We start from the raw sequence: 57671 nt of genomic DNA, 5'->3' as shown, positions 1-57671 counted from the left end.
GCAGCAGAAGTACCTAACATCGCAGCGATGTCAGCTTCCATGGTCTTGTCAGAAGAAATTACAGTCGCAGTCACCTGGATTTCGTTGTAATAACCTTCTGGGAACAATGGACGGATTGGACGGTCAATCAGACGTGAAATTAAAGTTTCAGCTTCAGACGCACGGCCTTCACGTTTACCATAACCACCCGGGATACGGCCCGCAGCATATTGCTTTTCTTGGTAGTTTACGGTTAACGGGAAGAAGTCTTGACCCGCTTTAGCAGTCGGTTGGGCAACAACAGCAACCAGTACGGTTACACCACCCATAGTAATCACAACAGTATTGGCCTGGCGTGCAACACGACCAGTTTCAAGAACCACCTGGTGCTGACCAAACTGGAATTCTTTACGAACAATATTAAACATCGACATGTTTTATTTTTTCCTAGTTCTTGTGAACAATTATTCTAGTGGAGACCCCTAAGGTTTGGCATTCACGTCCTTTTGAACGAGTAAATGACAAAGCTTAGAAGCCGACCTCACCAGAAAGAAACACTAATTTTAAACACAAAGAAGGAGCGAAACATTCGCCCCTTCCTAGGCCTGACTAAAAAGCCAAGCTGACTTTAGTTTTCAGCTGTAAAGCACAATGCATGCAATAAACCCGAAAATAAAGCTTAAATCGAATTAACGACGTAAACCTAAAGCACCGATCAAAGCAACATAACGACCGTGGTCTTTACCATTTAGGTAGTCAAGAAGCTTACGACGTTGGTTAACCATACGGATTAGACCGCGACGGCTATGGTGGTCGTGTTTATGCTCTTTGAAGTGACCTTGTAAGTCATTGATTTGAGCAGTTAAAAGAGCTACTTGAACTTCTGGTGAACCAGTGTCGTTTTCAGCGCGAGCGAATTTAGCGATGATCTCTGCGCGATCTGCGTTTGTTAAAGCCATTCGATTTCTCCGAGATGCTTATATATCTTGATAAAAATCAAAGTAATGAGAATTCAGAACATTGACTGCCGTGCATCACTACAGCAAGTTGCATATTTTAAGGGAAATTACGTTAGATTGCAAAAATAGATCATGCGACGATAGATAGATTTAAAGAAATCCACTCAGTTCACTGGAATCAGATTGTTTATCTGCAAGATAAAGCTTGTCGAATTGGTTTAGAGATTGAACTAAAGATTATGAAAAACGCTTTATTATTTCAGTCAAATATAAAACAGCTGATCTTTCGCCTCATTGGCTAAATATACAGGTAATTTTATTTAACTATAAAAAAAGCCCGAGAGGACTCGGGCTTCTTGTGCGCTGTAGTTTCTTCTTCTTCATTATTTTTTTATTGTTTATTGTTTTTATTACGCTGCATCGCGCTTTATAGTTATTATTGTTAATAAAAACTTTCCATGTTCTTGCTGCAACATCCCTGTGTAGTAGATTCTGCCACAAAGCCGGGCTACTCATAGACGCATTTTTCGTATCTATATGTAAGTATTTTCTTACATTAATTAACCTAAATTGTGATTAATATTACACAAATCTCATTTTTAACCCATCTTGTTCACCTTACACAGATGATTTAGATAAATTAAATAATTTATAAAATTATGCTACCTTTCCATAAACTCAAGATATAAAAAAGCCTTGTAGTCTCTCCCAAAACTACAAGGCTTAGCGGCTGTAAGTTTCCTCTTTTTTCACCTACATCAATGTAAGTTCGCTGTCTCACGACTTTCTTATAATAATTATGCGATTATACTCAACTTTCCTTGTTGAGTTCTTTGTAGGGCCCATCTTCTCAAAAAGGGCAGTGAAGCTCTATCCGCAAATCTCCTGAATCGCTGTAAGCATATGCTTACATTAATCAGTTTCACTATCACCTGAAAAGTTATGACACTGTTCAATGATTTTTTTGCTTAAGCCACTACGACGGGTAGTTTTCAGGCTTAATGATTGTATAAATGCTTCACGATCTACCAATAGTGTGACTGCTTTTTTTGCACGTGTAATCGCTGTGTAAATCAATTCCTTACTTAACAGGTTACTGGCTTTATGATCCAGTACGACTGCAGTGTGCCTAAACTCTGAACCTTGGGATTTGTGAATGGTTAGAGCAAAGGCAGTTTCAATACTTTTTGGCAAACGCGTTGCTAAAACCCATTTTTCCAGACTCGGAAAATAGACTTCAAACTGGCGCTGTCCAAGATGCTCCCGCAGGAAACAGATCCCAATATCCCCATTCGATAGTCCTAGCTGGTAATCGTTATAAGTCATCATCACCGGACGACCGATATACCAGTCGCCCTGCTTGATCTGCCCGGTTGCAGTGAGCAGGCGCTGTTCAATCTGCTGATTGAGTCGGGTCAGACCAAAAGCCCCATGACGGATTGCAGTCAGGATACGGTAATCATCAAAATGACGGATAATCTGCTCTACAAACCTATTAAAATCTTGACTGCCTACCCCTGTTTTGAGAGCCTGTACATAGCCCTGATAACCATACATCAGCTGGTCATAATAAGGTTGAGCATCATTGAGCAATACATTTTCCGGCAGGTATTGCAGCTGTAGATGGTCAATTTCAATCTGCTCCAGATCAATGGTCTGCAGCTCGGATGCAGTTACCACTTGCTGTTCAAATTCGGTTAACAGATCCTGATCAGGATGTGCTTTCTGAATAAAATGTGCCAATGCACCAATCCGTGCACCTTCACTAAACCGTCGAGTTTTCATCAGATTGATCCGGTTATTGGCCAGGGCCGGAACCTGCTGCAAATCAGCCAATACGGTGCCAACATCGACAGAAGCCAGCTGATTCGCATCGCCCAGTAGAATCAAACGCGCCCCATCTGGCACCGCTGCCAGCAGCATCTGTGCCAGGCTCAGATCAAGCATAGAGGCTTCATCGACCACAATCACCTCATAAGGTAGTGGCTGTCGGGCGTGGAATCTTGGCTGTACAGTTATTCCCAAACCTAAGAGACGATGCAAAGTCACAGGTTGTAACTGTTTTAAGGTTTCCAAGTCAAACTGGGCCAGTGCCGGACTGCTCAAGGCATTCTGCAACGCTTCCTTCATACGCTGTGCCGCTTTGCCGGTTGGTGCTGCCATGGCAATCCGGATGTCCGGCAAACTTTCATTCAGCACCGCAATGATATGTGCCAGCGTATAGGTTTTCCCGGTTCCCGGGCCACCCGTAATAATACTTAAACCTTGACTGGCCACCATTTCCAGCGCTTTCTGCTGTTGCGGATCAGCAAGCAGGCTACGATGATAGCCATTCAACTGAACAGCTTTTAACTGCTGGGATTTGATGCGAACCACATGCGCAGCGATTGCCTGTTCCAGTTTCCAGTAACGGTACAGGTACAACTGCTGGTCCTGAAACATAAAAGGAGCAATCGCATGCTGATCAGACTCGCCACGGCGCACCAGATTGTGTAGCAAGGCGATTTGATCCTCTGCCGCGTCAATACAGCTGTTACCATTTTGCATGGCTTCCAGTACGGCATGCATGAGCAGTTTAGCCTCATCGCCGAAGTTAGCTGAGCTGAATGGTGGCTGACATATATGCTCGATCCAGGGCATCAATGGCGAAGCCAGCTGTGATATGTGATTTTGCTCATTTTCCACACAGTTATCCTCAAACTTATCCACAGGATAATTTTCTGTTTCTATTGTATATATTTCTTAGTTTCGCCATTTCATGCTGACTTATTCACCGCATAATAGCCCAGAATATGATCTAGTTTTTGGATAAATTCAACTTCAGGCTGCCAGTGATATAGCCCCTGTCCGGCCTGCCCATTCATGCCACGCAGATACAGATAGGTCGCTCCACCCAGATGCTGCCGGATGTCATAACCCTGCAAATTAGCGCTTAAATAGCGGTGCATGGCGACCAGATACAGGGCAGCCTGCAACCAGTAACTGGAATGCGTCATGCTGTCATGAATTGCTTCCGGCAGATAATCCTGCTGATTGGCACCGAGATAGTTACTCTTATAATCAGCGATGTGATAGCGCTGACCATCAAAATATACCAGGTCAATTGCCCCGGTCAGGTAACGTGCCGATTTGGCCTCATTAAAGTCCGGCATGATCAGGCCATAATCCGCAAACAGCTGCTGAATCTGGCGAATCTGTAACGGGGCATCATTCAAAGCCAGATAAAACGGGAATTCCGACAAAAAGCTGTGCTGATCCAGCTGGCTTAAACGAAACTCGCTCTGAATCGGTGTGTTCAGGATTTCCCCGACCCAATCATGCATTAGATTCAGCAGAATATCTTCGGATAATTCTTCAAAGAATAGATCCGCTGACTGCTGCATTAGTCCAGTCACATCAAGATTTTCATGCGTGCTTGCTTTAGGCAGCTGCCCCATTGCCTGCTCAAACTGCTGAATAAAGGCATCATCATCCAGTTCCAGAAAATAACGCTCAAACTGCATCATAAACTGTAGAAAATGAGTGACATCTAAAGATGGCTGCTGGAAAAAGCTATGCCATGTATGGCGATAGGCAACACTTTGGTCATGCAAGCGGATACCGGTCAACAGTTTGTAGTTGACGCTGGCCATAACATGCAAAATAGCCTCAGTTAGCGCTCCTACTTTTAAGCTGGCATTACTGGCTACCCGTTTAAACAGAGTATTCAGGTTAATCGTGGCCTGCAAATAATACTGCTGGAAGGCCTGCTGCAGTCGCTGCAGAATCTGAAAGTCCTGCTGGAACTGGTCTTTCAGTTCCATCCAGATATGTGGCGCGGTATTCTTGAAACGGCGGCGGATTTCCAGATTCCAGTAACTGCTATCCTGAAAATCCAGATGCTCGAAAATACTGTGCAAGAAAGTTCCGGCCACAGTACCTTTAGGAAAATTCAGCTTGATCCAGTCCAATGGCTGTTGCCGCACTTCTGCTTCTGTCTGCAGATGGATTTCATCGGCAGCACTTTCTGGGTGTTCATATAGACTGACCAGATCATCTTGCAGTACGGTTACATGCAGCTGATGTCTCGATAAAGCGGTGAAGCTGGTTTTGGTCCGTGGATAGAACTGCTGTTCCGGTAAAGGATGAGCAACTAATTCCGGTGCTGTTTGCATCCGTTCTACCGCAATACGCGGTGGCGCTGCTGTTAAGGTATTTTCCATACAGCTGAGCGGGTGCTGGAAGACCTGCTCACCCTGCCCACGCCAGTAGGCCAGACACGAATCTGATTGACCACTCTGATCCTGCAGCATGGCGTAAACCCGATGGCTGGCACGCGTTAGCGCCACATACCAGAGACGGTGATTCTCTGCAGCATTCCGTGCTGCATTCTGCAGCTGTGCCTGTTCATGCAGATCCTCACGATTTACCGCAATCACTCGTGACTGATTCAGAATATCGTCCTGCTCATGACCGGCCAGCGAGAAGTTAAGGTTACCTTTGTTGACGTCAAACGGCGCATCAGCGCCCATCAGGAATACGATTTTGAATTCAAGACCTTTGGAGGCATGGATTGTCAGCAACTGTACGCCACGATCGCCAGAGAGCTTGCGCTCTTTTTCGCTGTCCTTACCAGAAGGAGACTGTAGCTGGCGCAGATACCAGTAATACAGTTTTTGTGCACCCTGATAATATTCGCTTTGCTGCGACAGAATTTCGGTCAGATGACGCAGATTGACCACAACACGCTCATTATCAATGCTCTGGCTCGATACCAGATTAGTCCAGACGTCAAACAGGTTCAGGGCATAGTTCCAAGCACTCAGGAAGCCCTTGTCGAACCACATTTCCCGGATCGCTTCGAAATCGGCTATAAAGGTACTTAGGCCAACTGGCTGCTGTTGCAGCTCCAGCAGCTTTTTCAGGTCAAAGCCGAGCAGACGGGTCACTAAAGCACGACGAACTTTGGCCTCATTAAACGGGTCCATGATCGCGGTCAGCACCGCGGCGACATCCTGTGCCACATTGCTGGCAAAGACACTCTGTTTTGATTCCTTATAACAGGCAATCCCCATCCGTTGCAAACGCTGCTTGACCTGTTCCAGCGCATAATGTCCAAAGGACAGTACGGCAATATCATCCTCAGTTACAGGAACAGAACTGTCCTGCTGCTGGAAATACAGTTGTTGCCGTGCAGATTGGTTCAGTAATTCGCGGATTTTCCAGGCCACCTGATCGGCTTCATGCTCCTGCTCACCCAGCTGCATCCAGCGTAATGGATAAGGATTAGCTTGTCCGGAATCAATCAGGTCCGGATGGGGACGACTACCAGCCTGAATCAAACTATAATTAACACTTTCACCAAAATCCATCCGGCGCTGGAACAGGGCATCAACCACTTCCACCAAAGCTTTGACCGAGCGGTGGTTCTGGGTCAGGGTATATTCATGGCCCTGCTTTAAACGGACATCAGCATGTGCCTTGTTATAGGTCAGCATGTCGCCGCCACGGAAACCATAAATTGCCTGTTTTGGATCACCGACCATGATCATACAGCCGAGCTGTACCCGCGCAGCATCTCGCCAGATTCGTGCCAGCAGATCGTCCTGATCCTGGTTGGTGTCCTGAAATTCATCTACCAGAATTAAGGGATAACGAGACTGCACAAACTGGGCAAAACGACGCCCCTGCTCACCTTGCAAGGCTTCAGTCAGGGTACGGATCTGTTGTGAGAAGGTAGTCTCTCCCTGCTTCTGTAAAGTTTGTGGCAGACGATGCTGCACACTGCGAATCAGGTGATATTCCAGATAAGCCGTGAGCTGTTTGAATTTCTCATCCAGTGCCTGTTTCACATTGCACAGGGCTTCGATGGCACAAATTAGCGGATGGCTGAGGAAATACTGCTGCTCTTCTTCGCTACAGCTTTTGGTAAAACGCTGCTTGCCTGGCTGAAAATCAGTTTTATTACGCAGCAGATAACATAACTTCAGCACCAGCTTGCACAGCTCAGGATCAAAGAAGCACATACCCTTCTGTTCACTCAGCTGTACCGCCCAATCAGAAAAATTGCTGCAGATTTCCGACAGTTTTGCATGAAAGTTTTTATGAAAATATTTCGGGGTTTCGGCGCAGTAAGTCTGTATCTTGAGCAGCTCTGCCGGACTGATATTGACCAGCTGTTCAATACAGGCATCCAGTTCGCCCAAATCCCATTCTACCTGGCGGACTGACTGGAAATGATTGGCGCTAAAATTTAATGCATCACGTACCAGCCCCACATAGTATTCAGGGGCTTTAAGCTGATTCTGTAAATACATCTGGTTAATGACATACTGCGGCTGCTGCTGGATCCACTCCCTTAGCACATCATGAATCAGCTGCTGAATATACAGGTCCTGATCTTCAGTCAGCTCAGCACGTTCAATCCGACCACTTTCAAAGGCAAATTCACGCAGCAGCTTCTGGCTAAAACTGTCCAGCGTGCCGACAAACAGTTCATCCAGTTGGTTTAGTACCAATCCCAGACGACGGCGAGCGTAGTCCATACGACCGCCATAATCTTGCAGCACTTTCTGCAACAACGGATCAGATTCCTGCTCGATCTGCTGGGCCATTTCTACCGAATTAAGATGCTGATAGCGCTGGATATAACGCAAAGTTTCTTCCACACGTGCGCGTACCCGGCCTTTCAATTCAGCTGTTGCCTTACGGGTAAACGTCGTCGCAATGACCTGATGTGGATAGTATTTATCCAGAAAAATCCGTACCATCAGGCTGGACAGAGTATAGGTTTTGCCGGTTCCCGCCGAAGCCTCGATCCAGTGCAGACCACTAAAGGTCATGTCCTGAATAGGATTGGTTGAAATTTTATGCTGCTGTTGAGGGGCGATGGTCATTTATTTTACCCACTCTAAATGTTGTTGAATCGGAGCATACAAGTCATAGGCAAATTTTAGCAAGCTATGCTGCAACGCCTGCTCTGGATCCTGATCCTGCAAAATGAACTGCCAGTCCTGATGCAATACACAGGACTCATCCGAACTCAGTGGGCGGGTACTTTCATAAGTGTTGTTCCAGGCCGCCAACAGCTTATCCAGATCACCAATAATCATTTGACCCTGCTCATTGGTTTCCCATTGCCAGTCTTTTTTCAGAATGAGCTCAGCCGGCAACACTACCGGTTGCTGCTGACCTGCTTCCCAGGCCTTAAACCAGTGAGCCAAATATTCTTTAGCCTGAGAAGATGTCACCTTGCAGAATTTTACGGTCTTGTTACTGAACAGCATAATTCGTTCCAGCTCTGCGGTATAACTATCATCATTTAAATAGGCCAGCCAAAGCAGATATTCCAGCCAGATATGCGCGCGACGGCGCTCTGAGGCTGAAGCGGACTGCATGCTCAGCCAGTACGACGCATTCGGTTGCTGCGGCACAGTAATCTGCAACATCAGATCAGATGAATAACGATAGTTCTGTTGCGTGGTACGAGTAATCTGTTTGTCCAGTTGCTGTAGGCGCTGCTGCAGCAATTCCTGTTCCTGCTGGGTACTCAGCCAGGTTGCTTCCTGGGTTTTTCCGACTGGCAGACGGTCCAGCATCAACCGGGTATCTATTTCCTGTTCCTGCTGCTGCAGAAAATCCCGTACCTGATATTGCTGCAATTTATCCAGCAATAATGGTTCCTGTGCCGCGGGCAAGTCTTTATATTTCACGCTAGAAATGCCAACACTTTTCAGGAACAGACGTGCCGGGAAGATCATGTCCCGAATCCATTCATCGCCATGCAGAATCCGAATCCGCTCCTGCTGTACTGGCGGACAATGGATATTAATCCAGCTGCGACGCTGCCCTTCAGCCTTACAAAGAAAAGAAGCCACATCATGCCACTGATCCTGAAAACGTGGAGTACGCAATGTACTAAAACCAACTGGATCAAAAGGCTGTAAAGGATGCACATGATAGAGCTGCTGGATATGCGCCGCGACTGGCAAGCCATTCATCTCGGTCATCACATCGACATCTGCATCTGGATGCTCGGACTGGCAGATCAGGGCAATATGCTGGATCAATTCCTGCAAGGACGTGGATGGATCACGCACTTCGCCATCATTCACATCAAAGCCGTTGTAGAACAGCCACAGATTTTCCTGTGCTAACAGCAAGGCATCCAGAAATGCGCCCTGATCATCATCCAGACGGGAGCGATCACCGAGCTGCGGCTTGAGAATGCTCATCAAGTCAAACGGTAGCTGCTGATTTCGGCTCGGGAATTTGCCCGTATCCAGATTCAGCATCACCACCAGCTTATAAGGCAGCGGGCGAATCTGGCCAATCTGGCTAAAAGTAATTTGTCCGGTTGGTTCGGCCTGATCCAGCTGCATGTCCAGACTATTCTGGATTTCTTCCAAGACATAAGGCAATGGTAAGCTCAATGCTACCAGTTCCTGAATCGCATTTGGATCATCCTGATCATGATAATCGGCCAGCGTCAGCATACGCATCTGCTTTTCGATGATTTCTGCTACGGTTTTTAATGACTCAACCCCATTGCTGCGGAATTCATTCACGTCCCGATTTAGATATTCCAGCCAGGTTTTTACCGGTGTACGCTGTCCCTGCTCATGTGCATTCAGCCAGCCGCGACGTTCATTGAAATCCTCATAGATCTGGATCAGGATAACAATCAGCGGAAAATCACTGCTGAGCACTTTGGCATAACTGAGAGTATCTTCAAACAGCTGATGTTCTGGCACCGCCATGCCCAGTACCAAGCGATCCAGAGCAAAGCGGAAGCTAAAGCGGTAATCTTCATCGCCTTCATATAACTGTTGCTGTAAATGCTGCTGATCTAAGCCGCGCTTAAAACCGGCATCACTGAGCAGCTGGATGATGCGTTCCACTTGTGCATAGTCCAATGCATAGTACTGCTGGGTCGCACTTAAACTCAGCCAGTCGGCAAAATCTTCAATGCTAAAACGGCGATGCATCAACTGTATGCGGCCCAGCACGGCACGCCAGGCATTGCTGACATCCAGACGAGATACCCCGGATATCTGGATCGGCAGATAAATATTGTTTTTGCGCAGACGGGTCTGGCCGCCTTCTCGTTCACGTGGTGGTGGGGCAAAGACACTACGAATCGCCGGTTCCAGTTCTTTCAGGTTTGGACTCAATACCAGGATATCACTTGGCTGACGCGGTACTTCTTTTGTGCCCTGAGCCAGCCAGTGAATGATTTGTTCGCGCAGTACTTCCAGTTGGCGTAATGAAGAATGACAGACATGGATCTGTACCGAGCTATCGTCCGGCTTCAAGGGATAAGTATGCCGCTCCGGTTCTACCAGATACAGAATATCCGACTGGATTTTTGCCAGCAGATGGTCCTGATAGTCATCCACAAAGGCATCCGCCCAATGTCCTTCCTCACCCGAAGACAGTTTGGATAATAGAGAAAAGTGATCCCGTGCCTGCTTACCAAAACGGGTCAGTAAAGGATGACGTGATTCACGGTCTTCAGCATTAAAGTTCAGCTGGAACTTTTTCCAGAATGCAGCAATTTCCTCATCACTCGGCTTGGCTCCACGCGACTGTTCATATTTGCGGATAAAGCGTTCCTGTACACCCAGGTCATAGCGCGCCTTCCAGCTCGGATCGACACTATCCGCCCAGTATTCCTGTGACGGGTTAAAATGGAAAATATAAATCTCGATGTACTGACCCAGACGGCGTAAGAAATCCAGCTGAGCCGGTGGCAATTCCAGCATGCTAAAGACCACCACCTGGGATGGCAGCTGCTTTAAGGCCTGCGTTCGGGTTTCCGGATTTTCAATGCGTTCCCAGTACAGCTTTTCAATTTCCAGGATTTTGGCATAGTCATCCTGAAATACGTTTTGCCACAGCCAGCGCTGCCAGGCTTCCAGTTCCCGCGCCTGAATTTTGACGAAATCTGCTACCGGAATTTCCTGGCCATTTTCATCTTTGGGGATATATAGCATCTGCTCTATTTCTAAAGGCAGATTCTGTCCCCAGTTGTTCAGCCAGTTGGTCGGGCAACTACATTGTTGCGGCGGACAATTGCGTGCGCAATAGCCGCGATAGTCCATATAGTGGCTAAACAGGCGCGATACCTGTTCACAGACCCAGTACAGCATGCTTTGCTTTTTAAGCAGGCGCTCATTCGGCTGTTCCAGACGGTCAGCGCTGTCATAAATCCGCTTTACAATCGAATACAGCGGATGCTGGGATTTGAGTGGAATTTCATCCGCCAGAATGGTCTTGCGCAGCGCCTGAAAGGCTCGCCATTTAATGATGATACGTGGAATATTGGCTTCACGGACCTGCTCCAGCTCTTTCTGGCTGTTTAGCACCCATTGATAAGAAGTCCATTGAAAAGCACGAATTCGGTGGTGAAATTGTGTATTGGCACTGATGCCCTTTTTCTCGGCAATTTTCTGGGTGAGCCAAGCTTCAACTGCGGGCGAAGGCACAATGAAATGCTGCGGCTCAAGCACCTGAAAAGCAGTTCTTTTCTGCTGACTCGTAACCAGCAGCATGCTATCCAAAAGCACATCAATTTTCTGACTTTGAATAACATGAATAGCCATGAATTCCCCAAATTAAAAGAAAGCAGCACTACAAAACAATAAAGATTATTTACTATACACCCTGTTCTGTCTATGTCACTTTTAATCTACACTTAAGTAGAAAAATTTCTTTTAAAAAAGCATCTTATGGATACTTTTTTAGAAAAACAACAACAGGAAGCTTTAGGTAATCGCCCATGAAATTAGACAAATTTCCCGATCAAATTGATCCAAGTTTAAATCTAGAACAGATCCGTGAAGAATGCCTGGAGCTGATTAAGAAGCGTGCCTATATGTCTGCAGGTGCAGCCGTGATTCCGGTACCGTTTCTTGATGTCTTGATTGACGTCGGCATCCTGTCACAGCTGATTCCTGAAATCAATGCCCGATTCGGCTTGGCACCAGAACAGGTCAGCGTATTTGATCCAAAAACCAAACAGGTTCAATGGGATGAATTACGTAAACGCGGCGTACAATTTTCTGGTTTTGTGGTGGCACGTACGGCAGTAAAAAAATCCATCAATAATGTTGCCGCAAAATATATTACCAAGCAAGTGACCAAATTTATCCCGCTCGGTGGTCAGTTAATTGCGGCAAGTTTAGGCTACTTCGTAATGAAAAAAGTTGCCGAGGCACATGTGGAAGACTCTTATAAACTAGCCAAGAATATCCAGCTAAAACAGCAAGCTAAAACAGTATAATTTTGATTTAGAATCATCTTATTTAAACGCAGCTTGGTCGTATTAACTTACGCCAAGCTGTTTCAGTATAGTCTTCAAGATTTGTAAACGCGCGCTATCCTTGTCATCGGTAGCAATCACATGCCATGGCGCCTGATCGGTGCTGGTATGCTCAAACATATCTGCCGCTGCCTGCAAATAATCCTCCCAGCGTTCACGGTTACGCCAGTCTTCATCAGTGATCTTGAAACGTTTATGCGGCGTCTGTTCACGCGCCTTAAAACGTTCAGCCTGTTCGTCCTTGGAAATCGCTAGCCAGAACTTGATAATTACAGTCTGTGCCTCAATCAGGTCATTTTCAAACCGGTTAATTTCTGCATAAGATGCCTGCCATTGCGCAGGACTAATCAGTTCTTCAATCCGTTCTACCAGTACCCGTCCATACCAGGACCGGTCAAAAATCGTAATCTTGTCTTCCGGCTGTAACCTAGTCCAGAAACGCCACAAATAAGGACGGCGCAATTCATATTTTTCCGGTGCACCAATGGTATGAATTACATATTCGCGTGGATCAAGCTTTTTCACCAGCCGCTTGATTGCTCCCCCCTTACCGGCTGCATCCATCCCCTCGAATACGATCACCACATTACGTTGATCCATACGCATTGCACTGGCCACCTTGCGGGTCAGTTTCTTGAGTTCGTCCTTATAGGTATTCTGATCCACCGGCTCCCGCGAAGGCTGCAGCAATGCTTCAGGAATAGACGCCGGGGACCATGTCTTACTTCCTTTAGCAGGATGATCCGGACAGTGTTTCAAGGCCGCAAGAATAGTCTGGGCAAACTGCTGGTCACGCCGGGTTGCATCTTCACCATCAATGATGATCCAGTCCTCGGTAAAACGCTGACGCAAACGCTGGATCGCGTCATATTGCTTACGACTGCGCCAATCCAGACCGTGTAAACGATGCCAATGCATCTCACTTGGATCAATATCATCTAAACGTTTTTGCAAAGACTTCCAGGGCAGATCAAACCAGATCTTGATCACATCAACATGGTTATTTTTCAGATCCTGCTCAAAGGCACGCATCTGTTCAACATAATGATCAAACATGCTTTCATCTATAGGATTCGCTACATGCATGGCGGTACTTAGCAAATCTGTGTACCAGTTACCAAACAACACCATGATCTGTCCTTCAGCGGGGATAAATCGTGCATAAGGCTGCCAGAAAGTCTGTCTTTCATTCAGGGGCCGTGGCTGGTCTGCTTTTACCCGCAAATAACGCGGGTCAACCCATTCCCGTAATTGCTTAACCGCTTCCCCTTTGCCGGCCAGCTCAATTCCATTGACCAGTACGACTACACTTTTAGCATTCTTCTGTCCGCGTGTATCTTTCAGGGCATATTGCGCATCGATAAGCTGTAACGATAATTCATTTTCTTCAATCAATTGAAATTGTTGCTGTTCTGTAGACATAACCTGTTCTGTTTTTCTTGTTCGTGAATACAGTATAGACAGGCTTTTTGCTTGGTGAATAGCGATCGCTACGATTTTTAAACGATCTTTTTTGTCGAACTTTTCAACAAATTGACTTCAAATCCTGTGCAACCGGTCAATTTGTCATAGCGCACCATCCTAACTCGTTCTAAGATTCCCGCATCCATAACCATATTTGAACTTCCCATGTCCAAACTTGCGGTTTTAGACGATCTTCTGGAACGTTATTATCAACTGAACTATCATAAGCAACCGGAACTGCAACAACGTCTGCAAGATGTCCAGCTCTGGCAAAAAGAACGTATGCAACGCACTCATGCCAAGCAGTTTGCAGAAAAGCAAAATGTGCTGATGTCAGAATATTTCCTGAACCGTCTTTATGGTGGACCGGACTTCGATGCGCTGGCAGAACAGATTGCCCGCTTGACGCGCTATGCGCATAAGGCGGAAAAGCTGATCCCGGATAATGCGATCAAGACCGGCACTCACGGAGTAGAGCTGGCCATTCTTGCGGTACAGCTTGATGAGCAGGTGGCACAACAGTTATTGGAAGATTATCATCCAGCCGAATCACTGACTGATGAAATTATGCGTCTAACCTATTTAAAGCTGGATCAAGGCCAGGATCGCCTTAAACAGTTAGCTATGCTGGATCAGCTTGGTACTCATCTGGATAAATATATGCGGTCGTTCATTGTGCAGGCAGCATTTAAAATGTGTAAAGGTGCCGCAGAAAAATACCGTTTTGAAGTCATGTATGAGTTTATGCAGGATGGATTTCTGGCGATGAAACCACTTAAGTCCGCAGAAAAGTTTGTACGTGAATTTACGGCAACTGAGCGTAATATCATTGATCGCGTGCATGCTGGCGATCCACAGCCTTTCCGTTAATTCCCGACAGCTTAAAAAATCTGAAAATATCACCTCAGGATAAGGCTGGCATCTGCTTGCCTTATTCTCTTAACCCAATCAACCAGCTATTTTTAAATCGTAGTAATTTCATCGATACAAAAAAATCAGGTCTCAATAAATAGACAAAATAATGGTTCCAAAGCCCTAATCGTATCAATCAATCCGTTATAGTCTCTAATAAAGTTATAAAAATTATGCAAAATTTACAGAAATTAATCTGTTTATGGTCAACGTACTTGATCGGCTTACGTGTTATCTAAGCCTCCGTATATCTTGATTCTTTATAGATGTACCCATGTCAATGAATTTTAGGAAAAATGTAATGGGGTACAAACAGTTATCTATTCGCGGCACTGTACAAATAAACCTGAGACCTTTAATAAACAGTTATAAAATTGATGCTCAAGATATACAGATTGAAAGCCATAAGTCTTTGGATATTTACGGTCAGGCGATGCTTGTTCATGATCTGAAATGCAAGTTAAAGATAGGCTATTTCCATATTGTGATTACCACAGATAAACAACGGATTATCTCTGTTGAGCGTGGGGATTATGCACTCGGAGATGGTCTTTATTATGAACTGGATCAACTGTCCATTCGCTATGGTAAAAACCAGTTCATCCATAAACTGGACGAATCTTAAAAATTCTGGATACAAAATGAAAAACCCCGGCATCCTGCCGGGGTTTTCCGTATTGGTTCGCTTGGTATAACTCCTGTCGTACCTTACTTTCCTTGTATTTATCTATTTTTATTCTTAGAGGGAACATCCTGTTCCTGATGAACTTATCATATGAAATTTCTACCACTATAAAATAGTCGCTAAAAACCTGAATCAATGTAAGCAAAAACGTACAAAGAATTGAGTAGGTTTTGACTCGCCATTTAATTAAGCTATGGTGCACCGCATCAGCAGGAAGATATAAAAATTCAGAACGTATATCATGACTTTTTATCATCAATTAAGATCGATTTTTCGGCTGAGATTTCAGCTAAAGACGCATTTTTCTGTATATTATTCATAACAATTGCATGATGATTGCTGTATAACATCTTAGAATCTGTCATTATGCAGTCCATGCACGCATGCAAGATTAACCCCATTGATCTGTTAGGAGTGACTCCAATGTCCAATGAAAATACTACGCCTACCCCTACAGCTGAGTCGGCACAACAAACAGACAAAGTGAGCCCATTCTTAACTGCACCTTTACCACAAGGTGCGCCACAAGGTCAGCAACAGTCTCTAGAACAACGTCTGACTGATACACCTGTCACAGGTAGCATACCGAAATATAATCTGCCACGTGGGGCGAATACCGGTAATGTCGGTCCAACCACTCACTTCGGCTATCAAACTGTCAGCAGTGAAGAAAAAGCACAAAAAGTCGCGGAAGTATTCCATTCTGTAGCCAGCAAATACGACATCATGAATGATCTGATGTCTTTTGGTATTCACCGTCTATGGAAACGTTTTGCCATTAACATGTCAGGCGTGCGCCGTGGTCAGCATGTGCTGGATATCGCCGGTGGTACGGGTGACCTGGCCAAAGTATTCAGCCGTGAGGTTGGTCCAACCGGTCATGTGGTGTTATCTGACATCAACGAATCCATGCTAAATGTGGGTCGTGATCGCTTGATTGATGCGGGCTGTACCAATGTCGATTTCGTACTTGCCAATGCCGAAACTTTAGAGCCATTTGCAGATAACAGTTTTGACCTGTTAACCATTTCATTTGGTCTACGTAACGTCACCGATAAAGATGCTGCACTTGCTTCGATGTACCGTGTGCTTAAGCCAGGTGGCCGTCTTCTTGTTTTAGAATTTTCTAAACCAGTCTTTGAGCCATTCTCGAAACTGTATGACCTGTATTCGTTCACGGCATTGCCAATCATGGGTAAAATCATTGCCAATGATTCTGAAAGCTATAAATATCTGGCAGAATCGATTCGTATGCACCCAGATCAGCGCACCCTAAAAGGCATGATGGAAAATGCCGGCTTCCAGAACTGTGATTATCATAACCTGACGGGTGGTATCGTTGCCGTTCACCGTGGTTTTAAACTTTAAGGTTCCCATTCATGTGGTCAATTCTGGCACTTGGTGTCGTTGAACGTGTGATTCACCATTTCATTGATCTGGATGCGATTACCCGCATCCAGTTAAATGCATTGGCTGGCAAAATACTACGTGTAGTGATTGCATCACCACAGCTTTCTGTAGATGTATTCTTTGATGATGGCAAGGTTCGCCTGGAACCAACAGCCACTGGGCATACTGAAGCTGCTTCGATTTTTGAACAGCGGCCTTATGAAGCCAACAGCTCACAGAGTTCTGAAGCCACTGCGATTTTACAAGTCGATAATGTCATAGACCTGCTGAAACTACTGCTTTCAGATGAAATAGGCAATATTCCGCTGCAAGGTGACTATAAGTTATTGCAGGAAATCCAGCGCATTATGCAACAGGCTGAACCTGATCTGGCGGCTCATTTAAGCCCATGGATCGGACCAACCCTTGCGCATGAAATTGGCAAATTGCAACTGGCACCCAAACATCTCAAACGCAGTCTGCAAAGCGGTCTGTTCTTTATGGAAGATACGCTTAAAGAAGACAGCGGTCTATTTGCTGCACGTTGGCAAATGGATGATTTACAGCAAGATACGCGTATACTCAATCAAAATATTGATCGTGTAGAAGCCAAGATTCGTCAGCTTCAGATACAGATTGAAAATCAACAAGATTCAACTCAAAACTAGGTACACCACTTTATGATTCCGCATGTTTCACGTTTGCTCGAACTCTGGCGCATTGCCGCGCATTATCGACTCGATACGTTGTTTCCTGCGGAAGAACTCCCAGAAAAAAGCCGTCATATCCTGTCCCTGATTCGTATGCATCCGGCTGCATGGTCCAGCCGAGAGCGTAAAAATCCTCTCAAGCTGAAAGAAGCTTTAGAGGAAATGGGGCCACTGGCAATCAAACTGGGCCAATTGCTATCTACGCGTCGTGACCTGATTCCACCTGAAGTATTGCAACAACTGGTCTTGCTACAGGATCGCGTCAAGCCATTTGACAATGACGTGGCTAAAATGCGTATTCAGGAATCGCTGAAAGCCGATGTAAACACCCTGTTCGCCCGTTTTGATGCTCAGCCACTTGCTGCTGCATCAATTGCACAGGTGCATACTGCTGCTCTGCATGATGGCCGGGAAGTGGTAGTGAAAGTGACCCGCCCGAATATCCGTAATCAGATTTTGCAGGATTTCGAGATCCTGAGCTGGCTGGGTGATTTTCTGGAAAAGCGTCTGGAAGCAGCGCGTGCCCTACATTTATCGGAAATTATTCAGGATTATCGTCAGATCATTCTGAATGAGCTGGACCTGACGCTGGAAGCGGATAATACCCGCCGGATGCGTCATTATTTCACCGGCTCCAGCATGATGTATGTGCCTGAAGTCTACATGGACAGCAAAGATGTACTGGTCGCAGAGCGGATTACCGGTGTACCGATTTCGGATATTGCCACCTTTGATGAACTGGGTATGGATCGTGCTGACCTGGCACGCAAAGGTCTGACCATCTTCTTTACCCAGGTATTCCGGGACAACTTTTTCCATGCCGACATGCATCCAGGCAATGTCTTTGTAGAAACCATTAATCCGGCCAATCCGCGTTTTATCGCACTGGACTGTGCGATTATGGGCGAGTTATCCAAACATGATCAGATGACCGTAGCACGCATGCTGCTGGCGGTCATGAACAGCGACTTCATGCAGCTGATCCAGATTGTGCATCAGGCCGGCTGGATTCCACCAGGTACCGATCAGGATGCGCTGGCACGCGAAATGCGCCGTACTGTGGGTCCCATGGTTTCAAAACCAATGCATGAGCTGGACTTTGCCGGCATTCTGATTCAGGTCATGGACATTGCCCGTCGCTTTCATCTGGAAATTCCACCGCAACTGATGTTGTTATTAAAAACCTTGGTCCATGTGGAAGGCCTAGGCACTGACCTATATCCGGAACTGGATATCTGGAGCCTGGCCAAACCGATCCTAACCGACTGGATCAAGGCACAGATGAATCCGCAGAAAAATCTGAAAGAACTGGGACAGAAAATCCCGGATCTGCTTTTAGGGGCGCAAGATTTACCAACCTTGATGATCGATAGTCTGAATGGTTTGAAAAATCAGTCGGCCTGGCATGCCAAACAATTGAATGAATTAAAAAGCATGCGTTTGCAAATGGAACATCAACAAAAACGTAGCTGGATGTTTGGCAGTTTAATGGCAATTTTACTGTCTATTGCCATTATTTCGCCTTGGTTTGTGTCTATCCTTTTGATTATATTGGCAAGTATTTTAGCCGTATGGCGGATAATTAAATAATTAAATGTATTTGAATAAGTCCATTTTAAAATGGGCTTATTTTTTGCTATGTTGGCCTATTTTTTGCTTTATTAATATATAAATTATTTAATAGTTATTTTGTAAAAGATATTTAATAGCTGTAGATTTAATTAATTATTTTACTTATTTTTTAAGCTATTATTTGATATAAGATAACGCATAACTCATAAACAAAGGTTTGGGAATTAGGGAATAACTATGAATAATCGTGTATTTAAATTAACAACGTTAGCAATAGCAACTTCATTATTGGCAGCTTGTGGTGGAGGTGGTGGAGGTAGCGATAAAAGCTTTAATTCTAAAAAACTTGATGGTGTTGCTGTCGACTTTTACGTAGCGAATGCTACGGTAAACTTTGACGATTGTGATACAAAAACAGAAACCAATAGTGAAGGTAAATTTGTTATTACAACCTCACCTAACTGTCAAGCAACAACAATTACTATTAAAGGTGGTACAGATACTGCAACAGGTCTGCCATTTACCGGCACTCTAAAATCTAAGACAATTAATCTACAAAATCGTAGTGTAGATAATGCCCCTAATGCAAAGCCTGAAATCGTATTATCGCCACTGACAACACTTGAATATTATGCTGAGGAACAAGATATAGCCTTAGATGATTTACTTGATCAGTTAGACTTAGGACATTTAAGTGGCACAGACTTCTCTACTTTTGATCCTCAGGAAAGCGCTGAAGCTGAAGATATGGCGAAAATCTTTATTCTTCAACAGCTAGCTAACCTAATTGAAAAGAATGATCCTTCAGTATCAGGCTTTGAACAAATTATTGAAGCATTAAATAATAGCGCTGATCCATTATTTGATTCTACTAACGGTGAGCTTAATACTACTTTAGTGACTGCTATAATAAATAGTGATACAGCAAGTGGTTTAAGCTCTATTTACGAAGCTATTACTAATGCAATAGAGAATAATCCGGATGTAGCACTATCTGAACTAATTAAAGAAGATTCTTCAATCATTGAGCAAATTATAGAAGTCGTTCAGCCATATGCATATTCAGACATTTTAGTTGCAGGAAAAACTCTTAGTGAACTTAAAGCTTCAAATGAGTCTCCTATCGACTTAAGCATTGCCTCTCTTAATACTTTGTTGAATGTAAGTTTTAAATCTGTAGCTACAGAAGGCGAAGTAATTGACACAATCCAAGTAGGCTTTAAATTAGAAGGTAAAACAGGGTCTCAAACTGAAACATTAGATGTAATTGTGAATCAAGTAGATTTAGCATTTAATGATGGTAGCTTAACAGCCGCAATCATTCCTGCGGGAACTAGAGTTTCAATTGCATCCACTCTTTATGGAGTTGAGGAGACTGAGTTTACTATTAATAATGATATTAATTTAGGATCTACAATTAACCTAGACACGCTTGTACAAAGCAATGCAACACTACAAGGTTATTACAATAGATTCTATGGTTTACTACCAGTAGGGGCGAATGTTGCAGCTGAGGCATATGTTAAGTCTGGTAACTTCTCTACAACAGTAGCTGGCTTGTCTCCAGCAACAATTAGCGTAGGGGACTTAAGCTTCACTGGTGAAAGCCTCAAAGCATATTTTAAGTTAACCCAATAATATTTAACTAAAGCCAGTTTTCGAACTGGCTTTTTTCTTAGCTAGAATTTTGAGTGATTTAATATAATGTTTAGTAGACATATTTTTGTTGTTTTTGCTTCTACTTTTGCTACATATGCTTTAGCAGCGCCACAGGATCTTTTTCTAACAGCTCAAGATCTTAAACCAACGTCTCACCCTCTTTTACTTAATATGGCAGTAGATGCTGTCGATGATAATATTGATATCTTTGATATGCGTGAAGCAGAAGGTATTACTGATAAGTCTGCAGGAGATTATTTCGGTATCCACATAAATGCTCAATATCAGGTTAGCCCCAATTGGGTAGTTGAAGGATCTTTATGGAATCGTGAAATTGATTATTCAAAAGATACCAACGAAATCCAGAGTTACTTACTTGCTGTGCAATATCTTCCTAATTTGAGTCTAAATAAAAATGACTCTATAAAGCTGCGTGTCAGCTTATGGGGAAATCAAGCTGAACTTTTAAGTAAAACTACACCAACGGTAGTAAATAAATATCAATTCCAAGAAGTCAATGTCCATAATCCTGAGGATCTACAGCTCCAGCTAGACACTATATTTTCACGTAAGCTCGATCACATGAACCAAATCAATGGTTTTGTAAGTTTAGGATATAGTAAGGTCGAAGTTGGGGGTATTGATGTCAAGGCACCTTATGATGGATGCTTGATGAATATTGCAATTCAAAAAAACAATAGTTTTAAAGGCAAATTAGCAGAACCATGTTCTAAAGGTAATATAACGTTTACCAAATTAAATGTTTCTGGTGATGCACGTGAATTCGGCCTGGATATCCAGAAAGACCTCAATTACGACAGTTACTATGCTTCTCTAGGTGGCTCATGGAACTGGCGCTATCGCCAATTTGAAAGCCAGCTCGCTTATCAATACCAACGTTTATGGCGCAAGGATATTGATGACCGAATCAGCAATTTTGGAAACTCACCGATTAAGGACAACCATACTTTTGGTGCCAAGTTTAGTTATGATTTTACTCCAAAGCTGACAGGCTATCTGCAAGGTCAACTGTTCCAAAACAACCTCGTTGGCTATGTACCTTTTCTGTATAATGGTGTCACAGCATCTCGTTTAGATAAACGCTATGGACTGGCATCTATCGGGATCCAATACCACGGTTTCTAGTTCCAAAAAGCCTGATTTGTTCAGGCTTTTTTATTTTCTGAATGTCATATGACTCTAAAGTCACCTTAGGGCACATCTTGCCATTGGGTCCAAAGGCACAACGCTTAAAATAAGCCCTCACTGGTCGAATATGGGTTAAACCTCTATGCAGATTTTACAAAAACATGCCCCTGCCCTGAAAATCCGTGCCGGGCACCTGGCACGTGAGCTGATTCTGAAAGAAGGTTTACAACCCGAACAGGTCGATATTGTTCCTGGGGCTGCAGGGGGCCCGAAAGGTATCGGTATTCAGGGGTTGGATCAGGCAATTTTTGGTGATTTTTTCCCACGTGCCCCTCACCGTAGAATCCTGGTGGGCTCATCCATTGGTAGCTGGCGTTTTGCCAGTATTGCTGCACATGGAGCTCAACAGGGAACCGAACGCTTGGGTGAACTGTATACCAACCTTTATTTTCATAAAAAAATGACCCGTCAAGAGGTCAGTGAAGTTTGCCGTGGCATGCTGCTGGATCTGGTTAAAGGCAAAGAAACCGATCTGGTTAATCATCCTGATTATCATCTAACAGTATTGTCGATCAAGGCCCAGCATATTTTCCAGAGTGATAAAGCTTTACCATTACTGGCTTCTGTAGCGGGAATTGTCGGAACTACAGCAGTGGCGCGCAAACATAGCCGGCATTTCATGCAACGGGTCATCAGCCAGCCGAATATCGGTGAACAGTTTAAAATTGCCGATGATGGATTTACCACACACTATCATGCTTTGACTGAGCAAAGTGTTTTGTCATGGCTGATGGCCTCTGCCTCTATTCCGGGCGTGATGGCAGCGGTCAATAATATTCCGGATGCACCGCAAGGTTATTATCGCGATGGTGGCTTGATTGACTATCATATTGACCTGCCGTTTCAGAGCAAAGGCATCGTGCTGTATCCGCATTTTACTGACAGCATTACTCCTGGCTGGTTCGATAAACTGTTTAAACGCACGGCAAGCCCGGAAAATCAAGCACGAACTTTGCTAATTTCACCCTCTCAGGAATATTTGCAAAGTTTGCCTTTGGGTCGTTTACCGGATCGTAAGGACTTCACTTTGAAAGGTTTGGATCAAGCCCAGCGGATTCAGCTCTGGAAGCAATGCATTGCCGAAAGTCAACGTCTGGGAGATGAATTTCTGGAACTGGTCGAGAAGCAGAACTTCGCTGATGTGATGCAAAGCTTGTAATTGGCGCGGTTTGCCCGAATTGTTTGTATAATTGCCTTAATTTTTTGAACTGTTGAGATTTATGCAGAAATTTTTAGTGATCCTGCAATATGCATGTATAGCCTTTGGTCTTTATCTGATTTATAGCGTTAGCATGTCGCTGTATACCCAGCAATTTGAGCTGATGGAACTGGTGGCAGATATTGGTACCATTCTGATCTGTCTGGATTTGGGTGTGTTCTTATATATCAGTAAAGGCAAACAAGGCATCACCATGGAAGAGTATGCCAAACAGCTGGAACAACCACCGTCTAAACTGGTTTATGTGACACGTAAACTGGGACATCTAGGTATTTTATTGATTATTACCAGCTGGATTGTTCCAATCGTGAACTCATAAAGATTCAATAAAAAAACCTCCCCAAAGGGAGGTTTTTCGTTTAGAGCCTAAAAATTATTTCGAACCTTTAATCCCGGCTTGAAGTAATAGTGCACCTAAACCGCCAATTTTATTTTCTTGTGGTTTAGTCGCTTGAGGTTTCTTGCCATGCGGGCGATCACCTTGCGGACGCGCATGCTGTGGACGTTTGCCTTGTGGCTTGCGCTCACCGCGTTGCTCATTGTCACGACGTGGTTGACGTGGTGCTTTCACTGGTGCTTCAGAGCCTTCAGGACGCATCGACAGATTGACACGGTTACGTTCAACATCAACGTTCAGTACACGAACTTGTACGATTTGACCTGGTTTCACCACTTTATGCGGATCAGCCACAAATTCATTCGCTAGTTCAGAAATATGTACCAAGCCATCCTGATGTACACCAACATCCACGAAAGCACCGAAGTTAGTTACATTGGTGACTACACCTTCCAGCTGCATGCCTTCAGTCAATTGAGCCACTTCAGTAATATCATCACGGAATTTTGCGGTACGGAATTCTGGACGCGGGTCACGACCCGGTTTTTCCAGTTCTGCCAATACGTCTTGAATCGTCGGCAGACCGAATTGCTCATCAGCAAACTCTTCAGGATTTACCTGGCGAATGATTTCAGTATTGCCAATAATGTCTTTTACCGTTGTTGCTTTCGCTTCAACAATTTTAGACACAAGCGCATATGATTCAGGGTGTACTGCAGAAGCGTCCAGTGGCTCAGAGCCATCCAGAATACGCAAGAAGCCCGCAGCCTGCTCAAAAGTACGCTCGCCTAAACGTGGCACTTTTTTCAACGACTGACGGTTATCAAAACGGCCATTTTCCTTACGGAAATCGACAATTTGCTGTGCGATCGATTTATTCAGACCGGCGATATAACCTAAAATTGCAGAAGAAGCAGTATTGACATCGACACCCACCGAGTTCACACAGTCCTCTACCACTGCTTCAAGCGTTTTCGCCAGACCAGTCTGATTCACATCATGTTGATACTGACCTACACCAATCGATTTTGGATCGATTTTCACCAGCTCAGCCAGTGGATCTTGCAGACGGCGTGCAATTGATACTGCGCCACGGATTGATACATCAAGCTCAGGAAGTTCCTGAGAAGCCAGTTCAGAAGCTGAATACACTGATGCACCCGCTTCAGATACAGAAACACGAGTCAGTTTCAGATCACTATTCGCTGCCATCATTTCAGCCACAAGTGCTTCAGTTTCACGGCTTGCCGTACCATTACCAATCGCAATCAAGTCAACATTGAATTCACGACATAAGCGCGTAAGTTCAGCCAATGAGCCTTCTTTATCTTCTTTCGGTGCAAATGGATAAATCGTGCTATGTGCCAGTACATCGCCAGATTCATTCACGACTGCCAGTTTCACACCTGTACGGATACCCGGGTCAACGCCCAGTGTCGTACGCGCACCTGCAGGTGCAGACAGCAGTAAATGACGTAAGTTTTCTGCAAATACATTCATTGCTTCAGATTCAGCAGCCAGACGTTTTTCAGTCAATAAAGAATGCTCAATCGTCGGACGGACTTTACCTAGCCAGAACAGTTTCACAGTCTGTTTCAGGAAATCCTGACGAGACTGGGGCTGAATGGCATCCAGATTATATTCTGTTTCAATACGTGCCAATGGAGCATCGTCTTCGCCATCCACTTTCAGGCCCAGGACATTTTCCTGACGGCCACGCAGCATTGCCAACAGACGATGCGAAGGAACCTTGTTCAGGTTTTCAGAGAAATCGAAGTAATCACGGAATTTCTTGCCAACTTCTTTTTTCTCATCAGAAGCAACCAAACTTTTTAAAATGGCAGTTTTTGCAAATGTTGCTTTCAGCTCAGTGGTCAGCGCGATATTCTGTGCCCAGTCATCAATCAGGATGTGCTGGATCGCATCCAACTGGCTTTCTTGATCTGGATAATCTTCATGGCTAAAGCCCGCAAGTGCTTCGGCAGGATCAACCGTTTCAGCAAAGATTTTCTCTGCAATCGGACCAAGACCAGCTTCTTTGGCTTTGAATGATTTACTGGTACGTTTTGGACGGTACGGCGCGTAAATTTCTTCTAATGCATTTTTGGTTTCTGCCGCATTTACCCGCGCCAATAAATCATCAGATAATTTATCTTGTTCTTTGAGTGATTCAATCACCTTTTCACGGCGCTCATACAAATCACGCAAGTATGATAAACGCGTATCGAGCTGGCGTAGTTGCGTATCGTCTAAGCCCTGCGTTACTTCTTTACGGTAACGTGCAATAAATGGAACACTGGCACCTTCATCAATAAGTTTGATGGCAGCTTCTACTTGAGTTGGACGTACGGCAAGTTCTTTTGCCAACTGCTGAACTAAGTCAGTCATCGTGTTTGATCCCACAAGGATAAGTACTAAATGGCATGATTATAAAGACCAGGCCTATAAAATCCACAATTGTTTTTATTAATTTATCTTTATGAATTATGACAGTGTTGTTCAATATTTGAAGAATGACGTTTAGATCTAGGCAATAACTCCCTCATATTTGCGAAACTTTTATCATTTACCTGTATATATTTGGTATCCATCCCTTGATTTTAACTGCAATTTTTGTTGCTTTAGAGCATAGTCAATCGCTATAAATGAATCGTATACTCAAGACATCTATTAGTTTTTGTTTAAGACGACAATAAAGAATAAAGGAGCACCTTATGAGTTTAGTTGTACCCGCTGAAAAAACCGATGCAGTACATACCGAAACCGATCGGGTAGAACGCATTCTGGTTGTCGATGACGATGTCCGTTTACGTACCTTGCTGCAACGCTTTTTAGAAGATAAGGGTTTTGTGGTCAAGACTGCGCATGATGCTACTCAAATGGACCGACTGCTACAGCGAGAACTGTTTTCTCTGATCGTGCTCGACTTTATGCTCCCTGTTGAGGATGGTCTGAGTATCTGTCGTCGTTTACGCCAGTCCAATATCGATACACCAATCATCATGCTGACAGCACGTGGTAGCGACTCGGATCGTATCGCAGGACTTGAAGCCGGTGCGGATGACTATTTACCTAAACCATTCAATCCAAATGAGTTATTAGCACGTATCCGTGCCATATTACGTCGCCAAGTGCGTGAAGTACCAGGTGCGCCAAGCCAGCAAATGGAAGTGGTCAGCTTCGGTCCATGGTCACTTGATCTTTCTACCCGCACATTGACTCGCGAAGGTCAGGTGGTAACCCTCACAACAGGTGAATTTGCTGTATTGAAAGCCTTAGTACAGCATCCACGTGAACCGTTAACACGTGACAAGCTGATGAATTTGGCACGTGGTCGTGAATGGGGGGCAATGGAACGTTCGATTGATGTGCAAGTGTCTCGCCTGCGTCGTCTGGTAGAGGAAAATCCGGCTCGTGCGCGTTATATCCAGACCGTATGGGGTGTGGGTTATGTCTTTGTTCCAGATGGTGCTGAATAAGAAAAACTATAAAGGGATAAGGATTACCTTCGTCTATTGTCTCTAAATGCCATTCGCTGCTGTCTGAGCCAAACTTGCATTCCTGGCTGGCATGAAACTTTACGAGTTCAGCGAATGGCACAGTTTTACTGGAATAAAAGTATTTTATTTATTGAAAAGTCTTTTATTAAAGACACAGGCAGTTAAGATTCTATCCCAAGAATATTTCTGTAAAATCTGGAAAACGCCCACAGGATGCTGGTGTGAAACTTGACCCCATCGACCCACAAGAATTTACTGATTTTGTCCATTACTCGGAAAAGAAACGTACCCGTATGGAACGTTTTCTCGACAAAATCAAGCCACGTTCAGCTGCAATGCGAACCGCGGTACTTGTGGTTTTTGTGGTCCTGTTCAGTCTGGTGATGTCGATTTGGTTTTTCTGGCGAACTCTTTATTTGCCGGAAATTCAGCAACATGCCCGCTATCTCGCTGTTGAACTGGAAATCCTGAATAATCCTAGCCTGCGCCTGTATCACCATGATCAGGAAGTAGATATCGATGATTATTTAAAAAGCCGTATTGGGATTGAGTATATTACCGACCCTGCACAGTATCCCAATATTCGTGAAAAAGTGATTGCCGAATTTTTTACCAGTAAAATTGAGGAAAAGCTGGCAAAAGAATTACGTATTGACCGGGCAACTGTATATTTCCAGTTTAAGCCGAGTCCACAGATCTGGATTCAAACGCCTGAAATGAATGGTCATTGGGTTCGTGAACCTTTAAAAACCTATGCTAACTATAGCCCTGAACTGATTTTTGGCTGGTTGCTGGGTACACCATTGATTGCTGGCATTATTATTCTGACTTTAGTCCGTCAGCTGAATCGTCCGCTACGTCGCTTACAGGAAGCCGCGAATAGCTATAGTGCAACTGGTTCTGCACCCTATCTGGATACCAATCATGGGCCACTTGAAATCCGTCAAGTAAACAATGCCTTTAACCATATGATCTACACGCTAGAACAGACCGAGCGTGAACGCCGGATTATGCTCGCTGGTATTTCACATGATTTGCGCACGCCTTTGACTCGTATCCGCCTAAGTGCCGAGATGATGCCAGACGAAGATTTCCTCAAAGAAGGTCTGATTTATGATGTCGAAGACATGGATGCAATTTTAAATCAGTTTATTTCCTTTATGCGCGATGGTTCCGATGAAGAGCCACAGGAAACCAATGTCAATACCCTACTACAAGAACTGGTTACCCAGTTTAAGCCGCTTGATATCCACTTTACGCCTCAGGAATTACCACTGATCCAAGCCCGCAGTATGTCGCTTAAGCGATTGATTGGTAACTTGATTAATAACTCAAAACGCTATGGTGCCGAACCAGTCGAACTCTCTGCCCAGATTGAACAGGATCGACTGTTGATCAAAGTGGCCGATCATGGTGAAGGTATTCCAGAGGATCAAATTGAAGATCTCATGCAACCTTTTGTACGAGGTAATTCGGCTCGTACTGTTCAGGGGAGCGGTTTGGGACTCGCCATTGTAAAACGGATTGTCGATATTCACTCTGGTGAACTATACATTCATAATCGACCTGAAGGTGGATTGGAAGCCATCATTTCACTACCAATTCATCAAGCGGAACCAGAACAGACTGCGACCCCGACCACGCTCGACAAAATCCGACAAAGTATTACTGGTCACTTTTAAGAATAGATTAATATTTATACATTTGATTTTTAGGATTTAATTTCTTATTTATATAAATAATATATTATTCAATATGTTAAAAATCATCATTTATTTTTATACCACTATTTGGCTAAAAAATTAGACCTTAGCCTAACACCTATGCAAAATACTTTTTTTGATCGGTACAATCCGTATCAGTATTCAGGAATTTAAGAGAGTTCAAATGTCTTTAGACCGTATCCGTTTAGCATCCCTACACAATAAGGTAATGAGTGCAGAACAGGCAGCTAAGTTCATCGAAGATGGCATGACTGTAGGTATGAGTGGCTTCACTCGTGCAGGTGAAGCAAAAGCGGTTCCACTGGCTCTGGTACAGCAGGCAAAAGCGAACCCATTAAAGATCACCCTCATCACTGGCGCTTCTCTAGGGAATGACTTGGACAAGCAATTAACAGAAGCTGGTGTATTGGCACGTCGTTTGCCATTCCAGGTGGACAACACCCTGCGTAAAGCAATCAACAAGGGTGAAGTGATGTTCATCGATCAGCATTTGTCTGAAACTGTTGAACAGATGCGTAACCAGCAGCTGAAAAAACCAGATGTAGCAGTGATTGAAGCGGTTGCGATTACTGAAGACGGCGGCATTATTCCTACAACTTCAGTTGGTAACTCTGCAAGCTTTGCAATTTTTGCAGAAAAAGTGATTGTAGAAATCAATACAAACTTAAGCCCAGCTTTTGAAGGCTTACACGACATCTATATCCCGACCTATCGTCCAACACGTCAAGCGATTCCATTGACTCAAGTTGATGAGCGTATCGGTACACATGCAATCAACATCGATCCGGCGAAAATTGTCGGTATCGTAATTAATAGTGAATACCATGATTCTCCATCTACAGTAACAGCTCCGGATGATGAGACTCAATCTATCGCAAATCACCTGATTGCTTTCTTCGAAAAAGAAGTAGCAGCAGAACGTTTACCGAAAAACTTAGGCCCACTTCAGGCCGGTATCGGTTCAATTGCAAATGCCGTATTGACTGGTCTGAAAGACTCTAATTTTGAAGACCTGATCATGTACTCAGAAGTACTGCAAGACTGTACTTTCGAATTGATCGATGCGGGTAAAATGAAATTTGCTTCAGGCTCATCAATTACCCTTTCTGCAAAATACGGCGAGAAAGTATTTAACAATCTTGAGCAATACAAAGATAAACTTGTATTACGTCCGCAAGAAATTTCTAACCATCCTGAACTGGTACGTCGTTTAGGTATTATCGGTATTAACACTGCACTTGAGTTTGATATCTACGGTAACGTGAACTCTACTCACGTATGTGGTAGCAAAATGATGAACGGTATCGGCGGTTCAGGTGACTTCGCGCGTAATGCACACATTGCGATCTTCGTAACCAAGTCAATTGCCAAAGGCGGTGACATCTCATCTGTTGTTCCAATGGCATCTCATGTTGACCATACTGGCCATGATGTAGATGTGCTTGTAACTGAACAGGGTCTGGCAGATCTTCGTGGTTTAGCGCCACGTGAGCGTGCTCGTGCCATCATCGACAACTGTGTACATCCAATGTACAAAGATGCATTAAATGACTACTTTGATCGTGCATGTGTACGTGGTGGTCAGACACCTCACCTTCTAAATGAAGCGTTGAGCTGGCATGCAAACTTTGAAGAAACTGGTTCGATGTTAGCCTCTGTAAAAGAAGCTAAATCTGCATAATTGAGTTGATAAAAAAACGCCCTTCGGGGCGTTTTTTTATCGGCAAAACTTAATTAAACTTGATTTGATCACCAAGGGTTTTTCCGACTTCTGAGAGACCGTGAATACTTAAAGAACATTCAATCACACCAATCGATACTACATCCTGATTGATCTGTAAGGTTAACTGCCCTTTTTCATTAAACTTAAATACACTATTAAATAATCTCAAACTCTCCTGATTACTCTGTGCAGCTACTGGGAAACCCTGCGGCGTCATTCTTTGTAATGTATCAGCCCAATATAAATCTGTTTTTGTTTGAAATGAACGATCCTGTCCTGACACCAGCGCAAGTAAATTATCATCCAAATGTTCAAAACCAGATGAATCAAAAAAACTTGCAATTGCTGGAAGCTGTATCCCTGCCATTAACATAGCGCATGTATAGCTACAGACCCTATTCATAGCACTGCCTCCTAAATTTCAGCAATATCAAAATAACATGTGAATTTAAAATAAGATCAACCACTTATCATTATTTTCTGAAATATCCCCAACAGATCTATGCTATTCATTGAACTATTTCACAAAAAACATGAATATTCAGACGAATAACCAAAGACAAGTTAAGTAATAAAGAATGTCTAAAATTTAAAATTCTTTAATCTTCTCCCTAGTTCTTTCGACCTATTCAACCTTTAAATTCTGGCTATATGCCCTCATACTTCTCCTAATAGAAATATTTAGGAAATTTCATGCGCGTAGATATCTGGTCGGATGTGGTCTGCCCTTTTTGTTATATCGGTAAAAAACGTTTACAAGCTGCTGCAGAACAGGCAGGTGTAGAACTTGAAGTTCACTGGCATAGTTTCCAGCTTGATCCTGAAGCACCCGTACGTCAGGAAATTTCTAATTCTGAAAGACTTGCGCAGAAATATGGCCGTACTGTGGCAGAAGTCGAAGAAATGCAACGTAATATTGCCGAGATGGCCAAGGCAGAAGGTATCGAGTTTAACTGGGAAGGTGCCAACTCAGGTAATACCTTTAATGCTCACCGTATTATCCATCTTGCCCAGAGCAAAGGTTTAGGTAACGAAGCTGAAGAAGCTTTCTTCTATAGTTATATGACCCAAGGTCTAGCCATTGGAGAGCGTGAAACCTTAGAAGATGTTGCAGCCCGTATAGGCTTGAATCCTGTTGAAGTCGATGATGTACTGAATTCAGAAGAATATGCTGATTTCGTTAAATTCGATCAGGAAATTGCACGCGACCAGTTGAAAGTTACAGGTGTTCCGTTCTTTGTATTTGACCAGCGTATTGCCTTGGCGGGTGCCCAACCCAAGGAAGTATTTGTACAGGTTCTAGAAAAAGCGCTAGAGCCACCGCAGGCTGCTGCAGAACAATGTACTGATGATCAATGTGATCTGCCTAAATCTGAATAAGATAAGACACATAAAAAAATCCCCATTTCAAATGGGGATTTTTTTATTCTGTATTTATTCGACCAGAAAACTGATTTTAAGATTGACCCGATATTCAGTAATTTTATTGTCTTTAATGACAACTTTTTGTTCATTAATCCAGGCACCCTGAACATTCTTGACGGTTTCAGTGACCTTAGCAATGCCAGTCTGAATCGCATCCTCAAAGCTCTTATTGCTACTCGAATTAACTTCAACAACTTTTGCAATCGCCATGATGTAACTCTCTTTTTATGGTGAGTGAAGCGTCATCATAGTGGATTTAAATCCTGAGCAAACGTTCCTTAAACATCGGACAGCAAATCCTTACATGTGTTTTACAATACCGTGTTCACCTCAGTCTAATCAGCATGGCATCACCCTTTAAATCTTTCATATAAAAATCTTTATTCTTATTTAAATTATTATTTTTTAAATAAGCCTTATGAAGAATGAGTTTTCTTGAAATTAGAGTAAAAGTTCTAATTTATTGTTTTTTATAAATAAAATTTTAATATTTTTATAAAATTGCCGAATCAATCATTTTTTAATATTGGCGCTTTGATATCATTTTCACACAAATAAGGTTCTATTTTCTCCCAGTTCAATATATTGAACATCAGCTTATAAAGGTCATATTATGAACGCAATTAAATTTGTTCTGGCTGCGACGGTAATGGCACTTTCAGTAACTGCAACTGCGCAAATTGTCTACACACCTGACTTTCCAGTAAAAAAAGCGGCTGCCGTTGAAACTGTTGCAGCGGATAGCGCTGAAACTGTAAAAGAAGCTTAATTTTCTAGCTTCTTTCTTAAAAAACAGGCTGAAATACTCAGCCTGTTTTTTTATTTTTGCAGTACGACATCACAGAAAACGATTAAATTTATATTCAATCTTATTTCAGTTATCTAAATATTTTGATCCATGATTCATCCAGATGATCTTCCACACCCTTCAAAATTTTATCGCGCTACATTTCTAGAAAATAATTGATAAAAAATAACATTTTTATATTTTCCTCCATATAATCAAAAAATGATCATTTTTTATATGTGACAAGTTTTGCCATGAATGAATTGCAAGCTTTAGTACAAGGTCAAATTTCACCACAGGCGATTCCGGTTGATCATCTGTTGCAGTTAGCCGAACGTTATACCGATCCTAACTCAACTGAATATAAACTGATTGAACTGGCTGCCAATATCATTCTGGCCAAAAGCCTGGATAAAGCACTTAAATATTTATAATAGATGACGATGATGAATGCTCTTGAAAAAGTACGTCTGATTAAAGAACTGCATGAATTAGGACATGATCTGGATCATCGTAGTCTCAGCTTATATGAAGTAGTCCGCTCTAAAAAACGTGTGCAAGAAATTTTCCAACAGTGCAATGAGCCTGTTTTCAAGAAACAGCTGCTGGCATTCAAAACCCGGCTTCAACCTGAACTTGCTGCACAGGAATTTGCTCGAGAAACCCATTATTACCATAGCTTCCGTGGTTTTTTTCTCAATGCAGATCATCTCAAGGAAGCCCTGTATGCTCACCCGCTTTCAGGCTGGGCTTTCTTGCATGATCCTAAACGTGGCTGGCAAATCTGGCTGATCCCAGCACCTCAACGTACTGCATTGATCAGTGAATGGAACCTTGATATAGAGCAGAGCTTTAGCTGGCTGTTACACCAGCAACAGCTTTCCTCATGTTTGAAAAGTGATCATGAATTACAAGCTACTGCGACCCCATTGTCTTTAGAGATGGTTGAAGAAAAGCTTCCTGAACCCTCTATAAATACTTATATCTCCAAACATGAGATTTGGGCGAATCCTCAAGTTTTGCCCGTTCAACAAAAAGCTTCAAATGTGCTTCAGACAATTGTACCTCCAGCAGAATTAGATTTAAGTCATTCAGAGCCAGACGAACCACAAGTAGAGAATAAAGCAAGCGTCGCAGTACCCGATATTCCAGCGACTCTAGAATTTCAGGATTTATTATTTCAGGTTTCTGATGTTAGCTTGGTCGAAATAGGTAATCATCATCTTTTTGAATTAAGACTGGCTTCTGATTCATCCCTGCAACATCTCAAAATGGCTTGGCATTATCAGGCACATATAGACTGGAACTCTCAACCAATTTACCTGGCTGAGCAGATAGATAGTACGGGACGCTTTAGCCACTATTGTATGCTATTAGGGACAAGTGAATGGCAGCAAGCCATACAGTTAATGCAGTTCTGGGGACAACAACAAAATTATCATATTGCTGCTATTAAAACGATTAGCGCTGTTGAATTAAGTACTAAATTCTTGCAGCTTGATTCGCTCTATCAAACTTATTCCGAACAGGCCCGATTGATCTGGCAACAAAAGGATTATTTCCCATTTATTCCTCTGCATCAGATTACCACCAAAAAATTTATTCTATTTGATGAGCAGTCAGCCAACTTTCATACTCCCCTTCTGTTACTACAAGAACGTCAAAAATTGCGTGTGATTCATGGGGAACAACGTCTCAAGCTGTCTTCCACGGAACAGATGTATCCGTGCTTGATTCTGAAACGTGATCAGCAAATTAACTGGCAGCTGATCCACCAGATTCTGCTGGAGATTAAAGAGCCTGTGGCGGTAGCAGAACTTTATGCAAGCATCCTGGATAAAGCTTTGGAAAAATTGATGTAATTTTGTAGTTCTGGTTGCTTTTATTAGATGCAATTCTGCAAACTTATTCTTGAAATATAAAGAAAAAGAGCAAGAATAGCCCTATGAAAAAAAGCCGGATTTTGCCCGCATCTTTCTTACTGATCAGTTTAACAAGTGTTAGCCCGATACTTTGGGCCGGGCTTGATCAATCTTCTGATACAAGTCAAACAGCCGAGGCTGATGAGCAGGAAGCAGAGTCTTCCAAAAGCTTTAGTTTCCTTGACTATATTCCGCGATTCATAGATAGCACACCTACCTTTTTACCGGAGCAGTCGAGTGAACCCATCGTTCCCAGTACCCATGAGACTGAGGAAAATACCTGGGTAGATCGAAAACAAAAAGGGATTCGTCACTGGACTAACCGTACTGCAAATAAAATTGACAACTGGTTTGGTGACCCTGATGAAAATGAACCTGCACGTGCGACCCTGAGAGTGATCGTGGATAATAGCTGGAACAAATATGATGAATATGAAGTCAAACCCCGTATTCGCGGCAGAATCAAGCTTCCCACATTAGAACGTAAACTCAGTGTAGTCTTTGGTGATGACAGCCTCGATAATGAACTGAATGGCAATGTCGCAATTACCAATGAGAATCCAGGCAATGCGCCTGACAGACGGCTGGACCGTAGCCGGACACGAGAAAATAACAGCTCTCTCGCATTGCGCTGGTCGGAACTTTCTAAAAAACTTCCTTTTGAAACTGATCTGGATCTGGGGATACGTTCTGGCGATGATATCTATGTCCGTGTAAAAGCAAGTCGAGATTGGGCACTACATAATGACTTCTCATTCCATGCCGAACAGATCTATCGTTACGGGATTGATAGTGAAAACTATCTGCGAACCAACCTGGAATTAACCCATGCGCGCCCTAATCAACCTTTTCTCTCCAACCAGTTCAGCCTGATCTATGCGGATGAACAGGACGATGATTTGCGCTGGAATAATTACAGCTTTCGACAGCACCAGTTCTTTAATGCTCACCGCTTCAGTTACGGCCTCTATACTGGGGGTTATATGGATGATAACGATCTACGCCTGAATACTTGGGGACCCTATGCCTCTTGGCGTCAGCCTTTTCTTCGTGAATGGTTTTTTGTACAGACTGATGTCAATTATTTAAATGACCGTCGTGAGGATCGGAGTCATTACCTAGGTGCCGCAGTCCGTCTGGAGGCCATCTTCTAAAATCAATAGTGCTATATATGCAAAAAGCCCATAAAAGATGGGCTTTTAAAACCAGTAAAGTTTTCACTTATTAAATTTTCCTAAACACAATATGGTCCTTACGCATGATACGTTTAGTTTGCCAAGATGGCTGCCCCAGGCTGGCTTGATTAAAGGCTATACAATCGTTCCGCTGTACATGTTCAACCTGTAGGGTCTCCATTTTCATAGGTTTATAAAAATTTATACGATCAGTACATACCACTTTTTCAGTACTAGTTCGCCATCGTGAGCTGGCTCATGGATATCAGTAAGGCAGTTAACAGACTAATGACGATTACTGATTTTATGATTTATATCTCCATTAACTTAATAATCACTACTATTGATTATTTAATACAATATTATTTTTTTATTTGATGATAGATTCTTCAGATCAAACCTCCTTTATCATCAAAAATTTACAGTAGATAATCATAAAAAACCCTTCTAGTAGAAGGGTTTTTCAAGTTTAAAATTTAAGCTAATAACAGACTGTTAATACGCTTTACATATTCGGCCGGATTCTCTGGTAAACCACCTTCTGCAATCACCGCCTGATCAAAGATAACATTGGCCAGGTCATCAAACTGGGTAGTGCCTTCCAGTTTTTTCACTAATGGATGTTCAGGGTTGATCTCTAAAATCGGTTTCATATCGGGTACAGGCTGCCCTGCATCTTTCAGCATACGGATCAATTGTGGTGATAACTCCCCTTCTCCTGTCACCAGACACGCTGGTGAATCTACCAGACGAGTTGTTACACGCACTTCCTTGGTTTTATCCTTCAAGGAATCCGTAAGTTTATCGACCACAGGCTTAAACTGCTCAGCAGCTGCTTCAAGCGCTTTCTTCTCTTCAGCATCTTGCAGATCACCGAGATCTACTGCACCCTTAGATACATTCTGCAACGGCGTACCATCAAACTCATGTACGAAGTTCATTGCCCATTCATCTACGCGCTCAGACATGAGGAGAACTTCAATGCCTTTTTTCTTGAACAGTTCCAGCTGAGGAGAATTTTTCGCTGCATTCAGACTGTCAGCCGTTACATAATAAATAGCCTTTTGACCTTCCTTCATGCGAGCTTTATAGTCTGTCAATGAAGTACTGATTTCATCATTGGTTGAGGTCGCATAACGCAGTAATTTCAGGATGCGTTCACGGTTACTAAAATCTGCACCCAAACCTTCTTTCAGCACAGCACCAAATTCACGGTAGAAAGTTTTGAAGTTTTCCTGATCTTTTTCATCTTCGGACTTGGCCAGATTATCCAGCATGGTCAGGATACGACGGGTATTGCCTTCACGAATCGTTTTGACGTCACGGCTTTCCTGTAGTAATTCGCGGCTTACATTTAATGGTAAATCTGCACTATCCACCACACCTTGTACAAAGCGCAGATAGTTTGGAATCAGGTTATCCGCATCATCCATAATGAAGACACGTTTCACATACAGCTTGATCCCTGCTTTGGCATCACGGGTGAAAATATCCTGTGGAGCCTTGCTTGGTACATAAAGCAGTTGGGTGTATTCCGTGCTACCTTCAACACGGTTATGCGCCCAAGCCAATGGTGCAGCAAAGTCATGAGTCAGGTTCTTATAAAACTCGACATACTGTTCTTCAGTAATCTCAGATTTGTTACGGGTCCATAAAGCACTGGCAGAGTTGATCGCTTCCCACTCGTCCGTCTTCACATATTGACCACCTTTTGGTGTTTCACCCTCTGCAACTTCTTCTTCCTGCCAGACTTCTTTCTGCATCTGGATAGGCAGGCTGATATGGTCAGAATATTTATTAATAATCTGCTTTACTTTATAGCTTTGCAGATAATCCAAAGCATCTTCACGCAAATGCAGGATAATGTCCGTACCACGGCCGTCTTTAGTGATCTGTTCAACTTCGAAATCACCTGTACCCCCACTGATCCAGCGTACGCCTTCAGACTTGTCCGCACCTGCACGACGGGACTCTACAGTGATCTTGTCGGCGACAATAAAGCCTGAATAGAAACCGACACCAAATTGACCGATCAACTGGGCATCGGCTTTTTGATCCCCGGTCAGTTTTGACATAAAGTCTTTGGTACCTGATTTGGCAATTGTCCCCAGGTTATCAATAGCTTCTTGCTGGCTTAAGCCAATGCCATTATCAGAAATAGTAATCGTTTTATTGTTTTGATCGAGGCTGACCCGAACATGCAGGTCAGGTTCATTTTCATAATATTCAGGATGATTGATCCCTTCAAAGCGTAACTTGTCGCATGCATCTGAAGCATTTGAAATCAATTCACGCAGGAAAATTTCAGGGTTTGAGTATAGCGAATGTGTCACGAGGTGCAGTAACTGCGCCACCTCGGCCTGGAAACTATGCTTTTGTGCGTTTGACTCGCTCATTCTTCACTCCTTTCATTATTGGAAACAGACTTAAGCTGATGCCTATATGAATGGAGTGAGTTGTTTAATTTTCAATAGTATCTAATGATTTTCTTGCAAAAAATTTAATCATTCAAAATGGTCCCTGACGGTAAACCCGATCAAATTGCAAGTCAATCTGCTGCTGGCGCATTTTATATACCTGCATCAGACAGTCGACAGACTCCTGACACTGATCACGAAACTGTAACCACTTGACCTGATCTCGCTGAATGACCGAGCGCGTACCCATGGGCACAAGATGACGGATAATATTGTAACTGGTGGCCATTTTGACATCGGCATCATTCAGTATCCGATGCTGACAAATCGCCTTTTCAGTTTGTGACTGAGCCTTCTGGCAGTCGAAACTTGCCGCATAGCTTTGAGTCGTCCAGACCATAAAGAAGACCAATCCACTTCTAAGCAACCACTTCATTCTTGATCTTCCTATTCTCTTTATTGTATTCAGATTATCTTTGACTTTATTGCATTCAATATATTTGAACGGGGCGAATCTGCTCAATTAAATCACGTTATAAATCGTTGTTATTTTGCAAAAAAAAGCCCTATCCGTAGATAAGGCTTTTGGATAATTCCAAAAATTAGAATTTGTAGCTATAGCCAATGGTGTAAACCATAGGATCAATATCTAGATCAAATTTAGCTGGTACATCTCCAGTCAAAGTAACTTCAGGGCTAATTTGTGCATAACGTGCATCAAAGTAAACACCCCAGTTTTTCGCATCAGCTGGTTGATAGCCGAAGCCTACCTGTCCAGCAAAGCCAAAATCTTCTTTTACATCTACGTCAGTATCGCCTAGACCTTTTGTACGTTCATCCCAAGCAACAAATACTGTACCACCTACACCAATGTATGGAGTAAAGCGAGTTGAGTTTTTAAAATGATACTTTGCAGTCAGTGTTGGTGGTAAATGTTTAATTCGCACTACATCTGTACCATTTAATTCAACATCATGATTAATGGGTGCTGCAAGTAATAATTCTGCAGAGATGTTGTCATTAAAGAAATATTCAACCGATGGTGTAAATGCTAATTCGTCCGCAGCTTTTAGCTCAGCATCTGGGCCAAGCTGATACTCACCAGTCGGAGAAACAACCGAGCCACCTACCTTAACTTGCCACTGGCCTGCCATCGCAGATGCGGAAAGACCCATTAATGCAATTAGAGCAACTTGCTTTAACATTTTTAATACCCCACGGGAAGAATAATTATTAAGAAAAATATACCTTAATTAATAATAAACATGGTTAAAATTAATATGCAATAGATATTATAAAATCAAATTATAAGTATTATTTAAGTATATGTAATTAATATATATTTATTTTAATCTGACCAACCTGGTTGGATTAAAATACCAACCAAGTTAATCTGATTTAATTATTATTTATCCCAAGCAGACAAGTCAGAATTAATAGGCACCAATTCAAATAAAATGTGTGAAACATCACACAATCAAAGCACCATTGCCGCAATCCAGCCAAAAATCAGCAATGGAATGTTGTAGTGGATAAAGGTTGGAATCACACTGTCCTTCATATGGTCATGCTGACCATCCATATTCAGACCGGATGTTGGGCCTAAAGTTGAATCTGATGCTGGAGAACCGGCATCGCCCAAAGCAGCCGCAGTCCCAATGATCGCAATAGTTGCTGCAGGACTAAAACCAAATTGAATACAGAGCGGTACATAAATAATCGCCAGAATCGGAATGGTAGAGAATGATGAACCGATACCCAAAGTAATCAGCAGACCAATCAACAACATTAAAAAGGCGGCAAGTGCCTGGCTATTACCAATCCAGTCAACCGACGCTTCAACCAGCGCAGGAACCTGTCCTGTTGCCTCAATCACGGCAGCAAAACCTTGCGCGGCAATCATGATAAAGCCAACCAGGGCCATCATACGCATACCGGTGATGATCACATCATCTGCTTCTTTCCATTTAAAGATTCCGGCACAACTCAAGATTGCGACACCGACCAGACCGGCAAGAATCATGGAATCTGAATAGAGCTGTACCACAAGAGTTGCAATCACCGCGATCGCTGCCATCCAGATGGTCAGTTTGGCAATTTGCGGTTTCGCTGATTTTTGTTCTACACCCAGTTCAGCAGAGATACTTTGCTGCTGTTCGACATGGATATCTTTATAGAGACGCGGCTTACGGTAGCTGATAAACATGGCCACCAGCAAACCCACGAACATACCTGAGACCGGAATCGCCATCGCAGCGGGAATCTGGTCATAAGTAATCTCAAAGCCATAAGGTTTACCAAAGGTATTGATGTTATGGCCCAGAATATCATTCAGGAAGATGGCACCAAAACCGACTGGAACCAGCATATATGTTCCCACCAGACCAAAGGTCAGCAGACAGGCCACCAAACGGCGATCCAGCTTCAGATGGTTAAATACCAGCAATAATGGTGGAATCAGAACCGGAATAAAGGCAATGTGTACCGGAATCACGTTTTGTGAGAAAACGGCAGCCAATGCCACTGTACAGAAGATCAGATATTTAACCTTGTTCTGTGCCTTTTCTGATGCCTCACCTTTTAAGGTGGTAATCATTTTATAGGCCAGCAAGTCAGGCAAACCGGAACGTGCCAAGGCCAAAGCAAAAGCACCCAAGATGCCATAAGCCAAGGCAATTTTAGCGCCGCCGCCCAGACCATTGTTAAATGCATCTAAAGTTCCCTGGAGGCCAAGACCTGCCAGCAAACCACCCGTAACAGCACCAATGACCAGGGCAAAAACCACAGGTACACGTGCCAATGAGAGTCCAAACATGACTCCAATAGCAGCAAGAATTGCGAACATAATGAATTGGGAATGAGAGAAAGGGAGGTATTTTATCAGAAAATGCGAATAAAAATTCCCCTACATTTTTATCAATCCAAATCCATCTTTGTGATTGGCTTAAGCATGCTGCTGAGTAAACTCACGGATAGACTCTGCAATAAGTTTTGGCTGGCTTAAGATTGCCCAATGATTGGCATCTAGCTCTACCCTGGAAAAGGTTTGCACCCATTTTGGCATTTCATCAACCAGTTGCGGACTGACGAAATTATCCCGCTTTAGCACAATGGCCTGTACCGGACAGATGGCATAGCGTTCACGGGGTTTAAGCAACCGTGGAATAAAATTGGCCCGATACAGCCCAACGCCATATTTTCCATCTTTGACAATATTCTGGTTCAATGGCAGTCCTTCTTTGCCTTCCAATTCCCGAATAATTTTGCCCCAGCGCTCGGGATTGAAAAAATTCCATGCAGTTGGTGCCAGCCAAGGCAATTGAAACATGGCGATATACCAAGACTTGCTTAATTGTTTAAAAAATCTTGATCTGTTGTGCTTGAACTGATTCCGCATCCAGAAGGCGGCATGATCCAGACAGGGACCTGAAATCGTGGTAAAGGAAAGAATACGGCCTTCGAATCTTGGGTCAGTTACCGATTCCCAGGACTGAATCGAACCCCAGTCATGGGCGACCAAATGAAAAGATTGTCCTGGAAGAACAGCATTCACCACTTCCTCCAGATCCATACTCAGACGCTCCAGACGATAATCACGGATATATTTGGGAATGGATGAATCCCCTGCGCCACGCACATCATAAGTAACGATAAAATAATCCGGCAGATAGACAATTACATTTTTCCAGACCTCCTGATGATCCGGATAGCCATGCACCAAAACCAAAGCAGGCTTGCTGATATCACCAAAGGTTCTTACTGCAAGACGCTGCTGATCACTGGTTGCCACCCATTGAGTTTGTGTTTCCATCTGGTCTTCCTTTATTGTTATTGACCGTTTATTTTATAACTCGGCATGATTTATCAATGCCATCACAATTTTGTTGTTCTAGTATGCATAGCTATACAAGAAAAAAGAATGTCAGTATGAGCCTATTACGTAAAATTCAAAGCCTGCCTTTGGTCACTAAATTTATCTTAAACCGTTATGCACCCTATCGTGGAGCGGGTATCGAAATTGATGAACTGGATTATGCCAATTATCATATTCGCGTGAAAATGCCACTGACTCGTAAAAACCAGAATATTGTCGGCGTACATTTTGGGGGTAGCCTGTATTCCATGGTCGATCCCTTTTATATGCTGCTCCTGATGCATCATCTGGGACCAAAATATATTGTCTGGGATAAAGAAGCGACCATTCAATTTCTCTCTCCAGGCCGCGGAACCGTGTATGCAGACATACGCATTGATGCTGAAGAAGTGAAAACTATTATGAATCTTGCGGCTGATCATGCTCCTGTCTATCGTAACTATCAGATCGATATTTATGATGATTCAGGTGTGCGTATTGCAGAAGTAAAAAAGACCGTATATATCCGTCGTAAAAAACCTAAGACTCTCTTTCAAGATAAATAGAAATTAGATCAACAAAATAAAAGCGCCTGTACAGGCGCTTTTATTTATTAATACCAGATAGGGCTGTGATTAACGTCGTTGCTCAATCGCCGCGCCTGCACCACCGCCGATCGCACCACCGATTGCTGCACCAGCGTTACCACCAAAAATACTCTTACCAACGGCTGAGCCCACAGCGCCGCCTACACCACTGTAGGTTGCATTGCGGTTAGAGCCGCCTTGAGTCTTACTTCCGACAGCGGCACCAGCACCACCACCAATAGCAGAACCCCAGCCGCCGCCGACACTATTACCCACACCACCACCAACTGCGCCACCAAGTGCTGCAGCACCTACACGTTGGTCACGGGCAGACATATTTTCACAACCTGCTAACATAAAGGTTGAAACTGTCACCGCAGCCACTACGCCAATTAACTTTTTCATGATCCAGCTCCCTGTTCGATTCCTCTGTCTTATGAGTTAAGAGTAACCGGAATTTAAGGAGCGATTTATAACAAGATGTTAAATCTTGAAACTCCCCTACGCTATTTTGTAAATAGCACATGAAATTGGATCTTTTAATTTTATTCCGCAGTATCTACCATGAGCAAATCACGAGAGGTTGCACCATCTTCAGTTATCACGGTATGCGTTACCTCGGTTTTATCCGTACCAGTATGTTGCTGCAATTGTAGAGTACGTTTTACAGGTTCAGCCTGATCTTTTTTAAACTCGATACCTTCAGCATCAATGCTTCTGGTTTGCTGGATGATTTCACCGTCCTGCTTCAATGTCGTATCCAATTCAATTTTAGAGGTAGGAACAATCACACCCCCCTTTTGAATTACTGGAATTGACAGTTTTTTATCCGAGAACTGTCCCAGAGTGTCATCAAATACCACTTCTTTAGCAACAATATCCTTGCCTTTATTGGTGATTTCCAAAATCGTGGCTTCAACATGACGTACAGGTTGCTGTCCTTCTACCCGACGCAGCACTTCAGTTTTTAGTACAGGAACCACAGCTTTATCTTCAACCATAATAGTATTGGGCATGGGCGCTGCAAATGAAACAGTTGAGACTACGAATAATGTGGTAACCGCTAATTTTTTACTTATAGAACGCATTTTTCCCTCTCAATAAAAAATAAGCACCGAGCTTAACAAGCGGCGCTTGTACTACAGATCATCGGTATGGATTAATAAGTAGCAATGATCAGTGCCTAAATAGATGTAAAGCTTGTTTTACTTTATTGAGTAACAGCTTCTGATGTTGCAACGTCATCTGTTTCTAATGGTGCCGCATCCAAAGGTTGAGCTTCTTCATTTGCAGCTGCTTGATCTACAACTTCAGTTTCATCCGCGGCTGTAGTGTCGCCAGGTGCTGTATTTTCTGCTTGATCTTTAGAACACGCTGTCAAACCGAATGCTAGCAGTAGTACAACTGAGATTGCTAAATTTTTCATCTTATTGTTCCCATTTAAGTTTATGTTTTCCTCAGAAATACTGGCATATTTTAGGGTCTGATTTCAAATCATTGTTTAAAGTCGCTGACTTGACAACATCCAGCAATAAAAAAAGCCACCCCAAGGTGGCTTTTTCTGATTTAAAGTGTCTGATTACAGACCGTTAAACTCATCATTAAATGCTTGGCTAAGCGCTTGGTCTACATCAGAGAAGTCATTGTGCAGTTCAAATTCTGCAGCTTCTGCTTCTTGACGACGACGCTCCAAGTGGTAAGCCAGACCTGTACCCGCCGGGATCAGACGACCTACAACTACGTTTTCTTTCAGACCGCGTAGATCATCTTCTTTACCTGTTACAGCCGCTTCAGTTAACACACGAGTTGTTTCCTGGAACGATGCAGCAGAGATGAACGAATCAGTAGAAAGTGACGCTTTGGTAATACCCATCAATTGACGTTCAAACTTCGCAGGGAACTTGTTCTGAGCAAGCAATGCTTGGTTCTCTTGAGCAACGCGGATGTAATCCACCTGTTCTCCTTTAATGAAGCTAGAATCACCACCATCAGTGATTTCAACTTTACGCAACATTTGACGTACGATCACTTCGATGTGCTTATCGTTGATTTTTACACCTTGCAGACGGTAAACGTCCTGAACTTCATTCACGATGTAATTGGTCAACGCCACTTCACCTTTCAGACGTAAGATGTCATGCGGGTTCTGTGGACCATCAGAAATAGTTTCACCACGGTTCACATGTTCGCCTTCGAACACGTTGATGGTACGCCATTTCGGAATCAGTTCTTCGTAGATCTCTGAACCATCATCCGGAGTAATTACCAGACGGTTCTTACCTTTGGTCTCTTTACCGAAGCTTACGATACCAGAAACTTCTGCAAGGATCGCATGCTCTTTAGGCTTACGTGCTTCAAACAAGTCAGCTACACGCGGCAGACCACCGGTAATATCACGCGTACGTGAAGATTCTTGTGGTACACGACCGATTACATCACCCACACCAATTGTTTCGCCATCACGGACAGAAAGAATTGTGTTTTGCGGCAGGAAGTAGAACTGTTCGCCACCATCTACTGTGTCAAGCACAACAGCAGGACGTAAATCTTTACCAGAAGCAGGACGCGCTGTAACAGGCAAGATCTCAACAGTCGTCATACCAGTTGCATCATCAGTTTTCGATGTTGCAGTTACACCATCAGCAATCTGGCTGAAGCGAACTTTACCAGCTACTTCTGTTACCAGTGGATGTGTATGCGGATCCCAAGTCGCCACGATACCGCCAGCCTCTACAGATTCGCCATCTTTCAGCAGAATAGACGCACCGTAAGGGATCTTGTAACGTTCACGCTCACGACCTAGATCATCTGCAATACCGATTTCACCTGAACGTGAAGTTGATACCAAGTGACCTTTTGCGTGTTGTACAGTTTTCACATTGTGGAAACGTACAGTACCTTTGTTACGAACTTGTACGCTGTTTGCAGCAGAAGTTCGGCTCGCAGCACCACCCACGTGGAACGTACGCATGGTTAACTGTGTACCTGGCTCACCAATTGATTGAGCAGCCATTACACCCACAGATTCACCAGGGTTCACTTGATGACCACGTGCCAAGTCACGACCGTAACATTTCGCACATACACCGAAAGTAGAGGCACAGTTTACAACTGAACGTACTTTGATTTCGTCAATACCCGCGTTTTCAATAAACGTAGCCAGTTTCTCGTCAATTAACGTGTTACGAGGAAGAAGAACTTCGTCTGTACCCACTTTCTTAACGTCTTCAGCAACGACACGACCCAGTACTCGAGTACCCAGGTTCTCGATCACGTCACCGCCTTGAATGAACGGCGTCATTACAAGACCGTCATAAGTACCACAATCTGGCTCAGTGATGACCAAGTCTTGCGCAACATCTACCAGACGACGAGTCAGGTAACCAGAGTTCGCTGTTTTCAGTGCTGTATCGGCCAAACCTTTACGCGCACCGTGTGTTGAAATGAAGTACTGAAGTACTGTCAGACCTTCACGGAAGTTCGCTTTAATTGGCGTTTCAATGATCGAGCCATCCGGTTTCGCCATCAGACCACGCATACCAGCCAACTGACGAATCTGAGCTGCGGAACCACGGGCACCGGAGTCAGACATCATGTAGATGCTGTTGAATGATTTCTGTTTCTCATCTTCACCCTGTTTGTTCTTAACAGTCGTGTAAGACAAGTTGTCCATCATCGCTTTCGCTACCTGGTCGTTGGTACGTGCCCAGATATCGACAACTTTGTTATAACGTTCGCCGGCAGTTACGAAACCTTGTTCGAACTGTTGTTCGATTTCACGAACTTCAGCTTCCGCTTTACCAATAATTGCCTGTTTGTTTGGTGGAATCAGCATGTCTTCCATACCAACCGATACACCTGAGCGAGTCGCTTGACGGAAGCCCAAATACATCAACTGGTCAGCGAAGATAACAGTATCTTTCAGACCCAGTTTACGGTAGCAAGAGTTGATTAACTTCGAGATGTTCTTTTTGGTCATCTCAACGTTAATTTGCTGGAAGTCCATCCCTTCAGGAACAACTTCCCAAAGCAGACAACGACCAGGGGTTGTATCAACAATGATAGTTTCTTGACGACGGTTGCCATCTTCATCAATCACAGTTTGGTGTACACGTGCTTTCACGCGAGCATGTAGATCAACCTGACCAGTTGCAAGTGCACGGTTTACTTCGTGAGTATCCGCGAACACCATGCCTTCACCTTTGGCATTGATTGCATCACGTGTGATGTAATACAAGCCCAACACAACGTCCTGAGACGGTACGATGATTGGTTCACCATTCGCTGGAGACAAGATGTTGTTGGTTGACATCATTAACGCACGAGCTTCTAACTGAGCTTCAAGTGTTAATGGTACGTGTACCGCCATTTGGTCACCGTCGAAGTCGGCGTTAAATGCCGCACAAACTAACGGGTGAAGACGGATCGCTTTACCTTCAATCAGAATAGGTTCAAATGCTTGAAGACCTAGACGGTGAAGTGTTGGCGCACGGTTCAACATGACTGGATGCTGACGGATCACAGATGCAAGTACGTCCCAAACTTCTGGAGTTTCGCGCTCAACCATTTTCTTCGCAGCTTTAATGGTAGTCGCTTGACCAGAGGCTTGTAGTTTCGCAAAGATAAACGGCTTGAATAACTCAAGTGCCATTTTCTTCGGAAGACCACATTGGTGAAGACGTAGGTTTGGACCTACAGTAATTACCGAACGACCCGAGTAGTCAACACGCTTACCAAGTAAGTTTTGACGGAAACGACCCTGTTTACCTTTGATCATGTCTGCCAAAGATTTAAGAGGACGCTTGTTCGAACCGGTAATTGCACGACCACGACGACCGTTGTCTAACAATGCATCCACAGACTCTTGAAGCATACGTTTTTCGTTACGTACGATAATGTCTGGCGCTGCAAGGTCAAGAAGACGCTTCAAACGGTTGTTACGGTTGATCACACGACGGTAAAGGTCGTTCAAATCAGAAGTCGCGAAACGACCACCTTCAAGTGGCACAAGCGGGCGAAGATCTGGTGGAAGTACTGGAAGTACGTTCATTACCATCCATTCTGGCTTGTTATTCGATTCTTTGAACGCTTCCATAAGTTTCAAACGCTTAGACGCTTTTTTCAACTTAGTTTCAGAAGTTGTTACAGGAATCTCTTCACGCAGGCGAGAAATTTCGGCTTCAAGATCGATGTCTTTCAACAAGTCCTGAACTGCTTCCGCGCCCATTTTCGCTGTGAATTCGTCACCGTGTTCTTCTAAGGCATTGAAGTATTCTTCATCGTTTAGAAGCTGGTATTTCTCGAACGGAGTCATACCAGGATCGGTAACGACATAAGATTCGAAATACAATACGCGTTCGATATCACGTAGCGTCATGTCTAATAAAAGACCGATACGGCTAGGTAGTGATTTCAGGAACCAGATGTGTGCAACTGGAGATGCCAGCTCGATGTGACCCATACGCTCACGACGAACTTTCGCAGTTGTTACTTCAACGCCACATTTTTCACAAATGACGCCTTTGTATTTCATACGCTTGTATTTACCACACAAGCATTCGTAATCTTTTACTGGACCAAAGATTTTGGCACAAAATAGACCATCACGTTCTGGCTTGAACGTACGGTAGTTGATGGTTTCAGGCTTTTTAACTTCACCATGAGACCACGACTTAATCATTTCTGGTGACGCAAGACCAATACGGATGCGATCAAACTCTACTGGAGCATGACCGTCTGAATCCGTCTTTTTGCGCATGATATCGAGCAAGTCTTTCAATTTTTTTCTCCGTGTGTTGTGGAGATTTTCACTCAACAACTGGGTCACAAATATTGTTTTTTACTGAAATTTGGGAATTTTAAGAATCCCCCTAAATCCCCCTTTAAAAAAGGGGGGACTTCTCCCTTCTTTCTCAAAGAGGGGTCGGGGGAGATTTCTTAGTCACCATTTTTCAGTTCAATGTTGATACCTAAAGAACGGATCTCTTTGGTCAATACGTTGAACGATTCAGGCATACCTGGGTCCATGTAATGGTTACCATCTACAATATTCTTATAGATACGGGTACGACCTTCAACGTCATCCGATTTCACAGTCAGCATCTCTTGAAGCGTGTATGCTGCGCCGTAAGCTTCCAGTGCCCAGACTTCCATCTCACCGAAACGCTGACCACCGAATTGTGCTTTACCACCAAGCGGTTGTTGCGTTACCAGAGAGTAAGAACCAGTAGAACGCGCATGCATCTTGTCGTCAACCAAGTGGTTCAGTTTCAGCATGTACATGTAACCTACAGTTACCGGACGGTCGAAACGTTCACCAGTACGGCCATCATACAATACTGTTTGACCAGTACGTGAAATGCCACCAAGCTCTAACAATTCTTTGATTTGCGATTCTTCAGCACCGTCGAATACTGGAGTTGCCAAAGGAACACCTTTACGCAGGTTACCAGACAATGCCAAGATTTCCTCATCAGTCAGGCTATCAAGATCTTCTTGCTCGCCACCAACTTTGTTGTAAATCTTGTCTAAGAATTCACGAAGCTCAAGTACCGTACGTTGCTCTTGAAGCATCTTGTCGATTTTGTCGCCAAGACCTTTGGCGGCCATACCCAGGTGAGTTTCAAGAATCTGACCCACGTTCATACGTGACGGTACGCCTAGCGGGTTAAGAACGATATCAACTGGTACACCGTTAGCATCGTGTGGCATGTCTTCTACCGGCAAGATGTTAGATACAACACCCTTGTTACCGTGACGACCCGCCATCTTATCACCAGGCTGGATACGACGTTTAACCGCTAGATAAACCTTAACAACTTTCAGTACGCCAGTTGTAAGTTCATCGCCTGTAGATAATTTGCGTTTCTTCTCAGCAAACTTTTCATCAATTTCAAGGCTCTTCTCTTTCAAGAAAACTTGAATTTGAGTTAAACGCTCAGCAATTGCTTCATCTACTGGTTGGATGTCTAACAGATCAACAAGCTCTAAACCAGACAGAACATCTTCAGACAGTTTGTCACCGCGTTTAGTTGTGCCACCACCGTTAGATTCCTGACCTTTCAACAGACGAATAATACGTTCACGTGCTGCTTCTTCGAAGATTTTGTATTCTTCTTTCAAGTCTTTACGGTAAGCATCAAGCTGAGCTTTTTCAATTGCTTGAGCACGTTCGTCTTTCTCAAGACCATCACGTGTAAACACTTGAACGTCAATCACGGTACCTTTAGTACCCGATGGAACACGTAAAGAAGAGTCCTTTACGTCAGCTGCTTTTTCACCGAAAATTGCGCGAAGCAGTTTTTCTTCAGGTGTTAACTGAGTTTCACCTTTAGGTGTTACTTTACCTACCAGGATGTCACCAGCAGTCACTTCAGCACCGATATAAACGATACCAGACTCATCCAGTTTAGAAAGTGCAGCTTCACCCACGTTCGGGATATCGGCAGTAATTTCTTCAGCACCCAGTTTAGTATCACGTGCAACACATGAAAGTTCCTGGATGTGGATAGACGTTAAACGGTCTTCCTGAAGTACACGCTCAGATAACAAGATCGAGTCTTCATAGTTGTAACCGTTCCAGGTCATGAATGCTACGCGCATGTTTTGACCCAGTGCCAGTTCACCGCCATCAGTCGATGGACCATCAGCAAGAACGTCACCGCGACCCACTTTATCGCCCATGTTCACAAGAACTTTCTGGTTGATACAAGTGTTCTGGTTAGAACGTGTGTATTTGATCAGGTTGTAGATATCTACACCTGCTTCGCCCGCAACCATTTCGTCTTCGTTGACACGAATCACGACACGAGAAGCGTCTACATATTCAATACGGCCACCACGTTTCGCGATCACACATACACCAGAGTCATGTGCTACGTTCGCTTCCATACCGGTACCAACCAGTGGCTTGTCAGCAATTAACGTAGGAACTGCCTGACGTTGCATGTTTGAACCCATCAATGCACGGTTCGCATCATCGTGTTCAAGGAACGGAATCAGTGATGCAGCTACAGATACCACCTGCTGAGCAGATACATCCATATGCGTCACTTTTTCTGGTGGAATACGTACGAATTCACCTTGGTGACGTACAGATACGAATTCTTCAGTCAGGTTGCCATCTTTATCGATTGCAGAGTCGGCCTGTGCGATAACAGTACCTACTTCTTCGATTGCAGACAGGTATTCAACTTCATCCGTTACACGACCATCAACAACTTTACGGTAAGGCGTTTCTAAGAAACCAAAGTTGTTACATTTTGCATATACAGAAAGCGAGTTGATCAAACCAATGTTTGGACCTTCAGGCGTTTCAATTGGACAAACACGACCGTAGTGAGTTTGATGTACGTCACGTACTTCGAAGCCAGCACGTTCACGCGTCAAACCACCAGGCCCAAGCGCTGATACACGACGCTTGTGAGTGATTTCAGACAATGGGTTGTTTTGGTCCATGAACTGAGATAACTGGCTTGAACCAAAGAATTCCTTGATTGCAGCAGCCACTGGCTTCGCATTGATTAAATCTTGCGGAGACAGGTTATCAGTTTCAGCCTGTGATAGACGTTCTTTAACCGCACGCTCTACACGAACCAGACCGACACGGAATTGGTTTTCAGTCATTTCACCAACTGAACGAACACGACGGTTACCCAAGTGGTCGATATCATCGACTTCACCCTTACCGTTACGAATTTCAACTAATGTTTTCAATACATCAGTGATATCGTCGTTCGAGAGGATACCTTCAACTTCACGTGACTTCTGGTCTGTACCCACTTCGTAAGGACGACCCAAACGACGGTTGAACTTCATACGGCCGACTGGCGACAAGTCATAACGCTCAGAAGAGAAGAACAGGTTGTTGAACAGGTTTTCAGCAGCTTCTTTTGTTGGTGGCTCGCCTGGACGCATTACTTTGTAGATTTCTACTAGTGCTTCTTCACGACCTGTCGTCGTATCGGCACGTAATGTATCCGCGATGAATGAACCACGGTCGATATCATTTGTGAACAGTAAGTTGAACTGCTTCACGCCGCCTTCTGCAATTTTCACCATGATTTCATGACTTAATACAGTATTGGCCGCGATCACATCGCCATCTTTTAACTGGATGTCTTCAGCAGTGATACGTTCGTACAGGTATTCATCAGGCACTGCAAGTTTTTCAAGACCTGAAGCTTCCATTTGACGTACGTGACGTGCGTTAATACGTTTACCTTGCTCAACAATGATCTTGCCGTCTTTGTCAGCAATATCAAATTGTGCCATTTCGCCGCGCAGGCGTTCTGGAACAAGGTCAATCTGATAGCTACCCATATCAAGATATACAGGCACTTTCTCATAGAACATGTTCAGAATTTGTTCGTTGTTATAACCCAACGCACGAAGTACCACAGTCGCAAGCAATTTACGACGACGGTCAATACGTACATAGACTAGGTCTTTGGCATCGAATTCAAAGTCTAACCATGAACCACGGTAAGGAATGATACGCGCAGAATAAAGGACTTTACCACTTGAGTGAGTTTTACCTTTATCGTGGTCAAAGAATACGCCTGGTGAACGGTGTAATTGAGATACGATTACACGCTCGGTACCGTTAATTACGAAAGTACCGTTATCCGTCATCAATGGCATTTCGCCCATATAGACTTCTTGTTCACGTACGTCTTTGATCGATTTCGTTTCACGATCTTTCAGGATCAAACGAATCTTCACACGCATTGGTGCTGCATAAGTTGAGCCACGAAGAATACATTCGCGTACATCAAACTCAGGCTTACCAAGACTATACTCAACAAATTCTAAAGCAGCATTGCCAGAATAACTTTCAATAGGAAAAACTGAACGAAATGCGGCTTGGAGACCGATATCTTCGCGGTTTTTTGGTGATTTGCCATCTTGTAAGAATGTTCTGTACGAGTCGACTTGAATCGAGAGCAAGTACGGAGCATCCATAACGCTAGGCAATTTACCAAAATTCTTACGGATCCGTTTCTTTTCGGTATATGAGTATGCCATCTGGAGTCCTCGGAAAGTGTAAACTAAGCCCGCCTGCAGAACGGGCTCAGAAGGAATTACGCTGGCCGATATGGCCACCACTCTTTACAAATGCTGCAATTTTTAGTGGTATTAAAACGCTTAACAATATTTTTTACTGCAAAAATATTGGTAAGCATTTGATCAATTATGTTTGTTTTTTAAATTTGTATGAATTTCTATCATGCAAACAAAAATCGAGCCGATTATTGTAACGCAAAAAGGCTGATGACCCAAGAGCCATCAGCCAATTTTTGGAGCCGATTATAAAAAAACCGACTCCTTTAAGAAATTACTTAAGAGTAACTGTAGCACCAGCTTCTTCAAGTTTCTTCTTAAGCTCTTCGCCTTCTTCTTTAGAAACGCCTTCTTTAAGAACAGCAGGTGCGCCTTCAACCATGTCTTTAGCTTCTTTCAAGCCAAGGCCAGTAGCTTCACGAACTGCTTTAATTACAGCAACTTTGTTCGCACCGAAAGAAGTCAACTCAACGTTGAATTCTGATTGTTCTTCAGCAGCAGCAGCAGCGCCTGGAGCAGCAGCAACAGCTACAGCAGCAGCAGATACGTTGAATTTCTCTTCGAAAGCAGAGATTAGTTCAACAAGTTCAAGAACAGTTTTTTCTGCAACTGCGTTTAGGATTTCTTCGTTAGTTAAAGCCATGAGAATAACTCCAAATGGAAATTGAATGGTGTGGAAATAAATTTAAGCTTAAGCAGCTTCTGACTCGTTTTTCTCTTTGAGCGCAGTAATAAGGCGACCCAATTTCGAAATAGGAGCTTGAAGAACGTTTGCAAGCATAGTAAGCGCTTTTTCTTGGTTCGGAAGATTCGCGATCACGCTAACTTCAGCACCTTGATAAACCTTGCCATCAAATGCAGCAGCTTTAAGTTCAAATGCTTTGTTAGTTTTTGCGAATTCTTCGAACAAGCGTGCAGCTGCACCCATGTCGTCTTCAGAAGTCGAGAAAGCTAAGATTGTTGGGCCAACAAGGTTGTCGTTCAAGATATTGAATTGAGTATCTTGAAGAGCACGTTTAGCCAAAGTGTTACGCACGATACGTGTGTGAACACCTAGTTTACGAGCTTCAACACGTAGAGCAGTTAATTGCTCAACTGTTAAACCTTGGTAGTCAGCAACAACAGCGGCAAATGCAGTAGAAGCAACTTCAGCTACTTCAGCTACGATCTGTTTTTTGCCTTCAATAAGAAGAGCCATTGTAAAACCTCCTAACGGTGATTTATGTACTTCAAAGAAGTACACTCCCAATTCGCAAGTCCATCACTGGACCTACACGCGGAGGATGAACAAATCACACCACCGCGTCTACGCAGGCTGGACTATTAAGAGAAGAGCATAAAACTCCCCTCGCCTGAGGTCTTTGACGCTGATAAATTCTCATTTATCAATTCAAAGTCTGCCTAAGTTCACAAGAGACGGAGCGTTTCTTGCGTGAAAATCAAAGCAGCGCTTTGATTTTCACTCAGGGCTTTAAAATTCTGTATAAGTTTAAAACTTATTTAGAAACGTTTTGAACATCAACGATCAGACCAGGACCCATAGTAGAGCTTAGAGTGATCTTCTGGATGTAAATACCTTTAGAAGTAGCAGGTTTTGCTTTCTTAAGGTCAGCTACAAGAGCTTCAACGTTTTGACGAACAGCTTCAGCAGAGAAACCTACTTGACCGATCGCAGCGTGGATGATACCCGCTTTATCTACACGGTAACGTGCTTGACCAGCTTTTGCATTTTTAACTGCAGTAGCAACGTCAGGAGTTACAGTACCCACTTTAGGGTTTGGCATTAAGCCACGTGGACCAAGAATCGTACCAAGTTTACCTACAACGCGCATTGCATCTGGAGCAGCAATAACTACGTCGAAATCAAGGTTACCCGCTTGGATGCTTTCAGCAAGATCGTCGAAACCAACAACGTCTGCGCCTTCAGCTTTAGCAGCTTCTGCAGCAGCGCCTTGAGCGAATACAGCTACACGTACAGTTTTACCAGTACCTGCAGGAAGAGTAGTCGCGCCACGAACAACCTGATCAGATTTACGAGGGTCAACACCTAGATTAACAGCGATATCCAAAGATTCTTTGAATTTCGCAGCTGGAAGGTTAGTAAGAACTTCTACAGCTTCTTCTAAAGTGTAAACTTTTTGCGCTTCAATAGCAGCAGCAATGGCTTTTTGACGTTTAGTTAACTTTGCCATGTCTTATAGCTCCACTTCCAAGCCCATAGAACGTGCAGAACCAGCAATGGTACGAACACGTGCGTCTAAATCAGCACCAGTAAGATCTGGTTCTTTAGTAGTCGCAATTTCTTCTAACTGAGCACGAGTCAACTTACCAACTTTAGTTTTGTTAGGTACAGCTGAACCCTTCTGGATACCAGCAGCTTTCTTAAGAAGAATCGCAGCAGGTGGAGTTTTCATGATGAAAGTGAACGACTTGTCGTTGTACACAGTGATCACGACTGGGATTGGCAGACCAGCTTCAAGCTTTTGAGTAGCAGCGTTGAATTCTTTACAGAATGCCATGATGTTAACACCACGTTGACCCAGTGCAGGACCAATCGGTGGAGATGGATTCGCTTTACCAGCTGGAACTTGCAGCTTGATATAGCCGTCAATCTTCTTAGCCATTTCAAATTACCTCTGGGTGCAAACGCCGCTAGGCTCCCCAATGATTCTACGTAACGATAACCGTTACAACAACAATGCCCGATCCTTTAACAAATCGGGCGTTTTCAACCAATACCGATTAGATTGTTTTTTCGACTTGGCGAAATTCCAATTCAACCTGAGTTGGTCGGTTAAATACATTGATTGTCAGCGTTAAGCGTGACTTTTCGTACTGAACCTCTTCCACCACACCTTTAAAGTCTGTGAATGGACCGTCAATCACGAGTAATTCTTCGCCTGGTTCAAACATCGTCTTAGGACGAGGTGCTTCACCAGTATTGCGTACACGCGCAAGAATCGCATCAGCTTCTTTTTGCGTAATTGGTGCCGGCTTTTCTGCCGTACCACCAATGAAACCTAATACTTTTGGACATTCTTTAACAATGTGCCAGGTTTCATCGTTCATTTCCATTTCGACTAATACATAGCCTGGGAAGAACTTACGCTCTGATTTACGTTTCTTGCCATCCTTCATTTCCACTACTTCTTCAGTAGGGACCAGGACTTCACCAAAGCTATCGGCAACAGCGCTACGCTGGATTCGATCATTAAGCGAACGCATCACTTGTTTTTCATAACCAGAATAGGCATGAATAATGTACCAACGTTTCATAGCTCTCTTACCCGATAATAAACTTCATTAACCAGCCTAATACGTAGTCAAAACACCATAAAACAACGGCTGCAATGACAACAACAACAAGAACATGCCATGAGGTGGTCACTGTCTCTTGTTTGGTAGGCCAGGTCACTCGACGGAGCTCAATTCGTGCGTCTTTCAGCAGTCGAACAAAGCCTTTGCCTTGATGGGTGGCGTATAATAAACCTAAAGCGCCCACGATACAAGCCAAAATCACCCCAACACGAACCCAAATATCATTCGCTGGTGCCCAGTACGCTGGTAAATATTCATTTACCATCATTGCACCCACCAATAAAATCAAGGCGATAACCCATAGAACAATGTCCAATGGAGAACCAGTTTTTACATCTACAGCAGGATTATTTCTTTGGGGAATTGCCGCGCCGCTCATTGCGTCACGTGATTTATCATTCGACATTTTTGTACTCGTCGTAGGTTTCGCGACTTATTATATGACCAGATTTGCCGACATCAAGCGTCTTTTAAGAAAAAATGATGGCAGGTCAGGAGGGACTCGAACCCCCAACATTCGGTTTTGGAGACCGACGCTCTACCAATTGAACTACTGACCTTCAAAAAGACAGACTGGAGCCGGGGCTCCAGTCAATATCTTATACTACATTATGCAGTAACGCGAGATACTACACCAGCACCCACTGTACGACCACCTTCACGGATCGCGAAGCGAAGGCCTGCGTCCATTGCGATTGGGTGGATCAGCTCTACTGACATCTCAACGTTGTCACCAGGCATAACCATCTCAACGCCTTCTTTAAGCGCGATCGCACCAGTTACGTCAGTTGTACGGAAGTAGAACTGTGGACGGTAACCGTTAAGGAATGGAGTATGACGACCACCTTCTTCTTTAGAAAGTACGTATACTTCTGCGTCGAATTTAGTGTGCGGCTTGATTGTACCTGGTTTAGCAAGTACTTGACCACGTTGTACGTCTTCACGCTTAGTACCACGAAGAAGAACACCACAGTTCTCGCCCGCACGACCTTCGTCAAGAAGTTTACGGAACATTTCAACGCCAGTTACAGTTGTTGTTTGTGTATCACGGATACCAACGATTTCAACTGACTCACCAACTTTAACAATACCAGTCTCAACACGGCCAGTTACTACTGTACCACGACCTGAGATTGAGAATACGTCTTCGATTGGCATCAAGAATGCCTGGTCGATTGCACGTTCTGGTTCTGGGATGTAAGAGTCAAGCGCTTCAACAAGAGCTTCAACTGCAGCTTCACCATATTGACCAGCGTCGCCGTTAAGCGCAAGAAGAGCTGAACCACGGATAACTGGAGTGTCATCACCTGGGAAGTCGTAAGTAGAAAGAAGTTCACGAACTTCCATTTCAACTAGCTCAAGAAGCTCTTCGTCGTCTACAAGGTCGCATTTGTTCAAGAATACAACGATGTAAGGTACACCTACCTGACGAGAAAGAAGGATGTGTTCACGAGTTTGTGGCATTGGACCATCAGTCGCAGCACATACAAGGATCGCGCCGTCCATCTGAGCAGCACCAGTAATCATGTTTTTAACATAATCGGCGTGGCCCGGGCAGTCTACGTGAGCGTAGTGACGAGTTGGAGAATCGTATTCTACGTGAGAAGTGTTAATGGTAATACCACGTGCTTTTTCTTCTGGTGCAGAGTCAATTGCAGCGTAGTCTTTCGCTTCACCACCGAATTTCTTCGCACATACAGTTGCAATCGCAGCTGTTAAAGTTGTTTTACCATGGTCAACGTGACCAATTGTGCCCACGTTAACGTGTGGCTTATTACGTTC

45 protein-coding genes and 1 tRNA gene (1 of these 46 running past the window's edge) are annotated in these 57671 nt (G+C 43.7%); 19 read left to right on the top strand and 27 right to left on the bottom strand.

From position 1 onward, the window contains the following. The 5 genes from pnp to ACTJIX_RS09600 form a co-directional block, all read right to left on the bottom strand. Positions 1 to 407: the start of a polyribonucleotide nucleotidyltransferase gene (gene pnp / locus ACTJIX_RS09620; protein ID WP_171056640.1), read on the bottom strand. The gene continues 1681 nt to the left of window position 1, outside the view; 407 of the gene's 2088 nt are visible here — the first part of the coding sequence; its start codon is at positions 405 to 407; its stop codon lies beyond the left edge, outside the window. A 261-nt stretch (positions 408 to 668) separates the two neighbouring features. Continuing rightward, positions 669 to 938 carry a 30S ribosomal protein S15 gene (gene rpsO, locus ACTJIX_RS09615; protein ID WP_004637724.1) on the bottom strand — a complete coding sequence of 90 codons (270 nt, stop codon included), beginning with the start codon at positions 936 to 938 and terminating at the stop codon, positions 669 to 671. 912 nt (positions 939 to 1850) lie between these two features. Continuing rightward, complete coding sequence (recD, locus tag ACTJIX_RS09610; RefSeq protein ID WP_440611397.1) at positions 1851 to 3623, bottom strand: exodeoxyribonuclease V subunit alpha; 1773 nt, start codon at positions 3621 to 3623, stop codon at positions 1851 to 1853. 71 nt (positions 3624 to 3694) lie between these two features. Then, complete coding sequence (locus ACTJIX_RS09605) at positions 3695 to 7813, bottom strand: UvrD-helicase domain-containing protein (RefSeq protein ID WP_440611396.1); 4119 nt, start codon at positions 7811 to 7813, stop codon at positions 3695 to 3697. Then, positions 7814 to 11521 carry an exodeoxyribonuclease V subunit gamma gene (locus tag ACTJIX_RS09600; RefSeq protein WP_440611395.1) on the bottom strand — a complete coding sequence of 1236 codons (3708 nt, stop codon included), beginning with the start codon at positions 11519 to 11521 and terminating at the stop codon, positions 7814 to 7816. 176 nt (positions 11522 to 11697) lie between these two features. Here ACTJIX_RS09600 and ACTJIX_RS09595 point away from each other — a divergent pair, with 176 nt between their 5' ends. After that, a complete protein-coding gene (locus ACTJIX_RS09595) occupies positions 11698 to 12201 on the top strand; it encodes a hypothetical protein (RefSeq protein ID WP_273798122.1) in 504 nt (167 codons plus the stop codon). Between the two features lie 42 nt (positions 12202 to 12243). Here ACTJIX_RS09595 and pap read toward each other — a convergent pair whose 3' ends face one another. Beyond that, positions 12244 to 13662 carry a polyphosphate:AMP phosphotransferase gene (gene pap / locus ACTJIX_RS09590; protein ID WP_440611394.1) on the bottom strand — a complete coding sequence of 473 codons (1419 nt, stop codon included), beginning with the start codon at positions 13660 to 13662 and terminating at the stop codon, positions 12244 to 12246. Positions 13663 to 13869: 207 nt separating this feature from the next. Between pap and ACTJIX_RS09585 the strand changes: the two genes are divergently transcribed. The 9 genes from ACTJIX_RS09585 (at position 13870) to ACTJIX_RS09545 (ending at position 23378) form a co-directional block, all read left to right on the top strand. Then, a complete protein-coding gene (locus ACTJIX_RS09585) occupies positions 13870 to 14574 on the top strand; it encodes an FFLEELY motif protein (protein ID WP_008303882.1) in 705 nt (234 codons plus the stop codon). A gap of 343 nt (positions 14575 to 14917) precedes the next feature. Then, the gene (locus tag ACTJIX_RS09580) at positions 14918 to 15241 is read left to right on the top strand and encodes a hypothetical protein (protein ID WP_440611393.1); all 324 of its coding nucleotides are present in this window, start codon (positions 14918 to 14920) and stop codon (positions 15239 to 15241) included. Between the two features lie 483 nt (positions 15242 to 15724). Next, the gene (ubiE, locus tag ACTJIX_RS09575) at positions 15725 to 16669 is read left to right on the top strand and encodes a bifunctional demethylmenaquinone methyltransferase/2-methoxy-6-polyprenyl-1,4-benzoquinol methylase UbiE (protein WP_004890506.1); all 945 of its coding nucleotides are present in this window, start codon (positions 15725 to 15727) and stop codon (positions 16667 to 16669) included. Between the two features lie 11 nt (positions 16670 to 16680). Continuing rightward, the gene (locus ACTJIX_RS09570) at positions 16681 to 17358 is read left to right on the top strand and encodes a ubiquinone biosynthesis accessory factor UbiJ (RefSeq protein WP_440611392.1); all 678 of its coding nucleotides are present in this window, start codon (positions 16681 to 16683) and stop codon (positions 17356 to 17358) included. Positions 17359 to 17370: 12 nt separating this feature from the next. Next, positions 17371 to 18990: an ABC1 kinase family protein gene (locus tag ACTJIX_RS09565; RefSeq protein WP_440611391.1), complete on the top strand. Its 1620-nt coding sequence runs from the start codon at positions 17371 to 17373 to the stop codon at positions 18988 to 18990. Between the two features lie 219 nt (positions 18991 to 19209). After that, complete coding sequence (locus ACTJIX_RS09560) at positions 19210 to 20610, top strand: hypothetical protein (RefSeq protein ID WP_440611390.1); 1401 nt, start codon at positions 19210 to 19212, stop codon at positions 20608 to 20610. Between the two features lie 66 nt (positions 20611 to 20676). Then, positions 20677 to 21777: a hypothetical protein gene (locus ACTJIX_RS09555; protein ID WP_440611389.1), complete on the top strand. Its 1101-nt coding sequence runs from the start codon at positions 20677 to 20679 to the stop codon at positions 21775 to 21777. 145 nt (positions 21778 to 21922) lie between these two features. Beyond that, positions 21923 to 22999, top strand: coding sequence for a patatin-like phospholipase family protein (locus tag ACTJIX_RS09550; RefSeq protein WP_440611388.1), 1077 nt, complete (start codon positions 21923 to 21925; stop codon positions 22997 to 22999). 61 nt (positions 23000 to 23060) lie between these two features. Next, on the top strand, positions 23061 to 23378 hold the full coding sequence (locus ACTJIX_RS09545; protein ID WP_440611387.1) for a hypothetical protein: 318 nt from the start codon (positions 23061 to 23063) through the stop codon (positions 23376 to 23378). Between the two features lie 54 nt (positions 23379 to 23432). On the opposite strand, the gene ACTJIX_RS09540 is transcribed toward ACTJIX_RS09545, so the two are convergent. Next, positions 23433 to 25784, bottom strand: coding sequence for a Tex family protein (locus ACTJIX_RS09540; protein ID WP_440611386.1), 2352 nt, complete (start codon positions 25782 to 25784; stop codon positions 23433 to 23435). 326 nt (positions 25785 to 26110) lie between these two features. On the opposite strand from ACTJIX_RS09540, the gene ompR reads away from it, so the two are divergent. The 3 genes from ompR to ACTJIX_RS09525 all read left to right on the top strand — a co-directional run bounded on the left by ompR (position 26111) and on the right by ACTJIX_RS09525 (position 30301). Continuing rightward, complete coding sequence (gene ompR / locus ACTJIX_RS09535) at positions 26111 to 26875, top strand: osmolarity response regulator transcription factor OmpR (protein ID WP_004890528.1); 765 nt, start codon at positions 26111 to 26113, stop codon at positions 26873 to 26875. A 242-nt stretch (positions 26876 to 27117) separates the two neighbouring features. Then, complete coding sequence (locus ACTJIX_RS09530; RefSeq protein WP_071320691.1) at positions 27118 to 28578, top strand: ATP-binding protein; 1461 nt, start codon at positions 27118 to 27120, stop codon at positions 28576 to 28578. Between the two features lie 205 nt (positions 28579 to 28783). Beyond that, positions 28784 to 30301: an acetyl-CoA hydrolase/transferase family protein gene (locus ACTJIX_RS09525; RefSeq protein ID WP_440611385.1), complete on the top strand. Its 1518-nt coding sequence runs from the start codon at positions 28784 to 28786 to the stop codon at positions 30299 to 30301. Positions 30302 to 30350: 49 nt separating this feature from the next. Here the strand turns inward: ACTJIX_RS09525 and ACTJIX_RS09520 are convergent, their stop codons facing one another. After that, complete coding sequence (locus ACTJIX_RS09520) at positions 30351 to 30716, bottom strand: hypothetical protein (RefSeq protein ID WP_440611384.1); 366 nt, start codon at positions 30714 to 30716, stop codon at positions 30351 to 30353. A gap of 320 nt (positions 30717 to 31036) precedes the next feature. Here ACTJIX_RS09520 and ACTJIX_RS09515 point away from each other — a divergent pair, with 320 nt between their 5' ends. Beyond that, positions 31037 to 31723, top strand: a complete 687-nt coding sequence (locus ACTJIX_RS09515) for a DsbA family oxidoreductase (protein ID WP_103800754.1) — start codon at positions 31037 to 31039, stop codon at positions 31721 to 31723. Positions 31724 to 31777: 54 nt separating this feature from the next. Here the strand turns inward: ACTJIX_RS09515 and ACTJIX_RS09510 are convergent, their stop codons facing one another. Next, positions 31778 to 31978: a dodecin family protein gene (locus ACTJIX_RS09510; RefSeq protein ID WP_004813529.1), complete on the bottom strand. Its 201-nt coding sequence runs from the start codon at positions 31976 to 31978 to the stop codon at positions 31778 to 31780. Between the two features lie 403 nt (positions 31979 to 32381). Between ACTJIX_RS09510 and ACTJIX_RS09505 the strand changes: the two genes are divergently transcribed. From ACTJIX_RS09505 to ACTJIX_RS09490, 4 genes are all read left to right on the top strand, one after another. Continuing rightward, a complete protein-coding gene (locus ACTJIX_RS09505) occupies positions 32382 to 32537 on the top strand; it encodes a hypothetical protein (RefSeq protein WP_171294476.1) in 156 nt (51 codons plus the stop codon). Between the two features lie 272 nt (positions 32538 to 32809). Then, complete coding sequence (locus ACTJIX_RS09500; protein WP_005220731.1) at positions 32810 to 32989, top strand: hypothetical protein; 180 nt, start codon at positions 32810 to 32812, stop codon at positions 32987 to 32989. A 9-nt stretch (positions 32990 to 32998) separates the two neighbouring features. Beyond that, positions 32999 to 34417 carry a hypothetical protein gene (locus ACTJIX_RS09495; protein WP_440611383.1) on the top strand — a complete coding sequence of 473 codons (1419 nt, stop codon included), beginning with the start codon at positions 32999 to 33001 and terminating at the stop codon, positions 34415 to 34417. Between the two features lie 83 nt (positions 34418 to 34500). After that, complete coding sequence (locus ACTJIX_RS09490; RefSeq protein WP_440611382.1) at positions 34501 to 35631, top strand: hypothetical protein; 1131 nt, start codon at positions 34501 to 34503, stop codon at positions 35629 to 35631. A 497-nt stretch (positions 35632 to 36128) separates the two neighbouring features. On the opposite strand, the gene htpG is transcribed toward ACTJIX_RS09490, so the two are convergent. The 5 genes from htpG to ACTJIX_RS09465 all read right to left on the bottom strand — a co-directional run bounded on the left by htpG (position 36129) and on the right by ACTJIX_RS09465 (position 41880). Further along, the gene (gene htpG / locus ACTJIX_RS09485) at positions 36129 to 38048 is read right to left on the bottom strand and encodes a molecular chaperone HtpG (RefSeq protein ID WP_440611381.1); all 1920 of its coding nucleotides are present in this window, start codon (positions 38046 to 38048) and stop codon (positions 36129 to 36131) included. 112 nt (positions 38049 to 38160) lie between these two features. Beyond that, complete coding sequence (locus ACTJIX_RS09480) at positions 38161 to 38505, bottom strand: lysozyme inhibitor LprI family protein (RefSeq protein WP_253170837.1); 345 nt, start codon at positions 38503 to 38505, stop codon at positions 38161 to 38163. 166 nt (positions 38506 to 38671) lie between these two features. Further along, positions 38672 to 39274, bottom strand: a complete 603-nt coding sequence (locus ACTJIX_RS09475) for an OmpW/AlkL family protein (protein WP_004890557.1) — start codon at positions 39272 to 39274, stop codon at positions 38672 to 38674. A gap of 272 nt (positions 39275 to 39546) precedes the next feature. Beyond that, on the bottom strand, positions 39547 to 40914 hold the full coding sequence (locus ACTJIX_RS09470) for a Na+/H+ antiporter family protein (protein ID WP_180184485.1): 1368 nt from the start codon (positions 40912 to 40914) through the stop codon (positions 39547 to 39549). Positions 40915 to 41013: 99 nt separating this feature from the next. Beyond that, positions 41014 to 41880 (bottom strand): alpha/beta fold hydrolase, encoded by an 867-nt coding sequence (locus ACTJIX_RS09465; RefSeq protein ID WP_163172351.1) that lies wholly within the window; start codon positions 41878 to 41880, stop codon positions 41014 to 41016. 116 nt (positions 41881 to 41996) lie between these two features. Here ACTJIX_RS09465 and ACTJIX_RS09460 point away from each other — a divergent pair, with 116 nt between their 5' ends. Next, positions 41997 to 42488, top strand: coding sequence for a DUF4442 domain-containing protein (locus ACTJIX_RS09460; RefSeq protein ID WP_216073839.1), 492 nt, complete (start codon positions 41997 to 41999; stop codon positions 42486 to 42488). A 69-nt stretch (positions 42489 to 42557) separates the two neighbouring features. On the opposite strand, the gene ACTJIX_RS09455 is transcribed toward ACTJIX_RS09460, so the two are convergent. The 13 genes from ACTJIX_RS09455 to tuf all read right to left on the bottom strand — a co-directional run. After that, entirely contained in the window at positions 42558 to 42914 is a 357-nt protein-coding gene (locus tag ACTJIX_RS09455; RefSeq protein ID WP_004813553.1) for a hypothetical protein, read from the bottom strand. 140 nt (positions 42915 to 43054) lie between these two features. Further along, complete coding sequence (locus ACTJIX_RS09450; RefSeq protein ID WP_406612527.1) at positions 43055 to 43597, bottom strand: hypothetical protein; 543 nt, start codon at positions 43595 to 43597, stop codon at positions 43055 to 43057. Positions 43598 to 43719: 122 nt separating this feature from the next. Further along, complete coding sequence (locus ACTJIX_RS09445; protein ID WP_163168786.1) at positions 43720 to 43935, bottom strand: hypothetical protein; 216 nt, start codon at positions 43933 to 43935, stop codon at positions 43720 to 43722. Between the two features lie 153 nt (positions 43936 to 44088). Beyond that, the gene (rpoC, locus tag ACTJIX_RS09440; RefSeq protein WP_004890573.1) at positions 44089 to 48288 is read right to left on the bottom strand and encodes a DNA-directed RNA polymerase subunit beta'; all 4200 of its coding nucleotides are present in this window, start codon (positions 48286 to 48288) and stop codon (positions 44089 to 44091) included. A gap of 158 nt (positions 48289 to 48446) precedes the next feature. Further along, entirely contained in the window at positions 48447 to 52535 is a 4089-nt protein-coding gene (gene rpoB, locus ACTJIX_RS09435; protein ID WP_440611380.1) for a DNA-directed RNA polymerase subunit beta, read from the bottom strand. A gap of 310 nt (positions 52536 to 52845) precedes the next feature. Beyond that, complete coding sequence (rplL, locus tag ACTJIX_RS09430; protein ID WP_004813560.1) at positions 52846 to 53214, bottom strand: 50S ribosomal protein L7/L12; 369 nt, start codon at positions 53212 to 53214, stop codon at positions 52846 to 52848. A gap of 48 nt (positions 53215 to 53262) precedes the next feature. Next, positions 53263 to 53769 (bottom strand): 50S ribosomal protein L10, encoded by a 507-nt coding sequence (gene rplJ / locus ACTJIX_RS09425; protein ID WP_004813562.1) that lies wholly within the window; start codon positions 53767 to 53769, stop codon positions 53263 to 53265. Positions 53770 to 54067: 298 nt separating this feature from the next. Then, on the bottom strand, positions 54068 to 54763 hold the full coding sequence (gene rplA, locus ACTJIX_RS09420) for a 50S ribosomal protein L1 (protein WP_004813564.1): 696 nt from the start codon (positions 54761 to 54763) through the stop codon (positions 54068 to 54070). 3 nt (positions 54764 to 54766) lie between these two features. After that, positions 54767 to 55195 (bottom strand): 50S ribosomal protein L11, encoded by a 429-nt coding sequence (gene rplK / locus ACTJIX_RS09415; protein WP_004813566.1) that lies wholly within the window; start codon positions 55193 to 55195, stop codon positions 54767 to 54769. Between the two features lie 118 nt (positions 55196 to 55313). Continuing rightward, positions 55314 to 55847, bottom strand: a complete 534-nt coding sequence (gene nusG, locus ACTJIX_RS09410; RefSeq protein ID WP_004813568.1) for a transcription termination/antitermination protein NusG — start codon at positions 55845 to 55847, stop codon at positions 55314 to 55316. Positions 55848 to 55854: 7 nt separating this feature from the next. Further along, the gene (gene secE / locus ACTJIX_RS09405; protein ID WP_440611379.1) at positions 55855 to 56295 is read right to left on the bottom strand and encodes a preprotein translocase subunit SecE; all 441 of its coding nucleotides are present in this window, start codon (positions 56293 to 56295) and stop codon (positions 55855 to 55857) included. 78 nt (positions 56296 to 56373) lie between these two features. Beyond that, positions 56374 to 56449: transfer RNA gene (locus ACTJIX_RS09400), tRNA-Trp, on the bottom strand. Positions 56450 to 56498: 49 nt separating this feature from the next. Further along, positions 56499 to 57671, bottom strand: a 1173-nt coding sequence (gene tuf / locus ACTJIX_RS09395) for an elongation factor Tu (RefSeq protein ID WP_048881335.1), incomplete at its 5' end; no start/stop codon positions are given.

Source organism: Acinetobacter sp. 22323, assembly GCF_052044895.1.
Classification (GTDB): domain Bacteria; phylum Pseudomonadota; class Gammaproteobacteria; order Pseudomonadales; family Moraxellaceae; genus Acinetobacter; species Acinetobacter schindleri.
This window is presented reverse-complemented; position numbering and strand designations above follow the sequence as displayed.

Excerpts from the sequence above, each read along its gene's own strand:
- rpsO (WP_004637724.1), bottom strand. The coding sequence starts at position 938 with ATGGCTTTAACAAACGCAGATCGCGCAGAGATCATCGCTAAATTCGCT.
- ACTJIX_RS09605 (WP_440611396.1), bottom strand. The coding sequence starts at position 7,813 with ATGACCATCGCCCCTCAACAGCAGCATAAAATTTCAACCAATCCTATT.
- ACTJIX_RS09600 (WP_440611395.1), bottom strand. The coding sequence starts at position 11,521 with ATGGCTATTCATGTTATTCAAAGTCAGAAAATTGATGTGCTTTTGGAT.
- ACTJIX_RS09595 (WP_273798122.1), top strand. The coding sequence starts at position 11,698 with ATGAAATTAGACAAATTTCCCGATCAAATTGATCCAAGTTTAAATCTA.
- pap (WP_440611394.1), bottom strand. The coding sequence starts at position 13,662 with ATGTCTACAGAACAGCAACAATTTCAATTGATTGAAGAAAATGAATTA.
- ACTJIX_RS09585 (WP_008303882.1), top strand. The coding sequence starts at position 13,870 with ATGTCCAAACTTGCGGTTTTAGACGATCTTCTGGAACGTTATTATCAA.
- ACTJIX_RS09580 (WP_440611393.1), top strand. The coding sequence starts at position 14,918 with ATGGGGTACAAACAGTTATCTATTCGCGGCACTGTACAAATAAACCTG.
- ubiE (WP_004890506.1), top strand. The coding sequence starts at position 15,725 with ATGTCCAATGAAAATACTACGCCTACCCCTACAGCTGAGTCGGCACAA.
- ACTJIX_RS09570 (WP_440611392.1), top strand. The coding sequence starts at position 16,681 with ATGTGGTCAATTCTGGCACTTGGTGTCGTTGAACGTGTGATTCACCAT.
- ACTJIX_RS09565 (WP_440611391.1), top strand. The coding sequence starts at position 17,371 with ATGATTCCGCATGTTTCACGTTTGCTCGAACTCTGGCGCATTGCCGCG.
- ACTJIX_RS09560 (WP_440611390.1), top strand. The coding sequence starts at position 19,210 with ATGAATAATCGTGTATTTAAATTAACAACGTTAGCAATAGCAACTTCA.
- ACTJIX_RS09555 (WP_440611389.1), top strand. The coding sequence starts at position 20,677 with ATGTTTAGTAGACATATTTTTGTTGTTTTTGCTTCTACTTTTGCTACA.
- ACTJIX_RS09550 (WP_440611388.1), top strand. The coding sequence starts at position 21,923 with ATGCAGATTTTACAAAAACATGCCCCTGCCCTGAAAATCCGTGCCGGG.
- ACTJIX_RS09545 (WP_440611387.1), top strand. The coding sequence starts at position 23,061 with ATGCAGAAATTTTTAGTGATCCTGCAATATGCATGTATAGCCTTTGGT.
- ACTJIX_RS09540 (WP_440611386.1), bottom strand. The coding sequence starts at position 25,784 with ATGACTGACTTAGTTCAGCAGTTGGCAAAAGAACTTGCCGTACGTCCA.
- ompR (WP_004890528.1), top strand. The coding sequence starts at position 26,111 with ATGAGTTTAGTTGTACCCGCTGAAAAAACCGATGCAGTACATACCGAA.
- ACTJIX_RS09525 (WP_440611385.1), top strand. The coding sequence starts at position 28,784 with ATGTCTTTAGACCGTATCCGTTTAGCATCCCTACACAATAAGGTAATG.
- ACTJIX_RS09520 (WP_440611384.1), bottom strand. The coding sequence starts at position 30,716 with ATGTTAATGGCAGGGATACAGCTTCCAGCAATTGCAAGTTTTTTTGAT.
- ACTJIX_RS09515 (WP_103800754.1), top strand. The coding sequence starts at position 31,037 with ATGCGCGTAGATATCTGGTCGGATGTGGTCTGCCCTTTTTGTTATATC.
- ACTJIX_RS09510 (WP_004813529.1), bottom strand. The coding sequence starts at position 31,978 with ATGGCGATTGCAAAAGTTGTTGAAGTTAATTCGAGTAGCAATAAGAGC.
- ACTJIX_RS09505 (WP_171294476.1), top strand. The coding sequence starts at position 32,382 with ATGAACGCAATTAAATTTGTTCTGGCTGCGACGGTAATGGCACTTTCA.
- ACTJIX_RS09500 (WP_005220731.1), top strand. The coding sequence starts at position 32,810 with ATGAATGAATTGCAAGCTTTAGTACAAGGTCAAATTTCACCACAGGCG.
- ACTJIX_RS09495 (WP_440611383.1), top strand. The coding sequence starts at position 32,999 with ATGATGAATGCTCTTGAAAAAGTACGTCTGATTAAAGAACTGCATGAA.
- ACTJIX_RS09490 (WP_440611382.1), top strand. The coding sequence starts at position 34,501 with ATGAAAAAAAGCCGGATTTTGCCCGCATCTTTCTTACTGATCAGTTTA.
- htpG (WP_440611381.1), bottom strand. The coding sequence starts at position 38,048 with ATGAGCGAGTCAAACGCACAAAAGCATAGTTTCCAGGCCGAGGTGGCG.
- ACTJIX_RS09480 (WP_253170837.1), bottom strand. The coding sequence starts at position 38,505 with ATGAAGTGGTTGCTTAGAAGTGGATTGGTCTTCTTTATGGTCTGGACG.
- ACTJIX_RS09475 (WP_004890557.1), bottom strand. The coding sequence starts at position 39,274 with ATGTTAAAGCAAGTTGCTCTAATTGCATTAATGGGTCTTTCCGCATCT.
- ACTJIX_RS09470 (WP_180184485.1), bottom strand. The coding sequence starts at position 40,914 with ATGTTCGCAATTCTTGCTGCTATTGGAGTCATGTTTGGACTCTCATTG.
- ACTJIX_RS09465 (WP_163172351.1), bottom strand. The coding sequence starts at position 41,880 with ATGGAAACACAAACTCAATGGGTGGCAACCAGTGATCAGCAGCGTCTT.
- ACTJIX_RS09460 (WP_216073839.1), top strand. The coding sequence starts at position 41,997 with ATGAGCCTATTACGTAAAATTCAAAGCCTGCCTTTGGTCACTAAATTT.
- ACTJIX_RS09455 (WP_004813553.1), bottom strand. The coding sequence starts at position 42,914 with ATGAAAAAGTTAATTGGCGTAGTGGCTGCGGTGACAGTTTCAACCTTT.
- ACTJIX_RS09450 (WP_406612527.1), bottom strand. The coding sequence starts at position 43,597 with ATGCGTTCTATAAGTAAAAAATTAGCGGTTACCACATTATTCGTAGTC.
- ACTJIX_RS09445 (WP_163168786.1), bottom strand. The coding sequence starts at position 43,935 with ATGAAAAATTTAGCAATCTCAGTTGTACTACTGCTAGCATTCGGTTTG.
- rpoB (WP_440611380.1), bottom strand. The coding sequence starts at position 52,535 with ATGGCATACTCATATACCGAAAAGAAACGGATCCGTAAGAATTTTGGT.
- rplL (WP_004813560.1), bottom strand. The coding sequence starts at position 53,214 with ATGGCTTTAACTAACGAAGAAATCCTAAACGCAGTTGCAGAAAAAACT.
- rplJ (WP_004813562.1), bottom strand. The coding sequence starts at position 53,769 with ATGGCTCTTCTTATTGAAGGCAAAAAACAGATCGTAGCTGAAGTAGCT.
- rplA (WP_004813564.1), bottom strand. The coding sequence starts at position 54,763 with ATGGCAAAGTTAACTAAACGTCAAAAAGCCATTGCTGCTGCTATTGAA.
- rplK (WP_004813566.1), bottom strand. The coding sequence starts at position 55,195 with ATGGCTAAGAAGATTGACGGCTATATCAAGCTGCAAGTTCCAGCTGGT.
- nusG (WP_004813568.1), bottom strand. The coding sequence starts at position 55,847 with ATGAAACGTTGGTACATTATTCATGCCTATTCTGGTTATGAAAAACAA.
- secE (WP_440611379.1), bottom strand. The coding sequence starts at position 56,295 with ATGTCGAATGATAAATCACGTGACGCAATGAGCGGCGCGGCAATTCCC.